Origin of the sequence: Pseudonocardia sp. 73-21 (genome assembly GCF_001899645.1) — a bacterium.
Lineage (GTDB): Bacteria > Actinomycetota > Actinomycetes > Mycobacteriales > Pseudonocardiaceae > Pseudonocardia.
In genome coordinates, this window is record NZ_MKVV01000014.1 from 1 (window position 1) to 57671 (window position 57671).

At 72.9% G+C, this 57671-nt stretch carries 51 protein-coding genes (1 of these 51 running past the window's edge); 22 read left to right on the forward strand and 29 right to left on the reverse strand.

Annotated features, from left to right (window positions below; genetic code table 11):
• Positions 1–45: 45 nt before the first annotated feature.
• From BGP03_RS01910 to BGP03_RS01920, 3 genes are all read right to left on the reverse strand, one after another.
• The gene (locus BGP03_RS01910) at positions 46–900 is read right to left on the reverse strand and encodes a GNAT family N-acetyltransferase (RefSeq protein WP_298799725.1); all 855 of its coding nucleotides are present in this window, start codon (positions 898–900) and stop codon (positions 46–48) included.
• Between the two features lie 106 nt (positions 901–1006).
• Complete coding sequence (gene glnA, locus BGP03_RS01915; protein ID WP_296370623.1) at positions 1007–2350, reverse strand: type I glutamate--ammonia ligase; 1344 nt, start codon at positions 2348–2350, stop codon at positions 1007–1009.
• Positions 2351–2429: 79 nt separating this feature from the next.
• Positions 2430–3983, reverse strand: a complete 1554-nt coding sequence (locus BGP03_RS01920; protein ID WP_298799724.1) for an alpha/beta hydrolase — start codon at positions 3981–3983, stop codon at positions 2430–2432.
• Positions 3984–4089: 106 nt separating this feature from the next.
• Here BGP03_RS01920 and BGP03_RS01925 point away from each other — a divergent pair, with 106 nt between their 5' ends.
• Both BGP03_RS01925 and panB read left to right on the forward strand, forming a co-directional pair.
• The gene (locus BGP03_RS01925; RefSeq protein ID WP_296370625.1) at positions 4090–6132 is read left to right on the forward strand and encodes an NAD(+) synthase; all 2043 of its coding nucleotides are present in this window, start codon (positions 4090–4092) and stop codon (positions 6130–6132) included.
• A gap of 121 nt (positions 6133–6253) precedes the next feature.
• Positions 6254–7111, forward strand: a complete 858-nt coding sequence (gene panB / locus BGP03_RS01930; RefSeq protein WP_296370626.1) for a 3-methyl-2-oxobutanoate hydroxymethyltransferase — start codon at positions 6254–6256, stop codon at positions 7109–7111.
• Between the two features lie 73 nt (positions 7112–7184).
• Here panB and BGP03_RS01935 read toward each other — a convergent pair whose 3' ends face one another.
• Positions 7185–8279 (reverse strand): glutamate-cysteine ligase family protein, encoded by a 1095-nt coding sequence (locus tag BGP03_RS01935; RefSeq protein ID WP_298799723.1) that lies wholly within the window; start codon positions 8277–8279, stop codon positions 7185–7187.
• Positions 8280–8360: 81 nt separating this feature from the next.
• On the opposite strand from BGP03_RS01935, the gene BGP03_RS01940 reads away from it, so the two are divergent.
• Positions 8361–8924, forward strand: coding sequence for a nitroreductase (locus BGP03_RS01940; protein WP_296370628.1), 564 nt, complete (start codon positions 8361–8363; stop codon positions 8922–8924).
• Here BGP03_RS01940 and BGP03_RS01945 read toward each other — a convergent pair.
• The 5 genes from BGP03_RS01945 to BGP03_RS01965 form a co-directional block, all read right to left on the reverse strand.
• Positions 8908–10320: an RNB domain-containing ribonuclease gene (locus tag BGP03_RS01945; protein ID WP_296370629.1), complete on the reverse strand. Its 1413-nt coding sequence runs from the start codon at positions 10318–10320 to the stop codon at positions 8908–8910. The two genes, BGP03_RS01940 and BGP03_RS01945, sit on opposite strands and share 17 nt — an antisense overlap.
• A 10-nt stretch (positions 10321–10330) precedes the next feature.
• Positions 10331–11038: a maleylpyruvate isomerase family mycothiol-dependent enzyme gene (locus tag BGP03_RS01950; RefSeq protein WP_296370630.1), complete on the reverse strand. Its 708-nt coding sequence runs from the start codon at positions 11036–11038 to the stop codon at positions 10331–10333.
• Positions 11035–11862: a fumarylacetoacetate hydrolase family protein gene (locus BGP03_RS01955; RefSeq protein ID WP_296370631.1), complete on the reverse strand. Its 828-nt coding sequence runs from the start codon at positions 11860–11862 to the stop codon at positions 11035–11037. The genes BGP03_RS01950 and BGP03_RS01955 overlap by 4 nt, the downstream gene beginning before the upstream one ends.
• Before the next feature lie 75 nt (positions 11863–11937).
• Positions 11938–13104 carry a serine hydrolase domain-containing protein gene (locus BGP03_RS01960; protein WP_296370632.1) on the reverse strand — a complete coding sequence of 389 codons (1167 nt, stop codon included), beginning with the start codon at positions 13102–13104 and terminating at the stop codon, positions 11938–11940.
• Between the two features lie 111 nt (positions 13105–13215).
• Positions 13216–15597, reverse strand: a complete 2382-nt coding sequence (locus BGP03_RS01965; RefSeq protein WP_296370633.1) for a xanthine dehydrogenase family protein molybdopterin-binding subunit — start codon at positions 15595–15597, stop codon at positions 13216–13218.
• A gap of 159 nt (positions 15598–15756) precedes the next feature.
• Between BGP03_RS01965 and BGP03_RS01970 the strand changes: the two genes are divergently transcribed.
• Positions 15757–17403: a fumarate hydratase gene (locus BGP03_RS01970; protein ID WP_298799734.1), complete on the forward strand. Its 1647-nt coding sequence runs from the start codon at positions 15757–15759 to the stop codon at positions 17401–17403.
• A gap of 128 nt (positions 17404–17531) precedes the next feature.
• Here the strand turns inward: BGP03_RS01970 and BGP03_RS01975 are convergent, their stop codons facing one another.
• The 5 genes from BGP03_RS01975 to BGP03_RS01995 form a co-directional block, all read right to left on the reverse strand.
• On the reverse strand, positions 17532–18347 hold the full coding sequence (locus BGP03_RS01975) for a CoA ester lyase (protein WP_296370635.1): 816 nt from the start codon (positions 18345–18347) through the stop codon (positions 17532–17534).
• 75 nt (positions 18348–18422) lie between these two features.
• Entirely contained in the window at positions 18423–18866 is a 444-nt protein-coding gene (locus BGP03_RS01980; RefSeq protein WP_296370778.1) for a MaoC family dehydratase, read from the reverse strand.
• Between the two features lie 5 nt (positions 18867–18871).
• Positions 18872–20797 carry an AMP-binding protein gene (locus tag BGP03_RS01985; RefSeq protein WP_296370636.1) on the reverse strand — a complete coding sequence of 642 codons (1926 nt, stop codon included), beginning with the start codon at positions 20795–20797 and terminating at the stop codon, positions 18872–18874.
• Positions 20798–20871: 74 nt separating this feature from the next.
• Positions 20872–22422: an acyl-CoA carboxylase subunit beta gene (locus BGP03_RS01990; RefSeq protein WP_296370637.1), complete on the reverse strand. Its 1551-nt coding sequence runs from the start codon at positions 22420–22422 to the stop codon at positions 20872–20874.
• A 97-nt stretch (positions 22423–22519) separates the two neighbouring features.
• Positions 22520–23659, reverse strand: a complete 1140-nt coding sequence (locus BGP03_RS01995) for an acyl-CoA dehydrogenase family protein (protein ID WP_296370638.1) — start codon at positions 23657–23659, stop codon at positions 22520–22522.
• Positions 23660–23739: 80 nt separating this feature from the next.
• On the opposite strand from BGP03_RS01995, the gene BGP03_RS02000 reads away from it, so the two are divergent.
• Entirely contained in the window at positions 23740–24333 is a 594-nt protein-coding gene (locus tag BGP03_RS02000; protein ID WP_298799722.1) for a TetR/AcrR family transcriptional regulator, read from the forward strand.
• Here BGP03_RS02000 and BGP03_RS02005 read toward each other — a convergent pair whose 3' ends face one another.
• From BGP03_RS02005 to BGP03_RS02015, 3 genes are read right to left on the reverse strand one after another with little or no spacing between them, the layout of a single operon-like run.
• A complete protein-coding gene (locus BGP03_RS02005; RefSeq protein ID WP_296370640.1) occupies positions 24334–27024 on the reverse strand; it encodes a bifunctional GNAT family N-acetyltransferase/acetate--CoA ligase family protein in 2691 nt (896 codons plus the stop codon). It abuts the gene before it with no gap.
• Position 27025: 1 nt separating this feature from the next.
• Entirely contained in the window at positions 27026–28195 is a 1170-nt protein-coding gene (locus tag BGP03_RS02010) for an acetoin utilization protein AcuC (protein ID WP_296370641.1), read from the reverse strand.
• 13 nt (positions 28196–28208) lie between these two features.
• Positions 28209–29072 (reverse strand): sulfurtransferase, encoded by an 864-nt coding sequence (locus BGP03_RS02015; RefSeq protein ID WP_298799721.1) that lies wholly within the window; start codon positions 29070–29072, stop codon positions 28209–28211.
• A gap of 81 nt (positions 29073–29153) precedes the next feature.
• Between BGP03_RS02015 and BGP03_RS02020 the strand changes: the two genes are divergently transcribed.
• Both BGP03_RS02020 and galE read left to right on the forward strand, forming a co-directional pair.
• A complete protein-coding gene (locus BGP03_RS02020; RefSeq protein WP_296370643.1) occupies positions 29154–29870 on the forward strand; it encodes a metal-dependent transcriptional regulator in 717 nt (238 codons plus the stop codon).
• Between the two features lie 54 nt (positions 29871–29924).
• A complete protein-coding gene (gene galE / locus BGP03_RS02025) occupies positions 29925–30887 on the forward strand; it encodes a UDP-glucose 4-epimerase GalE (RefSeq protein WP_296370644.1) in 963 nt (320 codons plus the stop codon).
• 5 nt (positions 30888–30892) lie between these two features.
• On the opposite strand, the gene BGP03_RS02030 is transcribed toward galE, so the two are convergent.
• The gene (locus BGP03_RS02030; protein ID WP_298799720.1) at positions 30893–31957 is read right to left on the reverse strand and encodes a DUF4192 domain-containing protein; all 1065 of its coding nucleotides are present in this window, start codon (positions 31955–31957) and stop codon (positions 30893–30895) included.
• A gap of 244 nt (positions 31958–32201) precedes the next feature.
• Here BGP03_RS02030 and sthA point away from each other — a divergent pair, with 244 nt between their 5' ends.
• Entirely contained in the window at positions 32202–33608 is a 1407-nt protein-coding gene (sthA, locus tag BGP03_RS02035; RefSeq protein WP_296370646.1) for a Si-specific NAD(P)(+) transhydrogenase, read from the forward strand.
• 76 nt (positions 33609–33684) lie between these two features.
• Here sthA and BGP03_RS02040 read toward each other — a convergent pair whose 3' ends face one another.
• From BGP03_RS02040 to BGP03_RS02065, 6 genes are all read right to left on the reverse strand, one after another.
• Positions 33685–34533, reverse strand: a complete 849-nt coding sequence (locus BGP03_RS02040) for a M23 family metallopeptidase (protein ID WP_296370647.1) — start codon at positions 34531–34533, stop codon at positions 33685–33687.
• A gap of 431 nt (positions 34534–34964) precedes the next feature.
• Positions 34965–38435 (reverse strand): indolepyruvate ferredoxin oxidoreductase family protein, encoded by a 3471-nt coding sequence (locus BGP03_RS02045; protein ID WP_298799719.1) that lies wholly within the window; start codon positions 38433–38435, stop codon positions 34965–34967.
• A gap of 29 nt (positions 38436–38464) precedes the next feature.
• Entirely contained in the window at positions 38465–39280 is an 816-nt protein-coding gene (locus BGP03_RS02050; RefSeq protein WP_296370649.1) for an IclR family transcriptional regulator, read from the reverse strand.
• A 17-nt stretch (positions 39281–39297) separates the two neighbouring features.
• On the reverse strand, positions 39298–40317 hold the full coding sequence (locus tag BGP03_RS02055) for a histidine phosphatase family protein (RefSeq protein ID WP_298799718.1): 1020 nt from the start codon (positions 40315–40317) through the stop codon (positions 39298–39300).
• Positions 40314–41243, reverse strand: a complete 930-nt coding sequence (locus BGP03_RS02060; RefSeq protein WP_296370651.1) for a catechol 2,3-dioxygenase — start codon at positions 41241–41243, stop codon at positions 40314–40316. The genes BGP03_RS02055 and BGP03_RS02060 overlap by 4 nt, the downstream gene beginning before the upstream one ends.
• The gene (locus BGP03_RS02065) at positions 41240–42166 is read right to left on the reverse strand and encodes a catechol 2,3-dioxygenase (protein ID WP_296370652.1); all 927 of its coding nucleotides are present in this window, start codon (positions 42164–42166) and stop codon (positions 41240–41242) included. The genes BGP03_RS02060 and BGP03_RS02065 overlap by 4 nt, the downstream gene beginning before the upstream one ends.
• 95 nt (positions 42167–42261) lie before the next feature.
• Between BGP03_RS02065 and BGP03_RS02070 the strand changes: the two genes are divergently transcribed.
• The 9 genes from BGP03_RS02070 (at position 42262) to BGP03_RS02110 (ending at position 48643) form a co-directional block, all read left to right on the forward strand.
• The gene (locus tag BGP03_RS02070; protein ID WP_296370653.1) at positions 42262–42957 is read left to right on the forward strand and encodes a hypothetical protein; all 696 of its coding nucleotides are present in this window, start codon (positions 42262–42264) and stop codon (positions 42955–42957) included.
• Between the two features lie 82 nt (positions 42958–43039).
• Positions 43040–43831 (forward strand): IclR family transcriptional regulator, encoded by a 792-nt coding sequence (locus BGP03_RS02075; protein WP_299735206.1) that lies wholly within the window; start codon positions 43040–43042, stop codon positions 43829–43831.
• A gap of 64 nt (positions 43832–43895) precedes the next feature.
• Entirely contained in the window at positions 43896–44708 is an 813-nt protein-coding gene (locus tag BGP03_RS02080; protein ID WP_298799716.1) for a fumarylacetoacetate hydrolase family protein, read from the forward strand.
• The gene (locus BGP03_RS02085; protein WP_298799715.1) at positions 44708–45466 is read left to right on the forward strand and encodes a fumarylacetoacetate hydrolase family protein; all 759 of its coding nucleotides are present in this window, start codon (positions 44708–44710) and stop codon (positions 45464–45466) included. The genes BGP03_RS02080 and BGP03_RS02085 overlap by 1 nt, the downstream gene beginning before the upstream one ends.
• A gap of 71 nt (positions 45467–45537) precedes the next feature.
• Complete coding sequence (locus BGP03_RS02090) at positions 45538–45741, forward strand: 2-hydroxymuconate tautomerase (RefSeq protein ID WP_296370657.1); 204 nt, start codon at positions 45538–45540, stop codon at positions 45739–45741.
• Positions 45738–46097 (forward strand): Rieske 2Fe-2S domain-containing protein, encoded by a 360-nt coding sequence (locus BGP03_RS02095; protein ID WP_296370658.1) that lies wholly within the window; start codon positions 45738–45740, stop codon positions 46095–46097. Before BGP03_RS02090 ends, BGP03_RS02095 begins: the two co-directional genes overlap by 4 nt.
• Positions 46098–46106: 9 nt before the next feature.
• Positions 46107–46646 (forward strand): YbhB/YbcL family Raf kinase inhibitor-like protein, encoded by a 540-nt coding sequence (locus tag BGP03_RS02100; RefSeq protein WP_298799714.1) that lies wholly within the window; start codon positions 46107–46109, stop codon positions 46644–46646.
• A 55-nt stretch (positions 46647–46701) separates the two neighbouring features.
• Complete coding sequence (locus tag BGP03_RS02105; RefSeq protein WP_298799713.1) at positions 46702–47388, forward strand: phosphatase PAP2 family protein; 687 nt, start codon at positions 46702–46704, stop codon at positions 47386–47388.
• Between the two features lie 64 nt (positions 47389–47452).
• A complete protein-coding gene (locus tag BGP03_RS02110; protein WP_296370661.1) occupies positions 47453–48643 on the forward strand; it encodes a hypothetical protein in 1191 nt (396 codons plus the stop codon).
• A gap of 41 nt (positions 48644–48684) precedes the next feature.
• On the opposite strand, the gene BGP03_RS02115 is transcribed toward BGP03_RS02110, so the two are convergent.
• Both BGP03_RS02115 and BGP03_RS02120 read right to left on the reverse strand, forming a co-directional pair.
• Positions 48685–48897, reverse strand: coding sequence for a hypothetical protein (locus BGP03_RS02115; protein ID WP_296370662.1), 213 nt, complete (start codon positions 48895–48897; stop codon positions 48685–48687).
• Positions 48894–50150 (reverse strand): Rieske 2Fe-2S domain-containing protein, encoded by a 1257-nt coding sequence (locus BGP03_RS02120; protein WP_296370663.1) that lies wholly within the window; start codon positions 50148–50150, stop codon positions 48894–48896. The genes BGP03_RS02115 and BGP03_RS02120 overlap by 4 nt, the downstream gene beginning before the upstream one ends.
• Positions 50151–50200: 50 nt before the next feature.
• Between BGP03_RS02120 and BGP03_RS02125 the strand changes: the two genes are divergently transcribed.
• Positions 50201–50980, forward strand: coding sequence for an IclR family transcriptional regulator (locus BGP03_RS02125; RefSeq protein ID WP_296370664.1), 780 nt, complete (start codon positions 50201–50203; stop codon positions 50978–50980).
• 145 nt (positions 50981–51125) lie between these two features.
• Here the strand turns inward: BGP03_RS02125 and BGP03_RS02130 are convergent, their stop codons facing one another.
• The 3 genes from BGP03_RS02130 to BGP03_RS02140 all read right to left on the reverse strand — a co-directional run bounded on the left by BGP03_RS02130 (position 51126) and on the right by BGP03_RS02140 (position 55060).
• A complete protein-coding gene (locus BGP03_RS02130; protein WP_298799733.1) occupies positions 51126–52064 on the reverse strand; it encodes an NADP-dependent oxidoreductase in 939 nt (312 codons plus the stop codon).
• 156 nt (positions 52065–52220) lie between these two features.
• Positions 52221–53294: a PEP/pyruvate-binding domain-containing protein gene (locus tag BGP03_RS02135; RefSeq protein ID WP_298799712.1), complete on the reverse strand. Its 1074-nt coding sequence runs from the start codon at positions 53292–53294 to the stop codon at positions 52221–52223.
• Positions 53295–53305: 11 nt separating this feature from the next.
• On the reverse strand, positions 53306–55060 hold the full coding sequence (locus tag BGP03_RS02140; RefSeq protein WP_298799711.1) for a PEP-utilizing enzyme: 1755 nt from the start codon (positions 55058–55060) through the stop codon (positions 53306–53308).
• 169 nt (positions 55061–55229) lie between these two features.
• Here BGP03_RS02140 and BGP03_RS02145 point away from each other — a divergent pair, with 169 nt between their 5' ends.
• The 4 genes in view from BGP03_RS02145 to BGP03_RS02160 are tightly spaced (each overlapping or abutting the next) and all read left to right on the forward strand, a layout consistent with a single transcriptional unit that may run on beyond the window.
• Positions 55230–56465: an aromatic ring-hydroxylating dioxygenase subunit alpha gene (locus BGP03_RS02145; protein ID WP_298799710.1), complete on the forward strand. Its 1236-nt coding sequence runs from the start codon at positions 55230–55232 to the stop codon at positions 56463–56465.
• Positions 56456–56626, forward strand: coding sequence for a hypothetical protein (locus tag BGP03_RS02150; protein WP_298799735.1), 171 nt, complete (start codon positions 56456–56458; stop codon positions 56624–56626). Before BGP03_RS02145 ends, BGP03_RS02150 begins: the two co-directional genes overlap by 10 nt.
• On the forward strand, positions 56578–57288 hold the full coding sequence (locus BGP03_RS02155) for an HAD-IA family hydrolase (RefSeq protein ID WP_298799732.1): 711 nt from the start codon (positions 56578–56580) through the stop codon (positions 57286–57288). The genes BGP03_RS02150 and BGP03_RS02155 overlap by 49 nt, the downstream gene beginning before the upstream one ends.
• Positions 57285–57671, forward strand: the 5' portion of a protein-coding gene (locus BGP03_RS02160) for an SDR family oxidoreductase (protein WP_296370670.1). It continues 351 nt past the right edge of the window; 387 of the gene's 738 nt are visible here — the first part of the coding sequence; it begins with the start codon at positions 57285–57287; its stop codon lies off the right edge, out of view. Before BGP03_RS02155 ends, BGP03_RS02160 begins: the two co-directional genes overlap by 4 nt.

Consider the following 57671-nt stretch of genomic DNA (forward strand, 5'->3'; position numbering starts at 1 on the left):
TCCAGGGCCGTTTCACGGGGGGTCACTTCGGTGCGTTTCCCCTGCTCAGTGCCGGTTTTCCGAGAAGGACAGCTCGACGGCGTCGTGGACGGGCACGAACCCGATGCGCGGGTAGATCGCGTTGGTGGTGGCGTTGTTCCGGTCCGTGAACAGCAGGACGGTGTGGGCACCCTCGTCCAGGGCCCACCGGGCGGCGGCCGCCGTCGCCGCCGCGGCGTATCCGTGGCGTCGGTGCTCCGGGGGTGTGTAGACGGGACCGATCCGCGACATGCCGGCCACCACCGGGCGGGCCGCGGCCTGACAGACCGCGGTCCCGTCCACCTCCCAGAGCACCTCCCCCGCCCCGGAGTCGATCCCCGCTGTGACGACCTCGGCCGGCGTCCGGGGTTCCACCCACGGCATGCCCTCCTCCACGCCGAACGCCACGCGCCAGTCGGCGAGCAGCTCGGCATCGGCGGGTCCGGCGCGACGAGCGGCGCCCGGCACATCGGTGGGCGGAGCGAGCACACCGAGGGTGAACAACCGCAATGCGCGGTCGACGTGCCGTTCGGCGCCGGTGCGGGACGTGTGCGCGGCGGCGAAGGCCTCCGCGGGACCGGTCGGGCCGGTCACTCCGGGCAGTGCGGGATCCGCGGTGGCGAGGGCGGCATCGACGGCCGCAGCGTGGTCGACGGGCACCGCCGACGCCTGCAACGGGCGTCCCGGCGTGCGCAGCGCCGCCCCGACGAGCTCGTGCCCCTCGTGCAGGGACAGCAGCACCTCGGCGGGCTCCCCCTGGCGCACCAGCCCGTCGAGCACCGTGAGCGTCACGGTGTGGCTCAACGGGTCGGAGGCGAGCAGCGGCCGCACGAGGCCGGCGAATCCCGCGACGTCGGCAGGGTCGTGCAGGACGATCTCCACCGGGACAGGGTGCCGCGAGATCTCCCGGGCACGCGACCGGTTTCCGGGTCGTGCGCGGATATCAGGACCGGAACACTGTTATCCGCGCACGGGCCGCGCAGCGGCTCTACAGCACCGGCAGGTACGTCGAGAGCTCGTACGGGGTGACCTGACGCCGGTACCCGTCCCACTCCGCCCGCTTGTTGCGCAGGAAGAAGTCGAAGACGTGCTCCCCCAGCACGTCGGCCACCAGCTCCGAGTGCTCCATCGCCGACAGGGCCTCGGTGAGGTTCTGCGGCAGCGACTCATAGCCCAGCGCACGGCGCTCGGTCTCCGTCAACGACCACACGTCGTCCTCGGTGGGTGCCCCGAGCTCGTAACCCTTCTCGACGCCCCGCAAGCCGGCGCCGAGAATCACCGCGAAGGCCAGGTAGGGATTGCACGCGGTGTCGAGCGTGCGCACCTCCACCCGGCGCGTCGACGACTTGCCCGGCGAGTACATCGGCACCCTCGCCAGGGCCGAGCGGTTGGCGTGGCCCCACGACACCGCGGTCGGGGCCTCTCCCCCGACGATCAGCCGCTTGTAGGAGTTCACCCACTGGTTCGTGACGGCCGAGATCTCCCGCGCGTGCCGCAGGACGCCGGCGACGAACGCCTTGCCGGTCTCCGACAGCTCGTAGGGGTCGCCGGGGTCGTGGAAGGCGTTGCGGTCGCCCTCGAACAGCGAGAAGTGCGTGTGCATCGCCGAGCCGGGGTGCGCGCTGAACGGCTTGGGCATGAACGACGCCCGCACGCCCTGCGTGATCGCGACCTCCTTCACCACGTACCGGAAGGTCATGATGTTGTCGGCCATCGTCAGCGCGTCGGCGTAGCGCAGGTCGATCTCCTGCTGGCCCGGCCCGCCCTCGTGGTGGCTGAACTCCACCGAGATGCCCATCGACTCGAGCGTCTCGATGGCGTTGCGGCGGAAGTGCGGGGCGACGTCGTGGCTGGCCTGGTCGAAGTAGCCGCCGTTGTCGGCGGGCACCGGCTCGGTGCCGTCGGCGGGGAGGTCGCGCAGCAGGTAGAACTCGATCTCGGGATGCACGTAGCAGGTGAAGCCGGCCTCGGCGGCCTTGCTGAGCATGCGGCGCAGGACGTGGCGGGGGTCGGCCCAGGACGGCGACCCGTCGGGCATCGCGATGTCGCAGAACATCCGCGCCGAGTAGTGATCGCCGGCCGCGGTCTCCCACGGCAGCACCTGGAACGTGGACGGGTCGGGGCGCGCGACCATGTCCGACTCGTAGACGCGGGCGAAGCCCTCGATCGCCGAACCGTCGAACCCGATGCCCTCCGCGAAAGCCCCTTCCAGCTCCGCGGGCGCCACCGCCACGGACTTGAGATAACCGAGCACGTCGGTGAACCACAGGCGCACGAAGCGGATGTCGCGTTCCTCGAGGGTGCGGAGCACGAACTCCTGCTGGCGGTCCATGGGCCGGAGCCTAGGAACGCCGTGTTACAGGAATGTTTCCCCCCTGGTCGGGATGCTGCGCGACGGTGTGAACCCGCCGTCACGCGGGTGGATCGCACGTGGCTCCGGTCGGCGGGGTGGTCAGCTCCACCAGGTAGCCGCTGACGATGTCGTCGACGCAGGGGTTGCCCTGCAGCGACGCGGTGTGCTGGGTGGCCCGCACGGTCAGCAGGCTGCCGTTCAGTCCCTTCGCCAGGTCGACGCCCGCCTGGTACGGCGTGGCCGGGTCGCCCGTGACCGACACGGTGAGGGTGGGCGGCAGCCCCGTCACCTCCGGGACGTGCGGCCTGCCCGTCGGGGGCACGGGCCAGAACGCGCAGGGGTCGAGGGCGGCCACCACCGCGCGACCGTCGTCGGCGAAGGGCGCGGCCACCTCGACCCGCCGGGCCAGGTCGGCCGCCGCGGCACGGTCGGTCACCCGCTCGTCGTCGACGCAGTGCACGGCCAGCAACGCCTCGTTCGTGTTGTCGTAGCGCCCGTCGTCGCCGCGGCCGTAGTACAGGTCGGCGATCCGGTCGAGCAGCGTGCCGTCCCCCGCGGTCAGGTTGCTGAGCGCCTCGGTGAGGGTCGGCCACGCCTCGGCGCTGTAGAGCGCCTGGACGACCCCGGTGACGGCGTCGGAGTACGACATCGCCCTGCCGTCGCGGGTGCGCGCCGGCTCGTCGACCAGGGGTCGGACGAGGGCCTGGAACCGGGCCGTCGCCTGCGCCGCGTCGGCACCGACCGGGCACCCGGGCCGCGGGGCGCAGTCGGCGGCGTACGCGTCGAACGCCCGCTGGAACCCCTCGTACTGCGCCACGAGCTGGTCGGCGGCGGTCTGCGCCGGGTCCACGGCGCCGTCGAGCACCATCGCCCGGACGTTCTGCGGGAAGGCCTCGGCGTAGGTCGACCCGATCCGGGTGCCGTAGGAGTAGCCGAGGTAGGTCAGCCGGTGGTCCCCCAGCGCGGCCCGCAGGATGTCGAGGTCCCGCGCGACGTCGCGGGTGCCGACTCCTGCCAGCACCCCGGGGCCGCCGGAGCGCTGCGCGCAACGCTGGGCGTACCGCCTGTTCTCCGCCTCGGTCTGCGCGACCCCCGCGGGCGACGGGTCGACGTCGAGATCCGCGCGCTCCGCCGTCCAGTCGGCGTCGTCGAGGCAGTCGATGGTGGGGGTGCTGGCCCCGACGCCGCGCGGGTCGAAACCGACGAGGTCGAACCGCGACGGCAGCGGGGTGGCCCGGGCGCCCGGCGCGACGATGGCCGGTACCGCGCTCATGCCCGACGCCCCCGGGCCGCCGGGGTTGACCACCAGGGACCCGATCCGCGCACCGGTGGCCTTCTGGCGCAGCACCCCGATCGACGCGGTCGTCCCGGCCGGCTCCGCGTAGTCCAGCGGCACCTCGAGGCGCGCGCAGTCGAAGGACCGGTCGGCGAACGCCTTCCGGTCGCCCGGCGTGGTCGCGAAGCCGGCGCACGGGCCCCACGACAGGACCTGGTCGTAGAACCTCGCCAGCTCCACGGGCGCCGAGCCCCTCAGGTCCGGCGAGGCGTCACCCGCGACCGTCCGGCTGCAGCCCGCCAGCAGGGCCGCGACGGCGCACAACACGGCGGGCACGATCGATCTCCGGCGGGCGGACACACCGGACATCGTGCCAGCGATCACCCCGGCGACGGGCCGGGTCCCACCGTCGGGCGCCCACGGGTCGGGCAGACTCGGCCGCGTGGACTTCCACTCCAGCTACCACCACGGGTTCCTCCGGGTCGCGGCCTGCACGCTGACCACCGCCATCGCCGATCCCGCGGCCAACGCCGCCGCGGTGGTCGAGGCGGCGCGGGCCTGCCACGACGACGGCGTCGGCCTGGCCGTCTTCCCGGAGCTGACGCTCACCGGCTACTCCATCGAGGACGTCCTGCTGCAGGACACGCTGCTCGACGCCGCGCAGAGCGCGCTGCTCGACGTGGTGGCCGCCTCGGCCGAGATGCTCCCCGTGCTGGTCGTCGGCCTGCCGCTGCGCCACCGGCACCGGATCGTCAACGCGGCGGCCGTGGTCCACCGCGGCGCGATCCTCGGCGTCGCCCCGAAGTCCTACCTCCCCACCTACCGCGAGTTCTACGAGCGGCGGCAGGTGGCGGTCGGCGACGACGTCCGCGGCACGGTCCGCATCGGCGCGCACGACGTCCCGATCGGCCCCGACCTGCTCTTCACCGCCGACGACGTGCCCGGCTTCGTGCTGCACGCGGAGATCTGCGAGGACATGTGGGTGCCGATCCCGCCCAGCGCGGAGGCGGCGCTGGCCGGGGCCACGGTGCTGGCCAACCTGTCGGGCAGCCCGATCACCGTCGGGCGCGCGGAGGACCGCAAGCTGCTCGCGCGCTCGGCGTCGTCGCGGTGCCTGGCGGCGTACGTCTACGCGGCGGCCGGTGAGGGCGAGTCGAGCACCGACCTCGCCTGGGACGGCCAGACGATGATCTACGAGAACGGGCTGCTGCTGGCCGAGTCGGAGCGCTTCCCGACGGGCGCGCGGCGGTCGGTCGCCGACGTCGACCTCGACCTGCTGCGCGCCGAGCGCCTGCGGATGGGCACGTTCGACGACAACCGCCGCCACCACGCGGCCCGGCTGGACGGCTTCCGGGAGATCCGGTTCCGGCTCGACCCGCCGTCCGGCGACATCGGGCTGCGCCGTGAGCTGGAGCGGTTCCCGTTCGTGCCGTCGGACGAGTCCCGGTTGGAGCAGGACTGCTACGAGGCCTACAACATCCAGGTCTCCGGCCTGGAGCAGCGGCTGCGCGCCATCGGCCAGCCGAAGATCGTGATCGGGGTGTCGGGCGGTCTCGACTCCACCCACGCGCTGATCGTCGCGGCGCGGGCGATGGACCGCCTGGACCGTCCGCGCAGCGACATCCTCGCGTTCACACTGCCCGGTTTCGCCACGAGCGCCGGAACCAAGACGAACGCCACCCGCCTCGCGCACGCGCTGGGCGTCACGTTCGAGGAGATCGACATCACGGAGACGGCCCGGCTGATGCTGGCCGAGCTGAAGCACCCGTTCGCTTCGGGCGAGCCGGTGTACGACGTGACGTTCGAGAACGTGCAGGCCGGGCTGCGCACCGACTACCTGTTCCGCGCGGCCAACCAGCGCGACGGCATCGTGCTGGGCACCGGTGATCTCTCGGAGCTGGCCCTGGGCTGGTGCACCTACGGCGTGGGCGACCAGATGTCGCACTACAACGTCAACTCCGGGGTGCCGAAGACGCTCATCCAGCACCTGATCCGGTGGGTGGTGTCGTCGAAGCAGTTCGACGTCGAAGTAGGTGACGTCCTCGACGCGGTTCTCGACACCGAGATCTCCCCCGAGCTGGTGCCCGCGGGGCAGGACGGCAAGGTGCAGAGCACCGAGGCCACCGTCGGCCCGTACGCGCTGGCCGACTTCTCGCTGTTCCACGTGCTGCGCTACGGCTTCCGGCCGTCGAAGATCGCGTTCCTGGCCTGGCACGCGTGGCACGACGCGGAGCACGGGGAATGGCCGCCCGGGTTCCCGCCCGAGGACCGGTTCGCCTACGGCCTCGGCGAGGTGCGGCAGTGGCTGGAGGTGTTCGCGGCGCGGTTCTTCGGATTCAGCCAGTTCAAGCGCTCAGCCATGCCCAACGGGCCCAAGGTGTCCGCCGGTGGTTCGCTGTCGCCGCGGGGTGACTGGCGCGCGCCGTCGGACATGTCGGCGCGCATCTGGCTGGAGGAGCTGCGGCGGGAAGTCCCCGAATCCTGACGGCCCGGCCGTGTGAACTCCGTCCCACGCCGGTGCGCGCCCGTCATCCGCCTGTCACGCTTCCGTCGTCAACACCTGCAAACCCGGGGACCCGATGAGGCCTCGAGGAAAGGGACGGACGATGACGTCTGAGACGAGCGGTTCCGAGGTACAGGCGCCCTACCGCACCACGGCGGGCAAGCCGAAGCGCACGAGGATCCACCACCTGCGGGAGCTCAAGGAGCGCGGCGAGCGCTGGCCGATGCTCACCGCCTACGACATGTACTCCGCGGAGATCTTCGACGAGGCCGGCATCCCGGTGCTGCTCGTCGGCGACTCGGCCGGCAACAACGTCTACGGCTACGAGAACACCCTGCCCGTGACGGTCGACGAGCTGATGCCGCTGGTCAAGGCCGTGGTCCGGGGCGCCCAGAGCGCGCTGGTCGTGGCCGACCTGCCGTTCGGCAGCTACCAGGTCAGCGTCGAGCAGGCGCTCACCACGTCCTTCCGGTTCATGAAGGAGGGCGGCGCGCACGCCGTCAAGCTCGAGGGCGGGAAGCGGTTCGTGCCGCACGTCGAGGCGCTCACGCAGTCGGGCGTCCCGGTGATGGCGCACCTCGGGTTCACCCCGCAGAGCGAGCACACCCTGGGCGGCTTCCGCATCCAGGGCCGCGGCGACGCGGGCGAGCACCTCATCGAGGACGCGCTCGCGCTGCAGGCCGCCGGGGCGTTCGGGGTGGTGCTGGAGATGGTGCCCGCCGACGTCGCCAAGCGGGTCACGGCCGAGCTCGTGATCCCGACGATCGGCATCGGCGCCGGCCCGGACACCGACGCCCAGGTTCTGGTGTGGTCGGACATGGCGGGCATGAACCGGGGCCGCAAGCCCAGGTTCGTCAAGCAGTACGCGGCGGTGGGCGAGATCCTGCTCGGCGCCGCGAGGCAGTTCGGGGACGAGGTGCGCGGCGGGTCCTACCCCGACGCCGACCACTCGTACTCGTAACCCAGTCCTCCCGCGGGGGCCCGGCGTCGACCGGGCCCCCGCGGTGAGCCCCACCGCCCCACCCGCGAGGGCGTCAGCGGTGGAGGCCGGACACCTGGTCGCCGGCCTCGTAGCGGGCCAGCATGTCCACCGCCGGGCACTCGCGGTACGCCCAGCGTTCCCGCAGCCGGGCCAGGCGCTTCTCGTCGTCCGGACGGCCGGCCAGCGCCAGTTCCGCCGCGGCCAGGAGCTCGCCCGTGCCCCGGTGCACCTCGTCGTCGGCCAGGCCGGCGACGGCCACGTGCTGGTGGGCGGCCGCGTCGGGGGTGGTGCGGCGGCCGGGGAGCGTGTCGTCGAGGACCAGGCCGGTGAGCAGGCTCAGCAGCTCCCCGTACAGCTCGACGTCGGGGCAGGCGTCGAACGCCTTGAACTCGATGCGCCCCACCTCGGCGGGAAGCCGGGCCACCTGCGTGAGGGACGGGTCGGCGGCCACCTGCGGGTCGGCGTCGCCGAGGAACACCATCACCGCCGGCCGCTGCCCCGTGCGGAGATGCGTGCGCGCCGACATCCCGCCCCACGGCGCCCCGTCCCGGAACGGCGAGGAGAACGACAGCGGCACCAGCCACGGGCTGTAGTGCGTCAGCTTCCGCGCGACGTCGGTGAGCCCCGCCGCGTCCAGCCCCGCGCCCGAGAGGTTGAGGTCGGGGCCGTAGGTGCTCATGTGGACGTACGCCGTGCGCTCCTCCGGTGAGCCCATCCGGTGGTGCTGCTCCCAGTCGTTGAGCGGCGGGACGACCGCGTACTCCGACCGCAGCGGGTTGAACCCGATCGCGGTGGTCGCGAGCCCGCGGCGGGCCAGCTCGGCGTCCAGCAGCACGAGATCGGCCCGCACCGCCGCGACGGCCCCGTCGATCGTGTCGTGGATGCGGGTGCGGATCTCCAGGCCCTTCGGGTCGCACCGCACGAGCCCGCCGTGGTCGTCGAAACGCTCGAAACCCTCGACGTACCAGCGCTTGCGCTTGATGCCCTGGTCGCCGACGCGCAGGTCGGGGTAGTCGGCGGGATCCTCCGGGAGGGCGTCGACCACGGCCTGCAGGCCGTCGAACCTCAGGTCCGTGTGGTCGGCGAAGGACCCGTCGGCGCGCAGGATCGCGAGCTCGTGCTCCAGGCCGTAACGGAACGCGCGCAACGAGTACCTCCCCCGTCATGACGGACGCACGTCCGCGCAGATGAGGGTAGCCTTATCCGGAGCCCACGTAGGAGGTGGTCGGTGAACGGCGATGATCCGCTGGAAGTGTTGCGCGGCAGGCGGTCCCGCCCCGCGCTGGCCGCCCCCGCGCCCGGTCCGGCCGAGCTGCACGACCTCCTCGTGGCGGCCTGCGCCGTGCCCGACCACGGCCGGCTGCGGCCGTTCCGCTTCGTCGTGATCGACGACGCCGGGCTGGGCGCACTCGGCGACGCGTTCGCCGCCGCCCACGCCGAACGCTCCCCCGACGCGAGCCCCGCCGACCTCGCCCGCACCCGCCGGAAGCCGTTGCGGGCACCGATGATCGTGGCCGTCGTGTGCGCGCCGGTCGAGCACCCCAAGGTGCCCGTGTGGGAGCAGCGGGCGGCCGCCGTCTGCGCGGCCCACGCCCTCACCATCGCCGCCCACGTGCGCGGGTTCGGAGCGATGTGGCGCACCGGCTGGTACGGCGACGCCCCCAAGGTGCGCGCCCACCTGGACCTGCTCGACACCGAGGACGTCACGGGGTGGATCTACCTGGGCACCCCGGCCGGGCCGGTGCCCGCACCCCGCCCCGACGCCGAGCCCGCGGTCACCTGGCTGCGGTGAACGACATCCGGCCGGTGGCCGGGTCGGCTTCGGCCAGCCGCACGCGCACCGTCGCCCCCAGCTCCAGCCGGCCGGTGCACCGGGCCAGCACCGGCGGGTCCTGCAGGTAGACCTCGCCGGGATCGCCGGGCCGCAGCACCACCACGTCGAACTCCTCGCCCACCCGCGACGCCAGCAGCGTCGCCTCGGTGCGGTCGACGCACGCGCGGGACACCTTCGACGCCAGGCTGTCGGAGCCCGCCATCAGCTCGGGCAGCGACGGCAGCGCCGCGCGCACCCACCCCGGCACCGGGGTGCCGGCCACCAGCGCCAGGCAGATCTCCGTGCCGAACCGGTCGACGAGCCGCCGCAACGGGGCCGTGACGTGCGCGTACGGCGCGCCGATGCCGCCGTGTCCCGGGTCCGCGGGCGGTGGGGTCGCCTGGTCGAAGGCCGCGTAGCCGGCTCCCCGCAGCAGGGTGGTGGCGGCGCGGCGCAGGGCGAGCGCGGTGGGTGTGTCGCGCGGGAGCGCCCCCAGCACCTGGGCCGGGGTCGTGCCGTCCGGCCAGTCGACGCCCAGCGTGGCGGCCGTGCGCCGCAACGCCGCAACGGCGTCCGCCTCCGGAGCCGGGAGCGTGCGCAGCAGGCCGATCCCGGCGCCGAGCATGATCTTCGCCGCCGAGGTGCCGGTGAGCAGCGACATCTCCGCGTTCCAGTCCTCCACCGGCACCCGCCTGCGCACCCGGACGGTCCAGCCGCCGTCGCCGTCGGGCACGACCTCCTGCTCGGGCAGCTCCAGCTCGATCGCCCCGCGCTGCACGGCCAGGGCCCGGCGCAGCGGCCCGAGCTCGGCCAGCCCGCTGATCGCCGGGTGGACGCGACCCTCGACTCCGCTGTCCACGTCGGCCTGGACGCCCGCGTAGTCGAGCCGGGCCCGCGACCGGACGACCGCCCGCCGCACGTCGACCGACGTGGGCTCCCCGGCCACGTCGAGGTCGATGGTCCACAGCACCGCGGCCCGCGGGCCGTCGGGCAGCAGGCTCGACGCGCCCTCGGACAGCACGGGCGGGTGCAGCGGCACCGAGCCGTCGGGCAGGTAGACGGTCTGGCCGCGGCGGCGCACCTCCTCGTCGAGCGCGCCGCCCGGCGTGACGACGGCCCCGAGGTCGGCGATCGCGTAGTGCACGCGGAACCCGGCGTCCGTGCGCACGACGCCCAGCGCCTGGTCCAGGTCCTTCGACCCGGGCGGGTCGATCGTGACCAGCTCGACGTCGGTGGCGTCGACCCGGTCCGGGCCCGCCCCGTGCGACGCGACGCTCTCGGCCTCCACGAGCACCGCGGGCGGGAAGGCGGCGGGCAGGTCGAACTCGCCCCGGACGGCATCGAAGTCCGGGGTCGCCGTGACGTCGGGGTTCACAGGGGGGCTTCTACAGCCAGCGGGGCAGGGACGGCAGCTTCCGCGCACCGTCCGCCCGCAGTTCCTTGCCCTTCGAGCGTCCGAGCAGCCAGGCCGCGAGGTCCGGGGCCGTGCCGGTGACGGTGATCGCGCCGTCCCCGACCGTCCAGGTCCCGCCCCCGGCGACCAGCCGCAGCGACGGGCAGCCCTCGCGGGTGCCCATCGCGGCCGCGACGTCGGCCAGCAGCTCCGTGAGCATCGGCGGCGGGAGATCGGAGAACGACGCCCCGACGTCGAGGTCCACGGCGTGGATCCACATCTCCCGCGCCCGCATCCACGGGACGTCGGTGGCGGGGATCTCGCGGCCCTGCACGTTCGTGATGTGCTTGCTCCACGCCTCCTTGGGGAGCTTGCGCACCACCGCGGCGAGCCGGTCGGAGGACGCCACCACGTCGTCGCGGATCTCCGCGGGGCTGCGCGTCGCTCCGGCCTCGATGGCCTCGTTGCGGGCCTCCGTGCTCGCGTAGGCCGGGGTCTCCGTGCCGGTGGCGGCCCACTTCAGCAGGTTGATCATGGCGTCGGCGTTGCGGGCGATGTGGGTGAGCACGTGAGCGCGGCTCCAGCCCGGCAGCGCGGACGGGGCGGCGAACGCGTCGTCGCCCATCCGCGTCATCAGCCCGCGCAGGTGCGCGGCGCCGTCGCCGGCCCAGGCGAGGGACTCCGTGACGCTGCGTGTCACCGCTTCTCCGCACGGCACGTGTTCCGCAGCTCCCCGACACCCTCGACGGTGGTGACCAGGACGGCCCCGTCGGTGAGGTAGCGCGGGGGCTTGCGGGCGTGGCCGACGCCGCCGGGCGTGCCGGTGGCGATGACGTCGCCCGGGTTGAGCGTGAGGATCGTCGAGAGGTAGACGACCAGGTCGACGGGCCCGAACACCAGCTCGGCCGTGGACGAGCTCTGCACCGTCTCGCCGTCGAGGGTGGTGCTGATGGGCAGGCCGCCCTCGGGCACCTCGTCGGACGTGACGAGCCACGGGCCCAGCGGCGTGGAGTGCTCGAACGTCTTGCCCTGCAGGAACTGCTTGGTGCGGTTCTGCCAGTCGCGCACGCTCACGTCGTTCATGACGGTGTAGCCGGCGATGGCCGCCTTCGCCGTCTCGGGCGTGGCGTGGCGCACGGAGCTGCCGATGACGACGGTCAGCTCGGCCTCCCAGTCGACGTTGTCCGACACCGCCGGCAGCACGACGTCGTCGTGGGCGCCGACCAGCGCGGGGGCGTACTTCGCGAAGACCGTGGGGTACTCGGGCAGCTCGTTGCCCATCTCGAGCACGTGGTCGCGGTAGTTCAGCCCGACGCAGATGATCTTCTCGGGCGAGGGCACGAGCGGGGCGTAGTCGAGGTCGGCGACCTGGTGGGCCGGCCCGGCGGCCGCGGCGGCGCGGTCCCGCCAGTCGGTGTGCTCCAGCAGCGCCCGGACGTCGGCGTCACCGGTCTCGGTCGCCGTGTCGCCGTCCACCCGGACCGCGCGGTTGCCCGTGGCGGTGCGGATCGTCGCCAGCCTCATCGTGTCTCCTCCAACGTCGTCACGCCGGTGAGTCTGACAAGAGCAGGCGGCGATCCGCACCCCGGGGCGTGCTGCCTACAGCGACGCGTAGAGCGCCTTCTCGTAGTTCGCGTAGAGCTCAAGCGCCTCCGGCGGCACGAACGGCAGGAAGTTGCTGTAGATGGAGCCGCAGACGCCGGTGGTGCGGTCGACCCAGAAGTGCGTGTTGCACAGCCCGGCCCAGGCCCCGCTGTACGCGCGGCGCATGCCCGGGATGTCGTTCTCGTTGAGCAGCAGCCCGTAACCCCACTTGTAGCCGGGGCCCGCGTTGAACTCGTAGGTGGCGGTCGGGTCGGCCGTGGGGATCGCCTCGGGGAACGAGAGGTCCCCGATCTGGTTGGTGAAGGCCGCGTCGACGGTCTCGGACCTCAGGATCCGCACGCCGCCCAGCTCACCGTTGTTCAGCAGCGCCTGCTGGAACTTGATGTAGTCCTGCGGCGTCGAGTACAGGCCGTGGCCGCCCGCGTAGTACTCGGGCGTCTGGTTGAGCTCGATGCCGCTGTCCACCCAGCCGTCGTCGGTCTTGACGTGGACGGGCGTGGTGGAGTCCTTCCAGCCCTCGGCGATCTGGAACGCGGTGTCGTTCATGCCGAGCGGGCCGGTGATGCCCTCCTTGACCGCGACGTCCAGCGTCACGCCCGAGGCGGCCTCGACGACCTTACCCAGCCAGTCGGTGTTGATGCCGTAGATGAAGGTGGTGCCGGGGTCGGCCAGCAGCGGTGCGGTGAAGATCACGTTCGCGCCGGAGAGGACGTTGGGGGTGCCGGTGGCGGCCTCCCACTTCACGAGGTCCTCGCTCCAGAACCAGTAGCCCAGTCCCGAGGTGTGGGTCACCAGCTGGTGCACGGTGGCATCGCTCGCGGGGGCCCGCAGCCGCGGGGTGTCACCGTCCCAGCCGTCGAGGACCTGGACGTCGGCGAACTCGGGGCAGTACTCCTTGATCGGCGCGCTGAGGTCCAGCGTGCCCTTCTCCACCTGCTGCAGGGCGGCGGCCGTCGCCACCATCTTCGTCATCGACATGATGCGGAAGTGGGTGCTCGTGCTCAGCGGCTCGTCGGTGCCGGCGGCCTTCGGCCCGGCCGCACCCTCGTAGATGATGCCGTTGCGGTCCGCGGCGATGGCGGCGACGTTGGGCACGGCGCCGCTGTCGACGGCGTCCTGCAGCACCCGATCGATCGCCACAGGGTCGATGCTCGAGCTCACGGAAATCTCCTCGCCGTTGAAGTGAACGTGGGTCCCGTCACACCCTTCCGGACGCGTCGACCGCACGCGACAGATGCGGCGACCGGACCTGACACATCGGCCAGGTCCGGGTCAGATCTCCCCGCCCGACGCCGCGTCGGAGGCCCCCTTGCGCAGCGGCAGCGTCGCGAAGACGGCGGGCGGTTCACGCCAGAGATCGGCCGGTGAGTGGATCGCCCGCCACACCTTCTCGGGCGTGCAGGGCAGGTCCACGTGCCGCACGCCGAACGGGCGCAGCGCGTCCACCACCGCGTTCTGGACGGCCGGCGTGGCCCCGACCGTCGCCGACTCGCCGATCCCCTTCGCCCCCAGCGGGTTCATCGGCGTCGGCGTCTCCGTGGAGGAGGTCTCGAACCAGAACAGGTCGGCGGCGCTGGGCATCCGGTAGTCGGCCAGCGTGGAGGTGATGGGCTGGCCGTCGTCGTCGAAGAGGATCTCCTCGAACAGCGCCTGCGCCACGCCCTGCGCGAGCCCGCCGTGCTGCTGGCCCTCGACCAGCAACGGGTTGAGGATGCGGCCGCAGTCGTCGACGGCGACGTGGCGGCGCGGCGTGACCCGGCCGGTGTCGGTGTCGACCTCCACCACCGACACGTGCGCGCCGAACGGGAACGTGGCGCCCGCCTGGCGGAAATCCAGGCCGGCGAACAGCTCCTCCCCCGCGCTCGCGACCTGCGACCAGCTCAGGGCGGTGCTCGGCACGCCCACGACGCCGAACTCGCCCGCGTCGGTCAGCTCGACGTCCTCCACGGCGGCTTCGAGAAGATCGGCGGCGCGGCGCTTGGCCTGGTCGAGCACGTCGTCGGCGGCCATGACCACCGCGTTGCCCGCCATCTGCAGCGACCGCGAGCCACCGGTGCCGCTCCCGCGCGGGACGGTGGCCGTGTCGGACTGCACGAAGCTGATCTTCTCCATCGGGATGCCCAGCTTGTCGCTGGTGAGCATCGCGAACGCGGTGGCGTGGCCCTGGCCGTGCGCCGAGGTGCCGGCGGAGATGGTGGCCGTGCCGTCGGCGTGGACGGTGACCGAGCCGTACTCGGTGCCCCCGCCGCCCGCGGTGATCTCGACGTAGACGCACAGGCCGACGCCCAGCTGCACGGGGTCCTTCGCCTCGCGGCGGGTGCGCTGCTCCTCGCGGACCTTGTCGTAGTCGACGATGCGCAGGGCCTCGCGCAGCGGCAGGTCGTAGTCACCCACGTCGTAGCGGGCGCCGGGCAGCGTCGTCAGCGGGAAGGACGCGGGGTCGAGCAGGTTGCGGCGACGGAACTCGGCGGGGTCGATGCCCAGCTCGTCGGCGGCGATGTCCATGATCCGCTCGAGGTGGGCGGTGGCCTCGGGCCGGCCCGCACCGCGGAACGCGCCCATCGGGGTGGTGTTGGTCAGCGCCACGGCCGCGTCGAACGCGATCTTCGGGATGTCGTAGACGCCCTGGCTCATCACGTAGGTGGGGCCCATCGACAGCGCGCCGCCGAACCCGGCGTAGGCGCCCGCGTCGCCGACCACCCGGGCCCGCAGGCCGGTGATCTTCCCGTCACGGGTCAGGCCCAGCTCGTAGTAGGCCACCTGGCCGCGGCCGTGCGGCATCGAGACGAGGTTCTCCGAGCGGGTCTCGACCCAGGTGACCGGGCGGCCGAGCTTGCGGGCCACCCCGACGGCGGCGGTGTGCTCCGCGAGCATCCCCGCCTTGCCGCCGAACCCGCCGCCCACGTGCGGGGCGATGACGCGCACGCGGTCGTCCTCCAGGCCGAACAGCTTCGCGGCCTGCGCGCGGAAGCCGTGGGGCATCTGGGTGGAGACCCAGATCGTCAGGTCGTGCGAGGTGCTGTCTTGCGCCTCCGCGGGAGGAAGCACGTCGGCGCCGCCGTCGTGGCCACCGGGCAGCACCGCGATGGCGTTGCCCTCCATCGGCATGACGGCGAGCCGCTGGTTGACCATGCGGGCCCGGACCACGACCTCGGCGTCGCTCAGGACGTCCTCGTCGGAGCGGGCGCCCGCGGCGACGTTGTCGCGGCCGACGAACTGCGGCTCGGAACCGGGGTCCAGCGCCGCCTCCGGATCGACGACGGCGGGCAGCGGGTCGTAGTCGACCTCCACCAGCTCCGCGGCGTCCACGGCCTGCGCCTTCGTCTCTGCGACGACGACGGCGACGGCCTCGCCGACGAACCGGACGCGGTCGGTGGCGAGCGGCGGGCGCGGCAGGTCGGGGTTGACCACCATCAGGCCGTGGTGGGCGGGCAGCTCCAGGTCGGCCGCGGTGTAGACGGCCACCACCCCGGGTGCGGCGGCTGCATCGGCCGTCGCGATCGCGGTGATCGTGCCGTGCGCCAGCGGCGAGCGGACGAACGCGAGGTGCAGCATCCCCTCGAGCCGCAGGTTGCCGACGTAGGTGGACGCCCCGGTGATGAGGTCGAGGTCCTCGACGCGCCGGACGGAGGTACCGAGAATGGATCCAGGCATGCGTCGACCTTACGACCAGCGTTTGACGCGCACCCCCCGAAGAGGGAGGGTCTCCGTCCGGAGACCTGCGTGACCCCGGTTCGCGCCGGGGTGCGCTTCCTCCGGGAGGTCGGACTGGTCGGGGGCCGGTCCGGCCTCCCGACCACCTATCGTGGTCTCGTGCCCCAGTTCCACCACACCGATGTGCTCCCGCTCGGTCCGGACGAGACCGACTACCGCCGCCTCGACCTCCCGCCCGGCAAGGTGGTGGAGGCCGCGGGCCGGACGTTCCTCGAGATCGATCCGTCGACGATCACGTCGCTGGTCGCCGAGGCCGTGCACGACATCCAGCACATGCTGCGGCCGTCGCACCTGGCCCAGCTGCGTGCCATCGTCGACGATCCCGAGGCCTCGCCCAACGACCGCTTCGTGGCCACCGACCTGCTGCGCAACGCGTGCGTCTCGGCGGGCGGCGTGCTGCCGATGTGCCAGGACACCGGCACCGCGATCGTCGTCGGCAAGCGCACGGAGACCGTGCTGACCGGCGGCGACGACGAGGAGTCGGTGTCCCGCGGCATCTTCGAGGCCTACGACAAGCTCAACCTGCGCTACTCGCAGATGGCGCCCACGTCGTTCTGGGACGAGAGGAACACGGGCACCAACCTGCCCGCGCAGGTGGAGCTCTACTCCGTGCCCGGGCAGACCCCGAAGTACGAGTTCCTGGTGATGGCCAAGGGCGGCGGCTCGGCCAACAAGACCTTCCTCTACCAGGAGACGAAGGCGCTGCTCAACCCGACCAAGCTCGCGAAGTTCCTCGACGAGAAGCTCCGCTCGCTGGGCACCGCGGCCTGCCCGCCCTACCACCTCGCGATCGTCGTGGGCGGCATGTCGGCGGAGTACAACCTCAAGGTCGCGAAGCTGGCGTCGGCGCGCTACCTCGACAACCTCCCCTCGGAGGGCTCGGAGATCGGGCACGCGTTCCGGGACAAGGACCTCGAGCAGCAGGTCCTCGAGCTCACCCGCAACTTCGGCATCGGCGCCCAGTTCGGCGGCAAGTACTTCTGTCACGACGTGCGCGTGATCCGGCTGCCGCGCCACGGCGCCTCGCTGCCCGTCGGCATCGCCGTCTCGTGCTCGGCCGACCGCCAGGCCAAGGCCAAGATCACCCCCGAGGGCGTGTTCCTGGAGCAGCTGGAGACCGACCCGGCGCGCTTCCTCCCCGACGTCGCCGACGGCCTGTCCGACGACGTCGTGCAGGTGGACCTCAACCGCCCGATGGACGAGATCCGCGCGCAGCTCTCGACGTTGCCCGTGAAGACGCGGGTGTCGCTGACCGGCACGCTCGTGGTGGCCCGCGACATCGCCCACGCGAAGATCGCGGAGCGGTTGGACGCGGGTGAGGAGATGCCGCAGTACCTTCGCGACCACCCCGTCTACTACGCGGGCCCGGCCAAGACACCTGAGGGCTACGCGTCGGGGTCGTTCGGCCCGACCACCGCCGGCCGCATGGACTCCTACGTCGAGCAGTTCCAGGCGGCGGGGGGTTCGCTGGTGATGCTGGCGAAGGGCAACCGTTCGCAGCAGGTGACGACGTCCTGCGCCACGTACGGCGGCTTCTACCTGGGCTCCATCGGCGGCCCCGCCGCGCGGCTGGCGCAGGACTGCATCCGCAAGGTCGAGGTGCTGGAGTACCCCGAGCTGGGCATGGAGGCGGTCTGGAAGATCGAGGTGGAGGACTTCCCGGCGTTCGTGGTGGTGGACGACAAGGGCGAGGACTTCTTCTCCGAGGTCAGCCAGCCGACGCTGCAGGTGACCTTCCGCCGCTGACGCCCCCCACCCACCCCACCCGGCGAGTTCGCCATCTCCCGGGCTGAGTTCGCCAGACGATCGGATCGGTCTGGCCGGACGTCGCCGCTGGTAGGCGAACTCGCTCGGCCAGACGGCGAACTCGCGGGTCAGGGGGTCGGGCGGGCGCGTGCGAGGGTGGCGCGGGCCATGCGGACGTGGACGTCGTCCACCATCTCGCCGTCCAGGAGGCCGACCCCTGTCTCGGACGCCTCCAGCACGCGGCGGGCGTGGGTGATCTCCGCCTCGCTCGGGGTGAAGATCTCGTGGGCCAGGGCGACCTGCGACGGGTGGATGCAGAGCTTGCCGGGGTAACCCAGCGCGCGCGCCTGCTCGGCGTCGCGGCGGAAGGCGTCGTCGTCCCGGACGGCCGTGACCACCTGGTCCAGCGCGGACACCCCGGCCAGCCTCGCGGCCAGGGCCACCCGGCTGCGGGCGTAGAGAACCTCGGTGCCATCGGCGGTGCGCCGGCCGCCCATGTCGGCGATGAAGTCCTCGGCTCCGAAGTAGGCGCCGATCAGACCCCGCTCGGCCCCCTCGGCGAGCAGCGGGCGGGCGTCGGCCACGCCCAGCGCGGTCTCCAGGCCGCCGACGACCGGCATCCCGTTCAGGCCGTCGAGCTGGTCGACGTGTTCGAGCTTGGGCAGCACCACCCCGTCGGCGCGGGTGCCCGTCACGGCGGCGACGTCCTCGACGAACCACGGGCTGCCCGGCGCGTTCACCCGCACCAGCACCGTCGTGCCGTCGGGCACGTCGAGCGTGGCCAGCGCCTCGACCACGGTGGCGCGTGCGGAGTCCTTGTCGGCCACGGCCACGGCGTCCTCGAGATCGAGCACCACCCCGTCGGCGCCGAAGCGCCCGACCTTGGCGATGCGGTCACCGCGGCCACCGGGAACGAACAACAGGGAACGCAGCGAGGTCGTCACCGGCCCATCGTCGCAGCCCGCGTGGTCACGTCGCAGCCCGCCGGCGCGCTGCGACGAGACCCACGCGCTGCGACGTCACGCCGGACGGCGGTGCATGAACGCCGCCCGCGTCGCCTGGCAGACCAGCTCACCGCGCTGGTTGTAGGCGTCGTGGCGGAACGTCACCACGCCGGCGTCCGGCCGCGACGAGCTCGCGCGGGCGTCGACCACCTCGGTCGACACCCGGATCGTGTCGCCCGCGAAGACCGGTTTCGGGAACCGGATGTCGGAGAAGCCGAGGTTGGCGATGGTGGTGCCCAGCGTCAGCTCCGGCACCGCCAGCCCGACCACCAGCGCCACGGTGAACATCGAGTTCACCAGCGGTTTCCCGAACTCGGTGCCGGCCGCGAACTCCGCGTCGAGGTGCAGCGGCTGGGGGTTCATCGTCATCGTCGTGAACAGCACGTTGTCGGTCTCGGTGACGGTGCGACGGGTCGCGGCCTCCACGACGAGGCCGGGCTTCAGGTCGTCGAACCACATGCCGGTCACGGCTTCACCACCGCCGCCACGGCGTCGAGCGCCGACGGGTCCTCCATCGCGGAGATGTCGCCGGTCGGCCCGCCGTGCACCACGACGTCCCGGAGCAGCCGGCGCATCGTCTTGCCGGTGCGCGTCTTCGGCATCGCCGACGTCACGTAGACGCGGTCGAGCTGCGCGTAGCCGCCCATCTCCTGCACCACGCGCGCCCGGATCTGCGCCGACGCGTCGTCACCGGCGCCGGTCCGCAGCGTCACGAACGCGATCGGGACCGTGCCCTTCGTGACGTCCGGGACGCCGACCACCGCGGCCTCGACGACGTCGGGGTGCGCCGTGACGACGGCCTCGATCTCCATCGTCGAGATGCGGTGCGCGGCCACGTTGATCACGTCGTCGGCGCGGCCCAGCACCCAGAGGTGCCCGTCGTGGTCGAGGACGGCCTCGTCGTTGGTGGCGTACTTGCCGGGGAACCGCGAGAAGTAGGTGGCGAGGTAGCGGTCGTGGTCGTCCCAGACCGTGCGGGCCAGCGTGGGGAACGGGCTGGTCAGCACCAGGTTCCCCTTGACGCCGGCGGGTACCGGCTGCCCGTCGTCGTCGAGGATCTCGTACGCGTGCCCGGGCACCGGGGTGCCGACCGACCCCGCCTTGAGGTCCTCGGCGCCGTAGACGGGGTAGGTCCAGGTGGAGCCGGTCTCGGTCTGCCCGTAGGCGTTGACGACCGGCACGTGCAGCGTGTCGGTGGTCCAGCCGAACGTGTCGCCGTCCAGCGGCTCGCCCTGCACGGTGATCAGCTTCAGGCCCGGCAGCGGGTGGGCGGCGGCGAGGTCGTCCCCGAACTTGCGCAGCATCCGCAGCAGCGTGGGCGCGCACAGCACCTTCGTGACGGCGTGCCGTTCGCAGATCTCGTAGAACCGCGCGGTGGTCGGCGTGTCCAGCGCGCCCTCGAAGCAGGCGATCGTCATGCCGCAGGCCAGCCCGCCGACGACGGCCTGGATCGGGAACGTCAGCCAGCCGACGTCGGCCGCCACCCAGTAGACGTCACCCTCCTCGTAGCCGGCCTGCCAGTGCGCGTTGGCCCACGTGCCGAGCAGGAACCCGCCGACGCTGTGCACCACGCCCTTGGGCTTCGACTCGGTGCCGGACGTGAAGATCAGGAACGAGGGCTCGTTGGGGTCGAGCGGGACGGCCGGCGTACCGGCGGCGCCCGTCTCCAGGACCTTCGCGTAGGCGTGCTCGCCCTCGAGCAGCGGCACGCCGTCGCCGGTGCGGTCGACGACCACCGTGGCCGTGACCGTCGGCGTCCGGACGCGGGCGGCACGCAGCGTCTCCAGCAGCGGGATCGGCTTCGTACGGCGGTAGATCGCGTCCGCCACCACCACGACCTTCGCCCGCGCCGCCGCCAGTCGCGACGCCACGGCCTCCTCGGCGAAACCGGAGAACAGCACCGTGTAGATCGCGCCGATCCGGTTGCAGGCGTGGATGGACGTGAACGCCTCGACGAGGTTGGGCATGTAGATCGCGACGACGTCGCCCTTGGTGACGCCCAGCTCGAGCAGACCGGCGGCGAGGCGGCTGACCTCGTCGGCCAGCTCGGCGTAGGTCAGGGTGCGGGTGTCGCCGGGCTCGCCCTCCCACACCACGGCGGCGCGGCCGGCCGTGGCGGGGTCCTCGGCCCAGCGGTCGACGCAGTTGTCGGCGACGTTGAGGCGGCCGCCCTCGAAGTAGCGGAAGTCCTCGATCCCGCCGGTGCGCACCGTGGTCCAGGGCGTGGACCAGCGCTGCTGCTGCGCCACCCACTCCCAGTAGGCGTCCGGCCCGTCGAGGGCGCGGGCGGCGGCGAGCTGCTCGACGCGCTCGGGCACCGTCCACTCGGCCGGGAGCGGGATGATCGGCGCGTTCAGCAACTGGGCGAGGCTGTCGGGCGTGTCGGACATCGGCGTCCTTCCTGGGGTGGGCCGGGGTCGTGCGCGGATATCGGTGCTGGGGCGCTGATATCCGCGCACAGGGGTCACACGGGGCTGATCGGGTGGTGGCGGCGGCCGGTGGTGCGGGTCCAGCGGTCGGCGTCGACCATGCGCGCGACGAGCTCGGCGCGCAGCTGCTCGGGCTGCACCACGGCGTCGACGACGAGCGCGGACGCCATCCGGAGCAGGTTGATGTCGGCCTGCTGCTCGGCGGTGCGGGCGGTGACGAACGCGGCACGTTCCTCGTCGTCCTCGATGGCGGCGATCTTGTTGGCGTACACCGCGTTGACCGACGCCTCCGCGCCCATCGGGCCGATCGTGGCCGTGGGCAGCGCGATCGTGGCGCGCGGCTCGAAGCCCGGTGCGCACATCGCGTAGAAGCCCGCGGCGTAGGCCTTGCGCAGGACGACGGTGTACTTCGGCACCTCGGCGCTCGCCATCGCGGTGATCATCTTCGCGCCGTGGCGGATGATGCCCTGCCGCTCCATCTCGACACCGACCATGAAACCGGGCACGTCCTGCAGGAACACGAGCGGGACGTTGAACGCGTCGCAGGTGGAGATGAACTTCGTGGCCTTGTCGGCTGAGTCGACGAAGATGGCGCCGCTGCGGACCTGCGGCTGGTTGGCGACGATGCCGACGACGCGCCCGTCGAGCCGGGCGAACCCGGTGACCAGCTCCTGCGCCCAACGGGCCTTGATCTCGAAGAAGCTGCCCGCGTCGACGAGCCGGTCGACGACCCCGCGCACGTCGTAGGCGGTGTTGGGGTCGGCCGGGACGAGGCCGGCCCAGTCCTCGCGCTCCGGCTCCTTCGCCGGCAGCGCGGAGGGCGCGGAGCGGAAGTCGTCGGGGAGGTAGCTCAGCAGCAGCCGCGCGGCCGCGATGGCCTCCCAGTCCTCGTCGAACACCTCGTCGCCACAGCCGGAGACGGTGGCGTGCATCATCGCGCCGCCCATGTCCTCCAGCGTGGTGCGCTCGCCGGTCACCTTCTCCGCCACCCGCGGGCTGGCGAGGTACATCGACGCGTTGCCCTCGACCATCCCGACCCAGTCGCAGAACGCCGGCATGTACGCCCCGCCCGCGGCACTCGGCCCGTGCAGGCAGCACAGCTGGGGCACCCGGCCCGAGAGCTTCACCTGCAGCTGGAAGATCGCCGACGCGCCGCGGCGGCCGGGGAAGAAGCCCATCTGGTCGGTGAGGCGGCCGCCCGCGGAGTCGACGAGGTAGACCACCGGGAGCAGGTCGCGGTCGGCGCGCTCCAGGATGCGGATCTGCTTCTCACACGTCAGCTCGCCCCAGGACCCGGCCTTGACGGTGAAGTCGTGCGCGATCACCGCGACGGGTCGCCCGTCGACGCGACCGACGCCGGTGATCACGCCGTCGGCGGCCAGGGCCTGGTCGGCGGCCGTGGCGAGCAGACCGTCCTCGACGAAGGTGCCGGGGTCGAACAGGACGGCGAGCCGGTCGCGGACGGGCAGCTTGTCGGGCCAGCGCGCGGGGTCGCCCCCGGCGCGGGCGCGCTCGGTGGCGGTGGCGACCTCGTCCGGGACGACCTCGTCCGGGGCCGGGGCCACCCGTTCGGCCTCGACGGTCATCCCGACCCCCCGGAGCGTCGACTCGCGCACCGGAAACCGCCGACTCGCGCGCTGGGAAGTGCCGACCCGCGGGGCCGGGACGGGCGGCTGGCGGCGGTCACGAGGCCATGCCGCGGGTCAGGATCTCCAGCTGGATCTCGTCGGTGCCCCCGCCGATCCGCAGGATGCGGGCGTCGCGGTAGTGCCGCGCCACCGGCGACTCCTCGACGAACCCGGCGCCGCCGAACAGCTGCACGGCGTCGTCGACGATGCGGTTGCACGCCACGGCGGACACGTACTTGGCCCGGGCCACCGACTTCGCCGCCTCGGGATGACCGGCGTCGAGCCTCGCCGCGGCCTGGTAGGTGACCAGGCGCGCCGCCTCCAGCTCGATCTCCATCAGCGCGAGCTTGTGCCGGACCGTCTGCAGATGGGTGAGCGGGGCGCCGAACGCCTCCCGTTGACGGGCGTAGTCCGACGCCAGGTCCAGGCACTCGGCCGCGTGCCCGATGCCCATCCCGGCGAGCGCGATCCGTTCGAGCTGGAAGGCCTCCATGATCTGGTAGAAGCCCCGGTTCTCCTGCCCCAGCACCGCGTCAGCGGGGACGGTGACGTCGTCGAGGACGACCTCGCGGGTGTCGGAGGAGTGCCAGCCCATCTTCGCGAGCGGCGCGCCCGTGGAGACACCCGGCGCGGTGGTCTCGACGAGGAACAGCGTGACCCCGCCGCGGCCCGCGTCACCGGTGCGGGCGGCGACGATCCACAGGTCGGCCAGCCCGGCGTTGGTGATGTACATCTTGCGGCCGTTCAGCACCCAGCCCTCGTCGGTGCGCCGGGCCGTGGTGGTGACACCCGCGACGTCGGATCCGGTGCCGGGCTCGGTGACCGCGATGGACGCGACGGCCTCCCCCGTGGCCAGCGGCGGGAGCCAGCGGGCCTGCTGCGCCGGCGTGCCGTACCGGGCGATGTGCGGCGCGGCCATGTAGGCGCTGACCAGCGCCGTGACGGCGATGCCGCCGCTTGCCCGCGCCAGCTCCTCCGCCAGCAGCGCCACGGCGAGACCGTCGCCGTCGTCACCCCCGTGTTCGACGGGGGTGACCAGGCCGAGCAGCCCGGCCGCGCCGAGCGGCTTCCACAGGTCGGCCGGGAACGTGCCGGACGCCTCGGCTGCGTCCACCCGGGGGCGCACCTCGCGGTCGACGAACGACCGGCACGAGGCCTGGAAATCGCGGTGCTCGTCGTCGAGCTCCCAGGTCATGGGTCCTCCAGTGTTTTTCGACCGACCGGACGGTCGACCACTAGTAGAGTGGGCCGGGTCCCGCCTGTCAAGGAGAGTGCATGTCCGAGCCGACCACCCGGGCCGACGCCCAACGCGCGCGCGTGCTGGCCACGTCGGTGGAGATATTCGGGACGCGCGGCTACCGGGCCACGTCGATGAACGAGATCGCGGCGGGCGTGGGGCTGTCCAAGCCCACGCTCTACCACTACTTCCGCAACAAGGAGGAGCTGCTCGTCCGGATCTACTCCGACGTGCTCGACGAGAGCCTGCGGATGGCCCGGGCCACCGTGGCCGCGGCCCCGACCCCGCTCGACGGGCTGCGCGAGCTGCTGGTGTCGCGCGTGGTCTACACGTGCGAGAACCGGGAGCTGCTCAAGATCTGCTTCGAGGAGGAGGACGAGCTGCGCCCCGACCTCGCCGAGGAGCTGCTGGTGCGCCGGCGCGCGTTCGAGGACGTGGCCGTGGACGCGCTGTGCGGCCATCTCGCCGCGCACCCGCAGATGCACCTCACGATGGCCCCGAAGGTGTTCGTCAACCTCTGCCTGGGCGCGGTGAACTGGACCTACAAGTGGTACCGGCCCACCGGCCCCCGCACGCCGCAGGAGCTCGGCCGGGAGATGGCCGACGCCCTGCTCATGGCGGTGACCCCCTGATCAGCGGAGCCGGCGCGGGCCCCCGTCGTCGCGGTGCGGCGGCGGTCCCAGCACCATCCGGGCCCCGGTGACGAACACCCCCTCCGCCGAGGCCAGCACGGGGTCGAGCGCCAGCGACCGGATCTCGGGCAGGTCCTCGGCGAGGCGACCCACGCGCAGCACCAGATCCTCCATCGCGTCGAGCCGGGTGGGCTCGGTGCCCCGGTACCCCGCCAGCAGGGGCGCGGCCCGCGGCGCCCGCACGAGTGCGGCCGCGTCCTGGTCGGACACGGGCACCACCCGGAACGCCCGGTCGCCGAGCAGCTCCGTGGCCAGGCCGGACAGCCCGAACGACAGCAGGGAGCCGAAGGACGGGTCGTCGACGATCTCCAGCACGCACGAGATGCCCTTCGGCGCCATCCGCTGGACGTAGAGGTCCTGCTCGCCGGTGAGCCCGGCCAGGTCCTCCACCGCGCGGCGCACCTCGGCGGCCCCGGCGACGTCGAGGCGGACGCCGACGAAGTCGGTGCGGTGGCGCCAGCGCTCACCGGCGGCCTTGACCGCCACCGGGTAGCCCACCTCCTCCGCCGCGGCCACGGCGGCGTCCGCACCCACCACCCGGCGGAACGCCGCGAGGGTGATGCCGTAGCAGGCGAGCAGGTCGATGGTCTCGTCGTCGCTGAGCGCGTGGCGCCGGTCGGACCCGAACCGGGCCACGAGCTCGCGGGCCCGCTCGGTGTCGACGCCGTCGGGCGAGACGAACTCGCCGACCGGGTTGGCGTGCCACCGCGCGTAGCGACCGACGCGGGCCAGCGCCGCGGCGGCGCGTTCCGGGCTCGGGAAGCTCGGCACCGACCCCCGCATCGGGGTGCCGTCCGGCCCCGGGACGGCGAGTTCGACGGGTACCCCCTCGGCGGCCAGGAACACCGCGACCACGGGCTTGTCCACACCGCCGACGGCCTCGCGGAGGGCGCGCGCGTAGTCGGCGCCCGGAGTGGCGATCGGCGGGACGAACACCGCGACCAGCGCGTCGGTGCCCTCGTCGCCCGCCGCCTTGGCGACGGCCGCGGCGAACTCGTCGGGCGGCGCGGCCGCGCCGACGTCCACCGGAGCGCCCGCCAGCTCCATGCCCTCGTCGAGCAGCGCGTCGCTGACGAGCAGCCCGAGAGCACTCGAGTTGCCCACCACCGCGACCCTCGGGCCCGCGGGCAGCGGCTGGTAGGCCAGCACCAGCGCGGTGTCGAACAGCTCCGAGAGCGTCTCGACGCGGATCACGCCGGACTGCTCGAACAGCGCGCGCACGCTGGCGTCGTCGATCGGGACGCCGCTGGCGGCGAGCGCCGGCGTCGGGCCCGTGTGCCGGCCGCTCTTCACCGCGACGATCGGCTTGGTGCGGGCCAGCCGCCGGGCCAGGCGGGCGAACTTGCGCGGGTTGCCGAACGTCTCCAGGTAGAGCAGCACCACGTCAGTGGCCGGGTCGGTCTGCCAGTACTGCAGCATGTCGTTGCCCGAGACGTCGGCGCGGTTGCCCGCGGAGACGAACGTGGACAGGCCCAGGCCGCGTTCCTTGGCCGAGGCGAGGATCGCCGTGCCCAGCGCGCCGGACTGCGAGAAGAATCCGACCCGTCCCATCCCGGGGATGTCGGGGGCCAGCGTGGCGTTGAGCTGCACGTCGGGGGCCGTGTTGGCGATGCCCAGGGCGTTGGGCCCGATCACCCGCATCCCGTGCGCCCGGGCCTCGCTCACCAGCCGCCGCTCCGCGACGGTGCCGCCCTCGCCGGCGTCGGCGAAGCCCGCGCTGATCACCACCAGGGTGGTGACGCCCTTCTCCAGGCACGAGTCCATGACCTCGTCGATGCCCGCCGCCGGCACCGCGACGACGGCCAGGTCGACCTCGTCGGGGATGTCGGTGACCGAGGCGTACGCGCGCACCCCGCGGATCGAGCGGGCGTCGGCGTTGACCGGGAACACCGGACCGGTGAACTTGGCCCGCAGCAGGTTGGCCAGCACCGCGTGCCCGATCTTCGACGGATCGGCGGACGCGCCGATGACCGCCACCGACCCCGGGTGCAGCGCGTTGTGCATGCTGCGGGCCTCGGCCCGCTGCTCGCGGGCGTCGCGCACCGCCAGCGACTGGTCGGTGGGGTCGATGTCGAACTCGAGGTGCAGCACGCCGTCGGCGAACGCGCGGCTCACCTGGTAGCCGGCCTGCCGGAAGACCCGCACCATGGCGTGGTTCTCCACGAGCACCTCGGCCTCGAACCGGCGCAGGCCGTTCTCCCGGGCCGCGGCCGCGAGGTGCTCCAGCAGGATGGAGCCGAGCCCGCGGCCCTGGTGCTCGTCGCGGGCCACGAACGCGACCTCCGCCGTGGTGATGGCGCCGTCGCCCGTCGGTAGCCCCTCGTAGCGCCCGACGGCGATGATCTCGTCGCCGAGCAGGCAGATGAACCCGACCCGCGCGTGGTGGTCGACCGTGGTGAAGCGCGCCAGGTCCTTGTCGGAAATGCGCGGGTAGGGGCCGAAGAACCGCAGGTAGCGGGTGCGCTCGGACAGGCTCTCGTGGAACCGGAGCAACGCTTCGGCGTCGCCGGGCAGGATCGGGCGCAGGTGCACGATGCCGCCGTCGGACGCCACGACGTCGGCCTCCCAGTGGCGGGGGTAGCCGGGGCCGAAGTCGACCGGGTCGTTGTCGGGCGTGCTGGTGGGCTGCATGTCAGTCCCGGGGGTCGTCGGGGTCGAGGCCGTGCAACGGGAACACCGCGCGACGCGTCTCGAGCACGGCGGCGTCGACGCGGTCGGAGTCCTCCATCCACCGGGTGTGGGCGGTGTCGCGACCGTCGGTCATCGAGGTGGGCAGCTCCTGGCCGGTGAGCCCGGCCGTGTGCGCGATCCAGCCGGCGGGCAGCGGCCGGTTCGGGTCGACGTCGCGGTCGAGCACCGTGGCGATGAGGTGGGTCCAGGAACGCGGGACCACCCGGAACAGCCCGTAGCCGCCGCCGCCGGTGGCCAGCCACTTGCCACCCGCCGAGCGCTCGGCCAGCTCGCGCAGCTCGTGGTAGATCGCCCGGTGGCCGTCGACCGAGAGTCCGAGATCCGCCAGCGGGTCCTCGGCGTGGGTGTCGGCGCCGCACTGCGTGACGAGGATCTGCGGCCGGAACGCCCCGACCAGCGACGGCACGACAGCGTCGAACGCGCGGAGCCACGCCGGATCGGCGGTGCCGGGCGGGAGCGGCACGTTCACGGCGTAGCCCTCCCCCTTCCCGCGGCCGTACTCCCCCGGCCAGCCGGTGCCGGGCCACAGCGTCATCGGGTGCTGGTGCAGCGAGATCGTGAGCACCCGGGGGTCGTCGTAGAAGGCGGCCTGCACGCCGTCACCGTGGTGCACGTCGACGTCGATGTAGGCGATGCGGTCGTAACCGTGGTCGAGCAGCCAGGAGATGGCGATCGCGCAGTCGTTGTAGACGCAGAACCCCGCGGCGCGGTCGGCCATGGCGTGGTGCAGCCCGCCCGCGATGGTGACGGCGCGGTCGGCGCGACCCTCCGCGATCTCCCGGGCCGCGGCCAGCGACCCGCCGCAGACCAGGGCGCTCGCCTCGTGCATGCCGAGGAAGATCGGGTTGTCGTCGGTGCCGAGCCCGTGGCCCACGCCGAACGGGATCTCCGGCGCCGACTTGACCGCCGTCAGGTACGACGGCACGTGGATGCGCTGGACCTCCTCGTCGGGCGCCTGGGTGGGCACCACCGGCTCGACGCCCTCCAGCACGCCCAGCTCGGTGGCCAGGCGCATCGTGAGGTCGAGGCGGACCGGGTCGAGCGGGTGGTCGTCGCCGAGGTCGTAGCGGAGGAACTCCGGCGTCCACACCACCGCCGCACGGGGAGTCATGACCGCGACGGTGTCACGGTTGGGCCCCGATGGCGACAGGGCGGGCGGGATCGGCCGACCAGTTCGACCACGAGCCGACGTAGAGCGCGACCGGCTGCTCCGGCGGGCGGAGACCGGCTCGCTCGGCACCGAGCACGAGCGCCGCGGCCGTGACACCGGATCCGCAGTAGGCCGCGATCGGGCCGTCGCCGGCGCCTTCCTGCTCGAACCGCTCCGCCAACGCCTCCGGAGGGAGCCAGAACCCGTCGGATCCCACGAGATCCGCGGTGGGGATGTTGTGGGCGCCGGGGATGTGCCCGGCGCGGGGGTCCACCGGTTCGGTCTCGCCGCGGTAGCGCGCTCCGGCGCGGGCGTCGAGCAGCAGCCCGGAACCGGCGAGTGCCGCCGCGCCGTCGGCGTCGAGCACCGGCATGCCGCCGGGTCGGACGGTGACGTCACCGGCGACCGGCCGCGAGGGCTCGGCCGTGGTGGGCCGACCCTGCGCCACCCAGGCCGCCCATCCCCCGTCGAGCACCGCGACCCGGTCGGCCGGGAACCCGGCCCACCGCAGCAGCCACCACGCCCGCGCCGCGATGGAGCCGTTGCCGTCGTCGTGGGCCACCACCGTGGACCCGCCGCGCACCCCGGCCCGGCGGAGCACCTCCTGCAGCTGCTGCGGGTCGGGCAGCGGATGCCGTCCCCCGGCACCCGGGGCGCCCGCCAGCTCGGTGTCGAGGTCGACGAAGACCGCGCCGGGGATGTGGCCGGCGTCGTGGTCGGGGCGTCCCGGGGGACCGCCGAGGCGGTACCGGACGTCGATCACGACGGGGACGTCGGGCCCGGCCAGGGCGGCCTGCAGGTCGGACGGCGTGACGAGCGGGGTGGGAAGTGCAATCACCTGGTCATCCTGCCCGGGATGGGATGAGCTGCGCGACGTGTTGCCCGGATAGGATGGACCCTTGACGGAAGGGCTGTGCGCGTGAATGACCTCATCGACACGACCGAGATGTACCTCCGGACGATCTACGAGCTCGAGGAGGAGGGCGTCACGCCCCTGCGCGCACGGATCGCCGAGCGGCTGGGGCAGAGCGGCCCGACCGTGAGCCAGACCGTCGCGCGCATGGAACGTGACGGCCTGCTGGTGGTGGCGGGCGACCGCCACCTGGAGCTCACCGACGACGGCCGCAACCGGGCCGTGGCCGTGATGCGCAAGCACCGTCTGGCCGAGCGCCTGCTCACCGACGTGATCGGGCTGGAGTGGGAGCTCGTGCACGCGGAGGCCTGCCGCTGGGAGCACGTGATGAGCGACGCCGTGGAGCGCAAGCTCGTGCAGCTGCTCGACAACCCCACGATCTCGCCCTACGGCAACCCGATCCCCGGGCTCGACGAGCTCGCCCGGCTGCCCGAGACGGCGCGCGGGATCTCGACGCCGCCGTCGCTGGAGATCGGGCTGCAGCGGCTCGACGAGTTCGCCCGCCGGGGCGGCGGCCTCGTGGAGGTGCGCCGCATCGCCGAGCACGTGCAGGTCGACGCCGACCTCATGGCCGAGCTCAAGTCGGCGGGCGTCGTGCCCGGCGAGGAGGTGGACGTGCAGGCCATCGCCCGCTTCGGCGACGCGGTGCCGGTGAAGGCCGGCGGTGCCGACTCGTCGGTGGCCCCGCTGATCGCCCACGCGGTGCTCGTCCGGGCTCGCTGAGGTCACGCCCACGGGCCGTGAGACGGTGGGGCCCACCATCCGAGGAGGACCACCGTGAAGTTGCTCGTGACCGGCGGAGCCGGCTACGTCGGGAGCGTCTGCGCCGCCCACCTGCTGGAGGCCGGGCACGAGGTGACCGTGCTGGACGACCTGTCCACCGGCCACGCCGACGCGGTGCCCGACGGAGCCCAGTTCGTGAAGGCGGACCTGGCCGAGGCCGCCGACGACCTGCTCGGCGACGGCTTCGACGGCGTGCTGCACTTCGCGGCGAAGTCGCTGGTGGGCGAATCGGTGGAGCACCCCGAGCTGTACTGGCAGGGCAACGTGGTGACCTCCCTGCGGCTGCTGGAGGCCATCCGCAAGAACGGCACCCCGCGGCTGGTGTTCTCCTCCACCGCCGCCACCTACGGCCAGCCCGAGGAGGTGCCGATCCGGGAGACCTCCCCCACCCTGCCCACCAACCCCTACGGGGCCAGCAAGCTCGCGATCGACCACATGATCACCTCCTACGCCGACGCGCACGGGCTGGCCGCGGTGAGCCTGCGGTACTTCAACGTGGCCGGGGCCCACGGGCGCTTCGGGGAGCGGCACGCCGTGGAGACCCACCTGATCCCGATCGTGCTGCAGGTGGCCGCGGGCACGCGGGAGTCGGTGGCCGTCTACGGCGACGACTGGCCGACCGCCGACGGCACCTGCGTGCGCGACTACATCCACGTGGACGACCTCGCCGCCGCCCACCTGCTCGCCGTGACCCAGGCCCGGCCGGGCACGCACGCCGTGTACAACCTGGGCTCCGGCCAGGGCTTCTCGGTGCGCGAGGTGATCGAGGCCTGCCGCACGGTGACCGGCCACCCGATCCCCGCCGTGACCGCGCCCCGCCGCGCCGGCGACCCGGCCGTGCTGATCGCCTCCAGCGAGGCCGCGCAGCGCAACCTCGGCTGGACCCCCGAGCGCACCGACATCGCCACCATCGTGGGCGACGCGTGGCGGTTCGCCCAGGAGCGCCACGCCGGCTGAACGGTTCATCCCGCGCTCCCCACGCAGACGTCCTCCGCCCCGATGCAGTCCCGGAACACGCCCGGCCGGATGCCGGCGTCGGCCACCTGGCGCAGCAGCCCGGTGAGGCGGTGGCCGGGCCAGGCCCGTTCGGCGCGGTCGAGGGCGACATGGGCCAGCGCGCCGTCGCCGCGCAGCAGCGCCGACACCGCCAGCAGGGCCGCGGGCTCGGCGGCCTCGGGATCGGGCGTCTCGCGGCACAGCGCCGCCCACAGGTGCTCGGCCGCGGCGGCCATCGGTCCGGCTCCGCGCAGCATCGCGGCGTCACGCACCCGCACGTCGGACAGGGCCGCGGCCAGCGCCACCACCTGCTCGTCGTCGAGGACGAGCCGGCCCGCCGCCGCGTCGCGGAGTGCGGCGTCGACCGCGGCCAGCGCGGCGGTGCGGTCCGGCAGGACGGCCGCGTCATCGACGATCATGGCCTCCCGCCGGGCCAGGCGGGCACCGTCGGCGGCCGCGACCTGGTGCTCCAGATCGGCCCGGTCGGCCCGGGCCACCGCACCCCGCGCCACCGCCGCGGCGGCGAAGGCCGTGGCGGCCGGGTCGGGCACCAGGCCACCGCAGCACGCCGGATCGTCGAAGCAGCTCCAGCGCGCCCCGGCGGTGGCGGACTCGGCCCACATCACGGTGTGGACGTCCAGGCCGCGCGAGCCGAGGTGGTCGACGACGTGGTCGACCAGAGCACGGGCCGGTGGATCCGCTCCCGCGGACAGGACGACCACCGCGGCCCCGGCCGGGTCGTCGAGCATCAGGCTTGCCACCACGGCTTCGGCCACCGCGCCGACGTCGTCGGGTGGAGGAAGGTCGACGCGCACGGTGAGACCCAACCGGCGGCCGCTGCTGCCTCCGGTGGCCACGAGGACCAGCGACTCGCGAGGATGGAAGCCGAGCAGGTACGGCAGCGCCGCGACGAGCTCGGCCGGCTCGCCGATGCGCAGTGGATCGACCTGCGGGGGATCGATGGGCGGGGGATCGATGGGCGGGGGATCGATGGGCGGGGGATCGATGGGCCGGGGATCGGTGGTTCGCATGCCCAGAGGCTGCGTCGGTCCGGCGGCGCGGCGCCACCGTTGCACCGTTCGGGTGTGGACAACCGGCCCGGAACCGGCGTCCGGGAGCGCGATGGGGACAACCGGAGACCCGGACGTCGCCGAGACCCCGTCCTGTCGTCGTTGACTGTTAGCGTGCGCGCCTTGCCGTGCGGCCCCCGGCCCGCGACGCTGACCGGGGCGGAGGACGGCCGACCGGTCGTCCGGCACGCACGAAGGGGCGCCGATGTACGACTACGACCTGCTGGTGATCGGCTCGGGACCGGGCGGCCAGAAGGCCGCGATCGCCGCGGCCAAGCTGGGTAAGCGGGTGTGCGTCGCCGAGCGGCGCAACATGATGGGGGGCGTCTGCGTCAACACGGGCACGATCCCGTCGAAGACGCTGCGCGAGGCAGTGCTCTACCTCACCGGCTTCGCCCAGCGCGACATGTACGGCGCCAGCTACCGCGTGAAGTCCGAGATCACCATCGCCGACCTGCTCGCGCGCACCGCGCACGTCGTCGGGCGGGAGGTGGAGGTGATCCGCAACCAGCTGCTGCGCAACCACGTCGACATCCTGGGCGGCACGGCCCGGTTCGTGGACGAGCACACCGTCGCCGTGGAGGGCGACACCCGCGGCGACCACAACACGGTCACGGCGGAGAACATCGTCATCGCCACAGGCACCAGGCCGGCGCGGCCGGCCGAGGTCGAGTTCGACGAGAACCACGTGATGGACTCCGACGGCGTGCTCGGGATGCAGCGCGTCCCGAGCTCCCTGGTGGTGGTCGGCGCGGGTGTGATCGGCATCGAGTACGCGTCGATGTTCTCCGCGCTCGGCACGCGGGTCACCGTGGTGGAGAAGCAGCCGCAGATGCTGGGGTTCTGCGACCCCGAGGTCGTCGAGTCGCTGAAGTTCCACCTGCGCGACCAGGCCGTCACCTTCCGGTTCGGCGAGGAGGTGGAGAAGGTCGAGATCACCTCGAAGGGCACGGTCACGAGCCTGGCCAGCGGCAAGCGCATCGCCGCCGACATGGTGATGTACTCGGCCGGGCGTCAGGGCGTCACCGACGAGCTCGACCTGGAGAAGGCCGGGTTGTCGGCGGACAGGCGCGGGCGCATCACCGTCGACAAGCAGTACCGCACCGAGGTGCCGCACATCTTCGCGGTCGGCGACGTGATCGGTTTCCCGGCTCTGGCCGCCACGAGCATGGACCAGGGGCGGCTCGCGGCCTACCACGCGTTCGGTGAACCGGCCCGTGAGCTGCAGGAACTGCAGCCGATCGGCATCTACACGGTCCCGGAGATCTCCTACTGCGGGAAGACCGAGGCCGAGCTGACCATGGGTTCGGTGCCCTACGAGGTGGGCATGTCGCGCTACCGGGAGCTCGCGCGCGGCGCGATCGTCGGCGACTCCTACGGCATGCTCAAGCTCCTGGTGTCGACGACCGACCGCACGCTGCTCGGGGTGCACGTGTTCGGCACCAACGCCACCGACCTGGTGCACATCGGTCAGGCGATCATGGGGTGCGGCGGCACCGTCGACTACCTCGTGGACACCGTGCTCAACTACCCGACGCTGTCGGAGGCGTACAAGGTGGCCGCACTCGACGTCACCAACAAGATGCGGGCGCTGGAGGCGTTCGAGCAGTAGCACATCGACGCGACGAGACCGGGGCCGGAGCAGGGCCGCGGCACATGACGGTGCCCGCCGTCGGCGGGCGGGAAGATCAGTACCTGATTCCGTGCTGGTCCAGCCACGGGCGCGGGTCCACGTACACGCCGCCGATCATGACGCCGACGTGCAGGTGGGGGCCGGTGGACTCGCCGCGGTTGCCCACCTCGGCGATCTCGTCCCCGGCCTGCACCTTCTCGCCGACGGTGACGAGCGAGCGGTTGATGTGGCCGTAGACGGTGATGGTGCCGTCGGCGTGCTGCAGGCGCACCCACAGGCCGAACCCGCTGGCGGGACCGGAACTGATCACGGTGCCGGCCAGCGGGGCGTGGATCGGGGTGCCGATGGGGGCGGCGATGTCGAGGCCCTGGTGGACGGTGCCCCAGCGGCCGCCGAAGCCGGAGGTGACCTGCCCGACGACCATCTCGACACCGGCGGCGAGGGCGGCCGCCTTCGCCGCCGCGGCCTGCGTCGCGGCGTCGGCACGGGCCTTGTCGGCGGCCGCGGCGGCCTGCGCCGCCTCCTGCAGGCCGGCGGCCTTGACGAGCGCGGCCGCGTCGGCCACGACCGGCGTGGCTGGGGTGACGGGCCCGACGGCGGCCCGGGCCTCGTCCACGGGCACCGGGACGTCCACGGGGGCGGTCGGCGCGGCGGGCGTACCCAGGAACTCCTCGACGCCCAGCCGCAGGACGTTGGCGCCGTCGGACGCAGCGGGAAGGGCGGCGCCGAGGGCCTGCTGGCCGGCCGCGGCGAGCGCGCCACCGGCGACGACCGTGGCGACGAAGCGCGCCGTCGTGGACGGGGTGACGGTGAGCCGGGCGCCACCGACCCCCGCTGTCGCCGTGGCGAGCAGCGGGGGCCCGAGGTGAGCGCGCCGGCGCTGGGGGGAGCGGTGCCGGGACACTACCTATCCTTCCGGATCTCGCGGCCCGGGCGGACGTCCCGTCGGGGGTTCGGGCGGACTGCCGGGGGAGCAGTCCGTGTCCGGTCTGTGACCAGGCCGTTATCGATCCGGGCACGACGTTAACCGCTGACCGGCCGGAAGTTGTCACAGCGCAGCGTCACTGAGGCCGCCGGACACGGCGACGCGGCGAGCGGGACAGGCGGCGTTTCCCGCCCGACACGCCAACCGAAGGGGCGCCGTTCACCGCAGGTTCAGGCCCTCTCCCCCACCCACGGTCACGCTGCGTCGCTGCTCACAGCCGTCTGCGACATCCACCGGCGAACGGAGCAGCGCTTCCGGTCGGTCACCGCGCCCACCGTCGCCCGGTGGTGCGATCGGGAAGATCAGGATCTGCCGGAGAGTCGACCGTCAAGCGGGGCTCGAGGACCGCTTCAGGCCTGGCCCAGCTCCGCCAGGCGGGTGCGGTAGCGGTCCACGTTGGCCAGCTTCACGTCCTCGTACCCGCGCACGAGGTCGGCGGCCTCCGCGGCGGCCGTGGCCGTGACGTAGGTGTCGGGGCTCAGGCCGTCGGCCAGCCGCAGCACCATGGCCCGGTAGGAGTCGCGCAGGTCGCGCTCCAGGCGCCGGATCTCCGTGCGACCGAAGGGGTCGAGCGGCGTCCCGCGCAGGGCCTTGCCACGGGCCAGGGTCTGCAGCACCGGCTTCATCCACGGTCCCAGCGCGATCTTCCTCTGGCGGCCCATGGCCTTGAGCATCGGCGGGTGCAGGCGGTAGCGCTGCCGGGTGCCCCCGGGCACCTCGGCGGCGACCTTCGCCTCGAAGACGGGATCGGTGAGCAGCCGCGCCACCTCGTACTCGTCCTTGTAGGCCGTGAGCTTGTGCAGGCCGCGGGCGACCGCCTCGCTGAACGCCGTGTCCTGGCCGACGCGGCGCTCGGCGCGCCAGACGGCCAGCACGTCGTCGACGTAGCGGCGGGCGGTGCGCTCGTTCTGGAAGCCGACGAGCTGCGCGGCCCGGATCTCGACGAGCCGCCGCGTCTCCCCCGCCAGCTCCCGCAGCGCGATCGACGCCGGGAGCGCCACCGGCGCCGCCTCGGCGACCGATCCCGTGACCGCCGCGAACGCGGCCGGGTCGGCCACCGCGACACGCCCCCAGCGGAACGCGGCGGTGTTGACGGCCACCGCGACGCCGTTGAGCTCGATCGCCCACTCGATGGCCTCGGCCGACAGCGGCAGCGCCCCGGACTGGTAGGCCGCGCCGACCACCATCAGGTTCGCCGGCATCGCGTCGCCGAACAGCGCGTTCGAAGCCGCCTGCGCGTCCAGCGCCACGATCTCGCGGGTGACGCCGCGCAGGCGCTCCACCAGCGCGGGCACGTCCGTCGCCGTGATCGACGCATCGCGCACCATCGCCCCCGTGGGCACGGAACTGGTGGACACCACACCCGTGGTGTGGTCGGCCGAGGCGTAGGCCAGGTTCTTCGTGTCGGCGCCGACGAGGGCGTCGAAGGCGAGGTAGCAGCCCGCGGTGCCGATCCCGACGCGGTTGGCCGGGCCGAGCGTCGCGGCGTCGGCAGCCATCCGCAGGTGGGAGGTGACCGGGCCGGCCTTCTGCGAGAGCCCGGTCTGGTCGACGCCGTGCACGGCCAGCCCGTCGCGGACGGCGGCGGAGGCCAGTACCTGGTTGACCGTGACGATGCCGGTGCCGCCGATGCCGGCCAGGAACACGTCACCCGCGGCGGGGCGCGTGACGTCCGGGACGGCCGGGGGCTCGCGGCGGTCCGGGCGGCCGGCCGAGACCCCGGTGCCGATGCTCGCTCCGCCTGCGCTCCGCTCGGCGGGCAGCTCCACCGTCACGAACGACGGGCAGTCGCCGGCGAGGCAGGAGTAGTCGGTGTTGCAGGAGGTCTGGTCGATGTGGGTCTTGCGGCCGAACTCGGTGTCGACGGGCTGCACGGACAGGCAGTTGCTCTTGACGCCGCAGTCGCCGCAGCCCTCGCACACGGCCTCGTTGATGATCACGCGGGTGGGCCGGACGGCCAGCGTGCCGCGCTTGCGCAGGCGGCGGGACTCCGCGGCGCAGCGCTGGTCGTAGACGAGCACGGACACGCCCTCGACGCCCGCGAGCACCTGTTGGGCCTCGTCGAACCGGTCGCGGTGCCACAGCTCCACACCGGCCGGGAGGGCGGGCAGCGACCGGTACCGCTGCGGCTCGTCGGCGCACACGATGATCTTCGTGACGCCCTCGGCCAGCAGCTTCGCCGTCAGGGCGGGCACCTCGAGCCCCCCTTCCGCGTCCTGCCCGCCGGTCATGGCGACGGCGCGGTTGTAGAGCAGCTTGTAGGTGATCGACACCCCGGCCGCGACGCACGCCTGCACCGCGAGCTGGCCGGAGTGGGCGAACGTGCCGTCGCCCATGTTCTGGAACATGTGCCCGGCGCCGGTGAACGGGGCCTGGCCGATCCACTGCGCGCCCTCGCCGCCCATCTGCGTGATCGAGGTGACCTCGCTCTCCGGGCGGTGGGTGAGCGCGACCATGGCGTGGCAGCCGATGCCGCCGCCCGCGACGGCGCCCTCGGGCACCACCGTCGAGCGGTTGTGCGGGCAGCCGGAGCAGAAGTACGGCGTGCGGTTGACGGGCAGCAGCTCGAGCTTCGGGGGCTCGCGTCGGACCGGCTCCAGGTCGACCCGGTCGCCGAGCACCCGGCGCAGCGGGCCCACCAGCGCACCGGCCGTCAGCTCACCGGCCACCGGCACCAGCGGGGACCCGTCGGAGTCGGCCGAGCCGATCACGGCGGGCGCCGATGCGAGGCCGTAGAGCACGTCGCGCACCGCGGATTCCACGAACGCGCTCTTCTCCTCCACCACCAGCACGGTGTCGAGCCCGGTGGCGAAGTCGCGGAGCAGGTCGCGCTCCAGCGGGTGGATCATGCCCAGGCGCAGGAGCTTGATGCCGGCGCGGCGGCAGCCGTCGTCGTCGAGGCCCAGGTCGCGCAGCGCCTGCCGGACGTCGGTGAACGCCTTCCCCCCGGCGACGATCCCGAGCCAGGCGTCCGTCGTGTCGACCTCGACGACGTTGATCGGGTTCGCGGCCAGGAACTCCCGCACCATCGTCCAGCGCGGCCCGTACATCTGGGCCTCGGCCTCCAGCGACGCGGGCGGGGCGAGCATCGGGATCTGCTCGTACTCCCATGGCTTCCCGTCCCACTCCAGCTCCGGGACGGTGATCTCGACATCCGCGGTGCCGTCGACGGTGAACAGGCCGTCGGCCACGTCCGCGGTGATCTTCATGCCCACCCACATGCCCGAGCACCGCGAGAGCGCGACGCCGTAGCGGCCCAGTCGCACGATCTCCTCGGCGGTGCCGGGGTAGAGCACGGGCAGCCCGAAGCCGGCCAGGGTGCGCTCGCTGATGCACGGGATGGTGGAGGACTTGCAGCTCGGGTCGTCACCCGCGAGGACGATCACGCCGCCCTTCGGGTGGGCGCCGCACATGTTGCCGTGGCGCAGCGGGTCGCCCGCGCGGTCGACGCCGGGCGCCTTGCCGTACCAGACGCCGACGGCGCCGTCGACGGTGCGCTCGTGGCCGGGCACCTCCACCTGGCTGCCCCACACCGACGTGGCGGCGAGCTCCTCGTTGACGCCCGGCACGAGCGTGAGCCCGGCGTTCTCCCGGAGCTCGGTGGCCTTCGCGAGGGTCTGGTCGAGCCCACCCAGCGGGCTGCCCTGGTAGCCGGAGACGAACGTGGCGGTGCGCAGGCCGGCCGCGGCGTCGGCGGCGTGCTGCTCCACGAGCATGCGGGCGATGGCCTGCACGCCGGTCAGCAGGACGGGACCCGCTCCCGCGCGGTACCGGGCCGAGAGATCGAAATCGACGGGACCGGCGTCCTGCTGCAGCGTCATCGCTTCCTCGCTTCGCTCGGGGTCGTGCGTCAGCCGCACTGCTCCAGCGCGGCCGAGACCGACGCGGCCGCCCTGCGGACACTCTGCACGACGGCGACCTTCCGCGCTCCCAGCACACGCGACGTCGCGCCGACCACGGAGATCGCCGAGACGGCCACCGTGCGCTCGCCACGGCGCACCACGATGGGCGCCGCGATCGACGACATCCCCATCGTGTGCTCCTCACGCGAGGCGGCGAACCCGTCGATCCGCACCTGGTGCAGCACCTGCTTGTAACGCTGGGGGTCGACGATCGTGAACGGCGTGTGGCGGTGGAACCCGCGCTCCAGGATCGCGCGGGCCATCGACGGGTTGTGCGCCGCGATCGCCTTCGCCGCGCTCGAGCTGTGGCCGGGACCACGCCGGTAGAGCTGGGAGTGGAACATCGTGCCGGCGCTGTTGCCCTCCAGCCGGTCGACGTAGAGCACGTCGGCCCCGACGGGCACCGCGAGCTGGACGGTCTCCCGCAGGATCTCGCGCAGCTCCCCCAGCACCGGCAGCGACAGCTCGCGCAGCATCAGCCGGTCCACCGCGAGCTGGCCGATCTCGAACATCCGCAGGCCCAGGCGGTACCGGCCGGCGCGCGAGCGCTCCAGCATCCCGCTGGTGGCCAGCGCCGCGAGCATCCGGCACGCGGTGCTCTTGGCGATGCCCAGCTCGGCGGCCACGCGGGTGGCGCCCAGCTCCCGCTCGGTCTCGAAACAACCCAGCACCGCCATGGCGATGGACACGGACCGGAGCGGGCCGTCCTCGCGCTCGGGGCCGATGCCGTCGGGGATCGCGACGTCGAGATCCGTGATCGTCATCTAGCTCTCCCACGCAGTCATGATTCCCACTGGGGGAACTCGTCCGGCGGCGGCACGTTCACCTCGGTGACGCGGTTGCGGTAGGCCACCAGGGCGGTCTGACCGCCGCGCCGCACCTTCACCACCACCTCTTCGGTGTTGTAGGGCTCGCCCGGGTCGTAACCGTGCGCCCAGGTGGCGAACGCGCGGATCGGGCCGGAGTGGGTGGCCGCGATGATCCGCTGGCCGTCCTCCCCCTCGTCGATCAGCCGGTGGAACCCGCGCCAGAACCGGCGCACGCACAGCGCGGGCGGTTCGAAGTACATCATCGGGATCGTCATCCACGTGTGGATCGGGTCGGCCCCGCCCAGCTGCACGCGGTAGAAGCGGTCGATCTCCACGAGCCAGCGGGGGCGGTCGCCCACCGCCGTGCGCTCCAGCTTCTCCATGGTGGCCTGGTACTGCCGGAACGCCGAGGTGACGTCGCGCAGGCCGTCCGGGGTCCAGACGCCGAAGTTGCGCAGCTCCGGGATCGGCTCGGGCTCGGAGATCTCGGCCTTGCGCTGCCACTGGTCGAGGCCGTCGAGGATGCCGCGGTGGATCTGCTCCGCGGTCTGCCGCGCGCGGTTGGTGTCGGCGCAGACGATGCGGACCCGCTGCCCCTCCTTCAGCGACTTCGACAGCGAGTTGCCGCGCTGGTGCGCCTGCCAGCCGCCCATCGGCGTCAGGCCGGCGTCGGTGGAGTAGCCCTGCGTGATGCCGTGGCGGATGATCCGGATCTCCGCGACGAAGTCCTCGGCCGCCTTCCGCGACGGCGGCGCGACGATCTCCTTCTCCCGCGTGGCGGTGGCGAAGTCGCGGGTGAAGCTGTCGCCGTCGACCTGGATGACCGGGACCTCGGGCGAGTCGGCGCGGGCCCGGAACCGGCGCAGGTAGAGCGGCGTGGACGAGTCCTCCTCGACCGGGTCGGCCGTCTTCGCCTCCTGCCGCTCCCGGTAGCGCGCGAGGTAGTTGGGCGCCTCGTACCGGTCGATCTTGCGGGGATCGGTACTCGTCATGAGTGCACCGTGAAGAACTTCTCGTTCACCTGGCGGTGGTAGTAGAAGATGGCGCGCCCCATCTCCTCCTCCGTCCACGTGATCGGCTCGAAGTCCGGGTCCACCCAGTAGCCGCCGGTGAACAGCTCGTTGCGGTTGCCCACGGGGTCGAAGAAGTAGGTGGTGTAGCCGCGCGTGACGCCGTGCCGCGTGGGCGCCACGTCGATCGTGACGCCGTGGTAGGCCAGCGTGTCGGCGGCGTCGCGGATGGCGTTCCACTCGTCCACCCAGAACGCGAAGTGGTGCAGCGCGCCGTTCGGGCCGGTGATCACCGCGATGTCGTGCGGGGTGTGGCTGCGCTCCAGGAACGCCGCGAGCTGGTGGCCGTCGTTGGCCAGGATCTGCTCGGTGAGCCGGAACTCCAGGATCTCGGTGAAGAACGCCGTGAACGCCTCGACGTCCTCGGCCATGACGAACACGTGGTCCAGCCGGGGCGGAGCGATGCCGGTGAGGCCCTCGGGCCGGGGCGGCGGGTTGGTGCGCGGCAGCATGTTGCCGAGACGCTCCATGCCGTACACGAGCTCGACGAGGTGCCCCGACGGCGACTCGAAGCGGATGGCCTCACCCCAGCCGGGACCGAGCTCGCGGGCGGCGTAGCGCTTCACCGGCACGCTCGCGGCCTGCAGCTTCTCGGTGAAGTAGTCGAGGTCGCCCTGCTCGGCGAGCTTGAACGACATGTGGTCCAGCCCGTAGGTCGGCGCCTCGCGCAACACGACGGAGTGGTGCTCGTGCTCGTCCCAGCACTTGAGGAACACGCGGTCGACGCCGTCGTGGGTGTCCCGATCGGTCTCGACGAGGCCGAGGACCTCCGTGTAGTAGGCGGTGCACAGCTCGAGATCGGGAACCCGGATCTCGACGTGCTGCAGGCGCAGGATCCGATCACTCATGTGTGCATCCTCAGGAATCGCTGGGCGACGATGTTCTCGTAGTAGAAGAGGCCCTTCCCGAACTCCTGCTCGGTCCAGGTGATGATCTCCTGGTCGGGATCGACCCAGTACCCACCGGTGAACACCTCGTTGCGGATGCCCAGCGGGTCGAAGAAGTAGATGGTGTTGCCGCGCGTGACGCCGTGGCGCGTGGGGCCCTGGTCGATCTGCACGCCGTTGTAGGCGAGCGTGTCGGCGGCCTTGCGGATGTGGTCCCAGTCGTCGAGCCAGTAGGCCCAGTGGTGCAGGGCACCGTTGGGGCCGTTGACGATCGCGATGTCGTGCGGCGAGTTGGTGCGCCCGGCGAGCCAGACGCCCAGCTGGTGACCGTTGCCGTCGAGCACCTGCTCGGTGAGGCGCAGGCCCAGCACGTCCTGGAAGAAGCGGGCCGACTCGCCCACCTCCTCGGCGTTGACGAGCATGTGGTCCATCCGCGGCGGCGCGATGCCGGGCATGTCCGGCGGCGGCACGGGCGCCGGGTTGTGCTTGCCGAGGATGTTGCCGGTCTTCTCGATGTCCCAGACCAGCTCCATGATCTGGCCCGACGGCACCTCGAACCGGATCGACTCGCCCTGCCCCACCGCCTCTCCCCTGGAGACGCGGGAGACCTGGCAGCCGTAGTCGGCGAGCTTCTTCTCGTAGTCGTGGAGGTCGTCCTCGGCCTCCACGCGGAAGGTGAAGGAGTCCATCCCCGTGCGCGGGTTGTAGCGCATGCGCAACGAGTGGTGGTCCTCCTCGTCCCAGCACTTGAAGTACACGGCGTCGGCCCCGTCGACGGAGCCGCGCTGCACCTGCTGCAGCCCCATGACGTCGGTGTAGTAGGCGGTGGCGAGATCGAGATCCGGCGTACGGACGTCGATGTGGGCGAGGCGGAGGATGCCCATGCAATCAGCTCCCAGCTTCTTGACGCGCCGACGCTAACCCGCCTAGCGTTCCGGAAGGAAGACCGCGCGTTCCGGAAATCAGAACGGAGGAGCCGGTGGCTGATCCACTCGACATGCGCGCGGCGGTGGCCGAGTACGTCACCGCGCTGCACCGCTCCTACCTGGCCCAGGCCGACACGCATCTGCCCGCCGTCCGGGGCCGGATGCCGTTGCTGGCGGGTGGGCCGCTCACCGTCGCCGCCGTCGGGGCCCGCAACCTGCACCTGATCGCCACGCGCGAGGGCCTCGGACCGCTGCGCGGGCAGGAGGTCTCGGTGCCCGGCTCGCTGCCCGGCCTGGAGTGGTCGCTGCGGTTCTACGACCCCGTGGTCGTGCCCGCCCTCGGGCTCGTCGACGAGCGCGACGGGCCGGCGTACGCCGAGGTCAAGCACGCGCTGGGGCTCACCACCGTCGTCTACCACGTGGTGGCGCAGCCCGGCTCGGGATTGACGCCGCACCACGCCGGGCACGTCGGGTCCGGGCTGGCTGCCGGCCACACGAGCGCCGACCGCGACTTCGAGGCGATCCGCGCCCGCGTCCGCGGCCGGGAGGGGCTGGTGGACGAGCTGGTCGGCGCCGCGAGCGCCGGCCTCCCCCGCGCCCAGGCGCTGCTGGCCAAGGCCATCGCCCCCCACAACGCGGAGATCGACAAGCTGGTCGCGACGGCGAACCCGGACCCCGACGAGATCCGGAAGACGCTGCTGGCCTCGGTGGGTGGCCGCAGGGACTGGACCCCGAAGGCCCCCGCGTGACCGGCCACCCCGACTGCAGCACAGCCACGTTCATGCGACCAGATGGCGTGAACGTGGCTTCACTGCGACCCGGGAGGTGCTCGTGACGGACGCGACGCTCTCCACCGTGCGCAATGCCGCCCGGCTGCTCAAGGAGTTCCGGACCAGGGAGGCGTCCATCGGGGTGTCCGAGCTGGCCCGGCGCCTGCATCTGGGCAAGTCCGGCGTGCACCGGCTGCTCACCACGTTGCTGGCCGAGGGGCTGGTCGAGCAGGACCCGCGCACCGGCGGTTACCGGTCGGGCATCGTCATGTTCGAGCTGGGCGAGGCGGTCAAGGTGCACCTCGACCTGCACGCCGCCGCCGGGCCGGTGCTCGTCCATCTGCGCGAACAGACCGGCGAGTCGTCGCAGGTGGGGGTGCTCGACGGCGACGACGTCGTCTACGTCGACCGGCTGGAGAGCGCCCACTCGCTGCGCCTGTTCACCGAGACCGGGCGCCGCGTGCCGGTCCACTGCACGTCCAGCGGCAAGGTGCTGCTGGCCCACGCCCCCGAGCACGTGCGGGAGGCGGCGCTGGCCCGGCCCCACGCGCAGCTGACCCCGCACACGATCACCGACCCGGCCGCGTTGCGCGCGGAGCTGGCCACCGTCCGCTCCCGCGGCTGGGCGGAGGCGATCAACGAGCGCGAGATCGGGGTCGCGAGCCTGGCCGCGCCGATCCGCGACCTGCACGGCGACGTCGTCGCGGCCATCAGCATCGGCGCGCCGGTGGCGCGGTTCGGCGCGGTGCCGCGACGCCGGTTCGCCAAGGAGCTGGTGGAGGCGGGCGAGGCCGTGAGCCGGCGCCTCGGCTGGACCGAGCAGACGCCCCGCGTTCCGGTGAGTGGAACGTGAACGGTGACGGGACGGCCCGCCGCCGACACGATCAGAGCTGTCCGTCGACGACTGGGAGTCCCGCATGCCCGTGACCGATGCCCCCGCGAAGGCGCGGGCGCTCTACGACGCCCGGCGCACCCGCGTGCCGATCCCGCCGTTCACCGACGAGGACCCGAGCCTCGGCATGGCCGACGGCTACGCGGTGCAGAAGGAGCTCGTGGCCCTGCTGCTCGCCGACGGCGACCGGATCATCGGCCACAAGGTCGGGCTGACCAGCAAGCCGATGCAGAAGATGGTGGGCGTCGACTCCCCCGACTACGGGCCCGTCCTCGCCTCCACCGTCTACCGCGACGGCGACACGATCCCGCTGGGCAGCTTCATCGCCCCCAAGATCGAGGCCGAGATCGTCTTCGTGCTGGGTGAGCGGCTCGAGGGCCCCGGCGTCACCGTCACGCAGGCGCACGCCGCCATCGCCGGCGCCGTGGCGGGCATGGAGATCGTCGACTCCCGCATCGTCGACTGGCGGATCAAGCTCGCCGACACCGTCGCCGACCTCGCGTCCAACGGTGCGATGGCCACCTCGAGCCGCATCGTCCCGCTGGACGGCATCGACTCCCGACTGATCGGCATGACGCTCACCCGCAACGGCGAGCTGATCGACACCGGCGCCGGCGCCGCCGCGCTGGGCGATCCCGTCGCCGTCGTCGCGTGGCTGGCCAACGTGCTGGGCGAGAACGGGGTGGCGCTCGAACCCGGCCACCTGATCATGACCGGCGCCCTGCACGCGGCCGTGCCGATGCAGGCAGACGACGTCTTCCGGGCCGAGTTCGACCGGCTCGGACCGATCACCGTACGGGTGGCCACCGGCTCGGCCGGATCAGAGAGCGGAGCCTGATGGACACCCAGCAGCTGGCGGCCCGGCTCAGCAAGGCCGTCGCCGACCGCACCGCCATCGACCAGCTCTCCGACGACGCGCCCGACCTCGACCTCGCCGGCGGCTACGCCGTGCAGCGCGTGCTGCGTGAGGAAGCCGGGCCCCTGGTGGGCTGGAAGCTCGGCGTCACGAGCCGGGCGAAGCAGGCGCAGGTCGGCGTCAGCGCGCCGGTGTTCGGGTTCCTCGCGGGTGCGAACGCCCTCGACCTGGGCGAGCCGCTGGACACCTCGCAGCTCATCCAGCCCCGCTGCGAGCCCGAGATCGTGTTCGTCCTGGGCCGCGACCTGGCCGGGCCGCACGTCACCGCGGCCGACGTGATCTCGGCGTCGTCGGGGGTGGCCGTGGGCATCGAGGTGCTCGACTCCCGCTTCCGCGACTACCGCTTCACCATGGCCGACGTGGTGGCCGACAACACCTCCGCCGGGAGGTTCGTCGTCGGCACGCCGGTGCCGCCCGCGTCCATCGACCTGCGCCTGGTCGGCGTGGTGCTGGAGAAGAACGGTGAGGTCGTGGCCACCGCGTCCGGCGCCGCCTCGCTCGGGCATCCCGCTGCGGCCGTCGCGTGGATGGTGCGCGCGATGGCCGCCCACGGTGAGGGGCTGAAGGCGGGCGAGGTCGTGCTCTCCGGCGGGCTCACCGCGGCGGTGCCCGTCGCCCCCGGCGACGTGGTGGTCGCCTCGATCGACCGGCTCGGCACCGTCGAGCTGGGCTGCCGCTGACCCACCCTCGTGCGCGGATATCAGGGTCCTGGCACTGATTTCCGCGCACGGGCCCGACGAAGGAGGGCACCATGCCACTCGTCCAGATCACGCTCGCCAAGGGCCGCACCGCGGAGCAGCTCCAGGCGCTCGGCGCGGCCGTCACCGCGGCCGTCCACGACTCCATCGGAGCCCCGACCGAGAACGTCCGCGTCGTCGTGCAGGAGTGCGAGCCGGAGCTGTGGTTCATCGGCGGCGAGTCGCTCGGTGCGCTGCGGGAGTCCGGCCGGCGATGACGCTGGTCCCGCTCGGCGAGCCCGACGGGCGGGACGCCTGGGTGGTCCGGGCCGACGACGGGCGCAGCTTCGCCGTGTTCGCCGTCGACGGCGGGTTCCGCGTCACCGACGCCGTCTGCCCGCACAACCGGGGCCCGCTGGAACAGGGCTGGACGCGCGACGGACGGCTCGTCGTCTGCCCCTGGCACTGGTACCGCTTCTCCCTCGACACCGGCCGGTGCGAGACCGCGCCGCAGTACCGGCTGGGCGTCTACCCGGTGGTGGACCGGGACGGCGTGCAGTACGCCGACGTGGGCGACAAACCGGTGGCCCGGTCGTGGGCGGAGCGGCTGCGCGCCCACTCCCGGGGGGAATAACGTGTCGCCATGACGAGCACCGCACCCGATCCTTACGCCTTCCTCCCCGAGGTCCCGACCTTCGACGTCACCAGCGACGACGTCCAGCACGGCAAGCGCCTGGCCGACCCGCAGGCCAGCGCCGCGTTCGGCGTGCCCGGTGGCGAGGACCGCTCCCCGCACCTCCGCTGGTCCGGCTTCCCCGAGGGCACGAAGAGCTTCGCCGTCACCGTCTACGACCCCGACGCGCCCACCGCCAGCGGGTTCTGGCACTGGGCCGTGTTCAACATCCCCGCCTCCGTCACCGAGCTGCCCGCCGGCGCGGGCGACGCGGCGGGCTCCGGCCTGCCCGCGGGCGCGGTCCAGCTGAAGAACGACGGCGGCGGCGTCGGCTACATCGGGGCCGCCCCGCCCGCCGGCCACGGCCCGCACCGCTACTACACCGTGGTGCACGCGGTCGACGTCGAGAACCTCGAGGTCCCGGCCGAGGCCTCGCCGGCGTTCCTCGGCTTCAACCTCTTCTCGCACACCCTCGCCCGCGCGACGATCACGCCGACGTTCGAGCAGTGACCCCCACGCGACGGCCCGCTGAGCGCGCGGGCGGCCGGCACGTCATCCTCTCCGGGTGACGCTGACGACGGACCCACCCGCGCGCTCCCCGCGGTCCCTCCTCTGGGCGCCGGCGGCGCGGCTGCTGGCCGTCGGCGTCCTGCTGTTCGCCGTGCTCCTCGGGCTCGGGTGGCTGCTCACCCACGTCGCCCCGGGCACGGCGTTCGGTGACCTGGACGTCGGGATCCTGCAGTGGCTGGTGGCGCACCGCGTGCCCGCCCTCGACACGGCGTCGGGGTACGCCACCGACCTCGCCGCCACGAACACGGTCACCGTGCTCGGCCTCGCGACGGCCGTGGTCGCGTCCGCGGTGCTGCGGCACTGGTGGCCGGCGCTGCTGATGGTGCTGGCGATCGGCGGCGAGCTGGTGCTGTTCCTCAACTCCGCGCTGCTGGTGGGCCGGCAGCGGCCTGCGGTGGCGCACCTCGACGCCGCGCTGCCGGCCACGTCGAGCTTCCCGTCCGGCCACACGGCGGCGGCCATCTGCCTGTTCGGCGGGATGGCCGCGATCGTGGTGATCGCGACGCGGTCCTGGTGGCGCTGGGTGGTCGTGGGTGTGGCGGTGCTGCTCGTGGCGGCCGTGGCGGCGTCGCGGCTCTACCGCGGCGCCCACCATCCCACCGACGTGCTCGGCAGCGTCCTGTTCGCGGTGCCGTGGCTGCTCCTCACGGCCCGGACGTGCGCTCCGCTCGCCCGGCACTGATCCGGCCGCACCGGCCGCGCTCCCGGTACGGTTGCGGATGTCCCCGTGTGGCGAGAGGAGCCCGTTGTTCCGCAGGCCCGACCGACGCGACGACGGTCCCGACGAGCGCTCACTGGCCGCCCGGGACGCCGCCACCCAGGGTTTCCTCGCGCTCGACCGGGAGCAGCAGGCCGCCGCCGCCGCGGTGCACGCCGCCGACCAGCTCGGCACCGGGCAGCGGCTGGCCGGGGCGTGGGCGCAGGTGGCGTCGGTCGGCGACGCCGCGACCGAGGCGTACCTGACCGCGGCACGGGACTTCCCGCTCGACGGCACCGGCCCCGTCCGCGGCGCCCGGGAGGCCGACGAGCGGGCGCTGAAGGAGATCGAGCGGGCCCGCGAGTCGATCCGCCGGTTCCGCTCCCAGCACTCCCGCATCCTCGACGAGGCGGAGTTCGCGTTGCGCGGCCTGCCCCAGGCCGTCCAGGAGGCCCGCGTCGCGCTCACGTCGGCGCGCGCCGCCGTGACGCAGGCGGAGGTGCGCTCGCGGCGTGCCACCGACCGGCTCGCCGAGGCCGAGGCCACCGCCGGCCTGCTCGACGCCCCCGCCGCCGGCCTGCGTGAGCGCCGCCAGACCGCCGCGCGGGTCACGGAGCTGGCCTCCGCGGCCGCGTCGCTGGCCGCGGAGGCCCCGCGCACGGCGCAGCACGTGCGGACGGCGCTGTCGAGCATCGCCACCCGGCGCTCGGCCGCGGCCACGAAGGCCGACGGGATGGAGCCGGCGATGTCGGCGCTGCGGCGCGAGTTCTCCGAGCCCTGCTCGAAGGACCTGATCGACGCGGAGGCTCGCACGCGGAAGGCCATCGCGGAGTCCGACGACGCGATCGCGGCGGCACGGCGGCACGCCGACGCCGGTGACTGGGACGACGCCGCCGACGCGGTGGCCGCCGCCCGGGCCGCGCTGGGCCGCGCCGAGGAACGCCACGACGCCGTGGTGGACCGGCTCGCCGAGCTGCGCGCCGTCCGCAAGGACCCCGCGAAGTTCGCCGCCGACGCGCGCTTCGTCCTGCGCGACGCCCAGCGGCTCGTGGTCGACCGGGATCTCGTCGCCCGGTTCGGGCAGGTGCTCGACGCCCAGTCCGTGCGGCTGGAGAACGCGACGGCCCGCCTGGCCGACGGCGTGCACCCCGACTACTGGTTCTTCCTCACGGAGCTGCGCGGCGTGGAGCAGCGCGCCCGCGACGTGGTGGCCGACGTGCGCGGCACCCACGCCCGCTGACCCCGGCCACCGTCACACGGTGACCAGGGTCAGCGCGCGGCTCAGTGGTCGGGTTCGTGCCCCGCCGCCACCGCCCCGGTCGGGGTGATCTCCCCCGTCCACCCGCAGCCGGTGCAGGAGCAGTAGAAACGCCGGTCGTCGGCCTCCCAGAACTCCGTGGCGATCGCCAGACCCCCCGCGCACTGCGGGCAGAATCGGGGGGCGTCGCGACGGTGGGCCGCGGCGTCGGCGGCGAAGCGGGTGTCGACGGTCATCCCGCCTTCTCCGCCGCGATCTTGTCCGCCGCGCTGATGTGGATCTTCTTGATGGTGTCGAGCACCGGGGAGAAGCGCGTGGAGCCCATGTCGCAGAAGTCCAGCGCGAACTGGGCGCCCCCGGCGTGGAACTTGTCCTTCTCGCACGGCAGGTCGATGCGCTCGTGCTGCTCCCGGATGACGCCCAGGGGGTCCTGACCCCTGGCCACGACGTCCATCTGCTCGCGGAACATCTTGCGCAGCATCGCGACCCCGATGTCGCTGCGGCCCAGGTGCTCGGTGGTGCGGTCGGTGATCGCGCCCTGCGTCACCCAGGCCATGATGTCCTGGCCCTCGACGTAGTTGGTGACGTGCACGCCGTTCGCGTCGGTCACGGGGATCTTGTAGTCGGGGATCTGGGGCTGGTCGACGTGCTCGTAGCCGTCCGGGCTGTGCACGGTGTAGAGCATGAAGCGCGTGGTGGTGCGGTTGATCGGCACCCGGATCTGCATCTGGTGGATCCCGCCGCCGCCCACCCGCATGTTGTACGGGAAGACCAGCGGGTGGCCGACCTTCCAGTCGTCGTTCTCCTCGGAGGCGCCCTTGAGCACGCGGCGCTTGATGATGCCCCACTCGAACGCGGTGAAGCCGATCTTCACGTGCTCCTTGCCGAACGACGCCGGCGCGACGAAGCCCTCGTGCTTGCCGACGAACTCGAAGTAGCGCCCGTGCAGGAACTCGACGTGGTGGGGGTCCACCGCGTTCTCCATGATCTGCACGTAGTTGCACGGCAGGTCGGCCCAGCCGATGTCGCGGTAGCCGTCCATGACGTAGGTGTCGAAGCGGGGCAGCTCCGGGGCCGGCATGGGGCCGACGTAGGCCCAGATCAGGCCGCCCATCTCCTCGACCTTGCCGGCCTGCGCCTTCACCCGGTCCTGGAACTGGGTGTTGTCGCGCTCGGCGGGCTGCTCGGTGCAGCGGCCGTCGGCGTCGAAGACCCAGCCGTGGTACGGGCAGCGGATGCCGTCGGCCTCGACCACCCCGTAGGCCAGCGACGCCTTCCGGTGCGGGCAGGCCTCGGGCACGATGCCCATCCGCCCGCTGGGCGACTTCCAGAGCGCGAAGAACTCGCCGAGCAGCTCCACCCGCTTGACGGGGAACTCCGCCAGCTCCCGGGTGAAGGCCACGGGGTACCAGTAGCGCCGCAGCACCTCCCCCATCGGCGTACCTGCGTCGACCTGGGTCAGCTCGTCGTTCTGTTCCGCCGTCAGCATGCGGACAACGGTAGGTAGCGCCCGGCACACCGACAAGGGATGCTTCCCGCATGGAGGGAAAGCCGCACTGGGAACTGGGTTCTGTCCGCAACGCCGCCCGGCTGCTCAAGGAGTTCTCCCGCACCGACCGCGAGCTGGGTGTCTCGGAGCTCGCGCGGCGCCTCGGCCTCGCGACCTCCACCGTCCACCGGCTGCTGGCCACCCTCACCGCCGAGAAGCTGCTGGAGAAGGCCCCGGGCGGCTACCGGCTCGGGCTCGCGCTGCACGACATCGGCGCCAACGTCTCCCCGTACCTCGACCTGCACGAGGCCGCGCTGCCGGTGATGGCCACCCTGCGGCACTCCACGGGCGAGACCGTGCAGCTCGCCGTGCTCGACGGGCTCGAGTCGGTGTACATCGACCGGCTGGAGAGCCCGCACACCGTGCGGATCTTCTCCCGCGTCGGCACCCGGCTGCCCGCGACGACGACGAGCACGGGCAAGGTGCTGCTGGCCGCGCTCGCACCGGAGGAGCTCGACGCCCGGCTGCAGGGCTGGACGCCCCACCGGATCACCCCGTTCACGATCGTCGACGAGGGCACGCTGCGCGCACGGCTGCAGGAGATCGCCGAGCGGGGCTGGGCCGACAACCGGGAGGAGAGCCGGGTGGGGGTCCTGTCGGTCGGCGCGCCCGTGCACGGTGCCGACGGCGCGGTGGTGGCCGCCCTGTCAGTGGCCGCCCCCACCGACCGCTCCGGTCCGGCCCAGCACCGCCGCATTCGGACGGCCGTGGTGGAGGCGGCGGCGGTGATCAGCCGCCGCCTCGGTCACGCCCCGACCACCTCCCCCTGACGCCCCGTCCGCCGACCCGGTCCGCCGGGCCTCCGCCCGCCACATGGCGGCGGCCTACGGCTGTCGGAGGGGCCCGCAGAACAGCCCTACGTGACCATGTGGCGGTCTCGGGCGGTGCGGCGGGTGGGCGGGTGCGACGGGCCGGTCAGGTCGTGAGGACGAGCTTGCCCGTCGTGCGGCCCAGTTCCCCCGCGCGGTGGGCGTGGCTGGCGCGCTCCAGCGGGAAGGTCTCCGCGACGACCACGCGCAGGCGGCGGTCGTCGACGAGGCGGGTGAGGTCCTCCAGGCCGTCGCCGTCGGGCTCCACCAGCATTCCGGTGGCCCGCAGGCCCCGCTCGCGGGCCGCCGCCATCGCGTCCGCGGCCGCCGCGGACGGCAGGCAGATCATCCGCGCGTCGGGCTTCATGACCTCCAGGGAGCGCAGGGCGATGTCGCCGCCGATGAGGTCGTAGACCAGGTCCACCGGCTCGACGACCCGCTCGAACGCCTCGGCCCGGTAGTCGACGGCCTCGTCGATGCCCAGGTCGTGGAGCAGGTCGTGCTTGGCCACCGACGCCGTGCCGATGACGTACGCGCCGCGCGCCTTCGCGATCTGCACGGCGAGGTGCCCGACGCCGCCGGCCGCGGCGTGGATGAGCACCCGCTGGCCGGGCTGGACGTCGGCGATGTCGACGAGGCTCTGCCAGGCGGTGAGCCCGGCCAGCGGCAGCCCGGCCGCCTCCACCTCCGACAGCCCGGCGGGCCGGTGCGCGAAGTGTCGCGACGGCGCCGTGACGAACTCGGCGTAGCCGGCCGCCTGGCGCGGGAACCACGGCATCCCGAACACGGTGTCGCCCGGCGCGAACCGGGTGACGCCCGGCCCCACCGCGTCGACGGTGCCGGCCACGTCCCACCCGACGGTGAACGGCGGCGGCCCCAGGACCGCGGCCATGCCCGAGCCCGCGCGGGTCTTCCAGTCCACCGGGTTGACACCGGCGGCGGCCACCCGGACGCGGATCTCCGTGGGCAACGGCTCGGGCACGGGGGCCCGGCCGATCTCCAGGACCTCCGGCCCACCGATCGAGCGCTGGGTGATCACGCGCATGCTTTCCACGCGCGATGCCTACCATCGTGGCGGTCGGCGCGCTGGAGGTGGGTGTGCGGCGGGCAGGTTCGGGGGTACCGCCCGCCGCACACGTCCACTATGCCCCCGGTTGCGCCCGCCCCGCATCTGCTCGATCAGGGGGTTGACGCGCGCCCGCTACCGGCCGGGGATCGGCTTCCCGCTGAACACGTACTTCTGCGCCAGCGCCACCGGGTCGTAGACGGCGGGGCCCGCCGACCCGGGGGCCGTGACCGTGACCGGCCGCGACTGCACGATGCACACCGGATCACCGGCGCGGCGGTGCCGCGAGATCACCCACTCGACGTCCACGGGGTAGCCGTAGTGCTCCTCGATGTTCTTCACGGCCGAGGCGATCGCGTCGATCTGCTCGTCGTCGAGCACCTTGCGGTCGGCCAGCGACGCCGGCATGTCGATCTCGGTGACCCGGCCCGCGGCGAAGTCGAACGCCGACACGATCGTCTTGTGCGCGACGTCGTACTTGAGCACCCGGCCGTCGGACTTGCCCACCTCGACGTGGTCGGGGTTGACCAGTCCCTGCACGACGGCCTCGCCCCAGCCCCAGCTCGTCTCGATGACGATCCGGTCCGGCTTGCCCGTGACCGGGTGCACCGAGAACGCGACGCCGGACGCCCGGGCGTGGATCAGCTCGATCACGCCGACGGCGATGGGCATGGCGTGGTGGGAGATGTTCTTGCGCAGCCGGTAGGCCAGGGCGCGCCCGGTGAACAGCGAGCCCCAGCACTGCCGCACCGCGTCGAGCACCCGGTCCGCGCCCGAGACCCCGAGGTAGGTGTCGAAGATGCCCGCGAACGACGCGTCCGCCGCGTCCTCACCCGTGGCCGAGCTGCGCACCGCGGTGGGGACGTTGACGTCCACGCACCGCAGCGACAGCTCGTCGTAGGCCTCGGTGATCTCGGCGGCGAGCCCCTCGGTGATCGGGGTGGACTCGAACAGCTCCCGGATCTCGGCCGACGCCCTCTCCACCTCGGCGTCACCGGCCTCCGCGCCGACCCGCTGGACGATCGCGTCGATCCGCGCGTCGAGACCCGACTCGGCGCAGTGGCGCCGGTAGGCGTCCACCGTGACCGCGAACCCCTTCGGCACCTCCACCCCGGCCAGGTGCAGCTCGGTGAGGCGGCCCATCTTCGAACCGGCCCGGGCGACGGCCTCCGCCGGGTCGATCTCGTCGACCCAGACAACCGACTCCATCAGTACCCCCGTCACCGGCTCGCAGCGGCCAGGTCCGCCGCCCGCTTGAGGATGGTGACCCGGCCGTTGGTGCCGTCGACCTCGATCTCGTCGCCGTCCTTGATGGCCAGGGTGGCGATCCCGACGGCGGTGACGGTGGGCACACCGTACTCGCGTCCGACGATCGCGGCGTGGCTCAGCATGCCGCCGCCGTCGCAGGCCGCACCGGCGATCTTGCCGAAGGCGGGCGTCCAGCTCGGCGAGGTGGACTCGCAGACCAGGATCGATCCCTCCTCGAGGCGGTGCATGTCGTCGCTGCTGGTCAGGACGCGCGCGATGCCGGTGGCGGTGCCCTTGGCGGCGGCGACGCCCGTCAGCACCGTCTCCTCGGCGGCGTTCGGGTTCTGCATGGCGCGGATCGACGACGGGTTGAGCCCGAAGATCTCGATGAGCACCGGGTCCTCGACGGTCTCGGGGACGGTGCCGAGCACCTTCGGCATCGAGCCGCGCAGGCCGGCCCAGTGGTCGAAGTACTGGCGGCGGTCGGCCACCAGGCTCTTGAGCTCGCCGCGGTACTGCCCGCCGGTGGCGACCTCCTGCAGCTCGGGCCAGAACAGGTAGAGCATGTCGTCCTTGTCGTCGGCCCCGACCCGACTCGCCAGCTCCTGGTTGATCCGCCGCAGCGGGATCATGACCTTGAGGTCGATGTAGTAGTTGTGGTCGTCCTGCCACCACGGGAAGTTCGCGTCGAGGTTGGACTGCAGGCCCGCGTCGAAGACTTCCTGCTCCTCCTTGGTGAGCCCGGAGCGGGCGGTCTCGATCGCGGCCTCGCGCTCGGCGAGCGCGTTGCGCGCGGCGGCCTCGAAGTCGTGGTCCTGCTCCTTGAGGACGAAGCTGCGGATCATGTCGAGCGGGATCGTGTTGTCCTCGATCCAGCTGGGGACGCCGACGTCGCAGGTGGCCTCCTGGCGGTGGCCGTAGATCTGCAGGAAGTCGTCGAAGTCGGTGAGCCACTGCGACGCCGAACCGCCGTGGGCGCTCAGCGCCGCCCGCAGGCCGCCGCCGTCACCAGCCTCGAAGACGTCGCGCAGGCCGGCCGCCTTGGCCTTCTTCGCCAGCTCGGCGAGGCCGCGGTCGGTCTCCATGATCTTGGTGTCCTCGCCCTGGAGGAACTTGCCGATGTCGGCGGTGTTGATGCCCATCTCGGCGCAGGCCCCGTAGAAGCCCAGGAAGTTCACGAGCAGCGGGTACATCACGCCGAAGTGGATCTCCATGGCCCGCTGGTGGTAGCGGCGGGCCTGGCCGATGAGGCCGGCGAGGTCGCCGGTGGGGGCGGCCGCCAGGTCGATGCCCTGGAAGTAGTCCCAGGTGGCCTCGAGCTCGTCGCGCCCGGACTCCCAGGTCTGCTTGTAGTTCTGGAGGAAGCGCGGGAGGTTCGTGCCGAGCCGGTTGGCGCGGGCGCCGATCTCGCGGGGGTCGGCCTCGGGGATGGCCGAGCCGTAGAGGTGGGTGCCGGCGAAGCGGGAGGTGACGCCGCGGCCGGGAGGCAGCGGGAGCGCCTCGGCGGCGTGCTGGGTGCCCCAGCAGTAGCCGTCCTGGCCCCAGGCGAACGCCGCGAGCGGGGTGAGACCGCGGGACCAGTGGAAATCGAGGAACCAGAACTTGTCCTCGTCCTCCTTCGTGAACGGGCCGGTGCCGTCGACGATGTAGGGCGCCTGGATGAATTCCGGCTTGAAGCCCGGGTACCACTCCCCCGTGTACGGCTCGACAGGGACGACGTTGGCCATGCGAACTCCTAGGTCCGGTGTAACTCTCGGGCGGACCGTGGCAGTGGTCACAGCACCCCGGCAAGCGGGCCGTTCTCCCCTGACGAACGTCCCACCATCTGACCGGCCCGTTCGGCGACGGCGAACACCGCTCTTCCCGCAGGTCGGAGGCGTTCCTACGGTCGTCGCCATGCTGAGTGCGGAGAAGAACGAGCGACTCACGCGGGTCGGGCCGGGCACTCCCATGGGTGAGCTGCTGCGCCGGTACTGGTGGCCGGTGGCCACGCACGACATGGCCACCCGCGTCCCCGTGAAGCGCCGCCTGCTCGGCGAGAACCTCGTCCTCTACCGCGACGGCGGCGGCACCGTCGGGCTGCTGGCCGAGCAGTGCCCGCACCGCCGGGCCGCACTGTGGCTGGGCTGCACCGAGGAGGTCGGGCTGCGCTGCGGGTACCACGGCTGGCGCTTCGACGCGTCGGGGAGCTGCCTGGAGCAACCGGGCGAGCCCGCCGACTCGACCTTCAAGGACCGGATCTCGGCCACCGCCTACCCCGTGCAGGAGCTGGGCGGTCTGATCTTCGCCTACCTCGGACCGTTGCCGGCGCCCGAGCTGCCGCGCTACGACCTCTTCGTCTGGGACGACGCGTGGCGCGACATCGGCCACGCCGAACTGCCGTGCAACTTCGTGCAGGTCATGGAGAACTCCGTCGACCCGTACCACGTGGAGTGGCTGCACGGCCGCTACGGGAACTTCCTCAAGGAGCTCGGCGGATCGGGGCCACTGCCCGTCGTCGGCAAGAAGCACGTGAAGGTCGCGTTCGAGGTGTTCGAGCACGGCATCCTCAAGCGTCGTGTGCTGGAGGGCCACACCGAGGAGGACGAGGACTGGAGGGTGGGGCACCCGCTGGTGTTCCCGCACATGCTCCGCGTCGGCGCGGCGGGCCTGGCGACGTTCCAGATCCGGGTGCCGATCGACGACGAGAACACCTGGCACGTCTGGTACCAGACCTACCGGCCCGAGGGCGGCGCACCGCCCCGGTCCGACATCCCGGTCTACGAGGTGCCGCTGCGCGACGAGCGGGGCGAGTACCTGCGCGACTACGTCGACGGGCAGGACATCGTCGCGTGGATCACGCAGGGGCGGATCTCCGACCGCACGAAGGAGCACCTCGGACGGTCCGACCTGGGCGTCATCCTGCTGCGCAAGCTCTATGCCGAGCAGATGGACGCGGTGGCGCGCGGCGAGGACCCGCTGTGCACCTACCGGGAGCCGCACGAGGTGATCGACCTGCCGATGGAGAAGGACAAGTTCGGCTCGGCCGTGGAGTTCCGGCAGCTCTGGACGCGGGAGAGCTCCATCCGCTACTCCCCCATCAAGGACGAGATCTTCGAGCTGTTCGGCGATCCGGTCCCGGCGTGGGCGTGATCGGTTTCTGTCCCGGCTGCGGGACGGCGCTGGGCGAGGCATCGTTCGTCCAGGAGTTCTGGTCGGGCACCGACCGCCACTTCCTCTGCTGGTGCGCCTCGTGCCGGCTCATGTGCACCGTGGTGATCGGGGCACTCGTCGGAACGGAGCCGGAGCACTGAAAGCACTGCTGCTCGACCTCGGAGGGACGGTCTTCCGCTCGGGTTCGGAGATGATGGCGCTGCTCGGGGACGCCGAACCCGCCGTCCGCGGTGTCGTGGCGCGCCGCGGCCCGCTCGGGCCCGAACGCGACGACCTGTGGGAACGGATGATCCGCTCGGAGATCACCGAACGGGACTACTGGCAGCGCCGCTCCGACGAGGTGGGCGCCGCGCTGGGCCGGGACTGGCCGATCCAGGACTTCATGCACACCCTCTACGCGCTGGCGGGCGACGACATCATCCGGCCGGCCGCGGCCGCACTGGCCGCCGACGCGCAGGCGACGGGCCGCAGGGTCGGGGTGCTCACCAACGACCTGCGCGCCTTCCACGGGGAGACCGCGATGGCGTCCCACCCGTTCCTCCGCGGCGTCGACGCACTGGTGGACGCCTCCGTCACCGGCATCCTGAAGCCCGACCCCCGCGCCTACGCCCTCGGTGCGGACGCGCTGGGGAGCGCCCCCGGCGACATCGTCTTCGTCGACGACATGCCGTGGAACATCGAGGGAGCGAGGAAGGCGGGCATGATCGCGGTGGAGCTGGACCTGACGGACCCGCAGCGGGCCTTCGACGAGGCCCGCGACGCCCTCGACCTGCCACGAACGGCGGACGGGGTGGTGGCGTGAGCGCGGAGCGCGGTGGGATCGGGGTCGTCGTGGGGGCCTCCGGCGCCCTGGGGGGCGCCATCGCCCGTCGGCTCGCCTCCGCAGGGCTCACCGTCGTCGCCGTCGCCCGCACGGCCGGCCCGGGTGTGTGCGTCGCCGACATCGGGTCCGACTCCGCCGTCGACGCCATCGCCGCCGGTGTCGCCGCGGCCGGGGACGGGCCGGTGCGGATGGTGGTGCAGGCCGCGGGGCTGCCGGCGGCCGGGCCCGTGGAGACCATCGTGCCCGACGCGCTGGGGCACGCCGTCGCGCTGAAGGCCGGCGGGCTGCTGCGCCTGATCCGGGCCGTCGAGGACCGGCTGGAGCGGGGCTCGCGCATCGTCGCGCTGGGCGGGCACTACGGC

Coding starts and splice junctions, on each gene's coding strand:
- glnA (WP_296370623.1), bottom strand. CDS start 2,350: ATGGACCGCCAGCAGGAGTTCGTGCTCCGCACCCTCGAGGAACGCGAC.
- panB (WP_296370626.1), top strand. CDS start 6,254: ATGACGTCTGAGACGAGCGGTTCCGAGGTACAGGCGCCCTACCGCACC.
- BGP03_RS01955 (WP_296370631.1), bottom strand. CDS start 11,862: ATGAGGCTGGCGACGATCCGCACCGCCACGGGCAACCGCGCGGTCCGG.
- BGP03_RS01965 (WP_296370633.1), bottom strand. CDS start 15,597: ATGCCTGGATCCATTCTCGGTACCTCCGTCCGGCGCGTCGAGGACCTC.
- BGP03_RS01980 (WP_296370778.1), bottom strand. CDS start 18,866: ATGTGGTTCGACGACCTGAAGCCCGGCCTCGTCGTGGAGGCCGCGACC.
- BGP03_RS01985 (WP_296370636.1), bottom strand. CDS start 20,797: ATGTCCGACACGCCCGACAGCCTCGCCCAGTTGCTGAACGCGCCGATC.
- BGP03_RS01990 (WP_296370637.1), bottom strand. CDS start 22,422: ATGACCGTCGAGGCCGAACGGGTGGCCCCGGCCCCGGACGAGGTCGTC.
- BGP03_RS01995 (WP_296370638.1), bottom strand. CDS start 23,659: ATGACCTGGGAGCTCGACGACGAGCACCGCGATTTCCAGGCCTCGTGC.
- BGP03_RS02000 (WP_298799722.1), top strand. CDS start 23,740: ATGTCCGAGCCGACCACCCGGGCCGACGCCCAACGCGCGCGCGTGCTG.
- BGP03_RS02005 (WP_296370640.1), bottom strand. CDS start 27,024: ATGCAGCCCACCAGCACGCCCGACAACGACCCGGTCGACTTCGGCCCC.
- BGP03_RS02010 (WP_296370641.1), bottom strand. CDS start 28,195: ATGACTCCCCGTGCGGCGGTGGTGTGGACGCCGGAGTTCCTCCGCTAC.
- BGP03_RS02030 (WP_298799720.1), bottom strand. CDS start 31,957: ATGCGAACCACCGATCCCCGGCCCATCGATCCCCCGCCCATCGATCCC.
- sthA (WP_296370646.1), top strand. CDS start 32,202: ATGTACGACTACGACCTGCTGGTGATCGGCTCGGGACCGGGCGGCCAG.
- BGP03_RS02045 (WP_298799719.1), bottom strand. CDS start 38,435: ATGACGCTGCAGCAGGACGCCGGTCCCGTCGATTTCGATCTCTCGGCC.
- BGP03_RS02050 (WP_296370649.1), bottom strand. CDS start 39,280: ATGACGATCACGGATCTCGACGTCGCGATCCCCGACGGCATCGGCCCC.
- BGP03_RS02055 (WP_298799718.1), bottom strand. CDS start 40,317: ATGACGAGTACCGATCCCCGCAAGATCGACCGGTACGAGGCGCCCAAC.
- BGP03_RS02060 (WP_296370651.1), bottom strand. CDS start 41,243: ATGAGTGATCGGATCCTGCGCCTGCAGCACGTCGAGATCCGGGTTCCC.
- BGP03_RS02065 (WP_296370652.1), bottom strand. CDS start 42,166: ATGGGCATCCTCCGCCTCGCCCACATCGACGTCCGTACGCCGGATCTC.
- BGP03_RS02080 (WP_298799716.1), top strand. CDS start 43,896: ATGCCCGTGACCGATGCCCCCGCGAAGGCGCGGGCGCTCTACGACGCC.
- BGP03_RS02085 (WP_298799715.1), top strand. CDS start 44,708: ATGGACACCCAGCAGCTGGCGGCCCGGCTCAGCAAGGCCGTCGCCGAC.
- BGP03_RS02090 (WP_296370657.1), top strand. CDS start 45,538: ATGCCACTCGTCCAGATCACGCTCGCCAAGGGCCGCACCGCGGAGCAG.
- BGP03_RS02095 (WP_296370658.1), top strand. CDS start 45,738: ATGACGCTGGTCCCGCTCGGCGAGCCCGACGGGCGGGACGCCTGGGTG.
- BGP03_RS02100 (WP_298799714.1), top strand. CDS start 46,107: ATGACGAGCACCGCACCCGATCCTTACGCCTTCCTCCCCGAGGTCCCG.
- BGP03_RS02115 (WP_296370662.1), bottom strand. CDS start 48,897: ATGACCGTCGACACCCGCTTCGCCGCCGACGCCGCGGCCCACCGTCGC.
- BGP03_RS02120 (WP_296370663.1), bottom strand. CDS start 50,150: ATGCTGACGGCGGAACAGAACGACGAGCTGACCCAGGTCGACGCAGGT.
- BGP03_RS02125 (WP_296370664.1), top strand. CDS start 50,201: ATGGAGGGAAAGCCGCACTGGGAACTGGGTTCTGTCCGCAACGCCGCC.
- BGP03_RS02130 (WP_298799733.1), bottom strand. CDS start 52,064: ATGCGCGTGATCACCCAGCGCTCGATCGGTGGGCCGGAGGTCCTGGAG.
- BGP03_RS02135 (WP_298799712.1), bottom strand. CDS start 53,294: ATGGAGTCGGTTGTCTGGGTCGACGAGATCGACCCGGCGGAGGCCGTC.
- BGP03_RS02140 (WP_298799711.1), bottom strand. CDS start 55,060: ATGGCCAACGTCGTCCCTGTCGAGCCGTACACGGGGGAGTGGTACCCG.
- BGP03_RS02145 (WP_298799710.1), top strand. CDS start 55,230: ATGCTGAGTGCGGAGAAGAACGAGCGACTCACGCGGGTCGGGCCGGGC.